Genomic DNA, 57,671 nt, shown 5'->3' on the forward strand with positions numbered 1-57,671 from the left:
ATTTCCTTCACTATCTTGATATTTCACAGTCACTGGAGCGGCATCTGAGCGATCATACACGTAGACCACTTCTTGCGCTGCCTCACTGAAAATTCCAGAGGCATTATCTGGCGTCTCTACTACATACCAACCAGGAATCTCTTTGGCTTCACTGGCATATGGTAACCCGACTTTTCCACTTAAGACAGTTGGCTCTGCTAATTGATTTCCTTCACTATCTTGATATTTCACAGTCACTGGAGCGGCATCTGAGCGATCATACACGTAGACCACTTCTTGCGCTGCCTCACTGAAAATTCCAGAGGCATTATCTGGTGTCTCTACTACATACCAACCAGGAATCTCTTTGGCTTCACTGGCATATGGTAACCCGACTTTTCCACTTAAGACAGTTGGCTCTGCTAATTGATTTCCTTCACTATCTTGATATTTCACAGTCACTGGAGCGGCATCTGAGCGATCATACACGTAGACCACTTCTTGCGCTGCCTCACTGAAAATTCCAGAGGCATTATCTGGTGTCTCTACTACATACCAACCAGGAATCTCTTTGGCTTCACTGGCATATGGTAACCCGACTTTTCCACTTAAGACAGTTGGCTCTGCTAATTGATTTCCTTCACTATCTTGATATTTCACAGTCACTGGAGCGGCATCTGAGCGATCATACACGTAGACCACTTCTTGCGCTGCCTCACTGAAAATTCCATAGGCATTATCTGGTGTCTCTACTACATACCAGCCTGGGATTTCTTTGGCTTCACTGGCATATGGTAATCCGACTTTGCCATTCAAAATCGTTGGGTCGCTTAATTCGTTGCCGTCTGTATCTTCATATTGGACCGTAACTGGTGCCGCATCTGAGCGATCATACACGTAGACCACTTCCTGCGCTTCTTCACTGAAAATTCCAGAGGCATTGGCTGGCGTCTCTACTACATACCAACCAGGAATCTCTTTGGCTTCACTGGCATATGGTAACCCGACTTTCCCACTTAGAATCGTTGGGTCGCTTAATTCGTTACCGTCTGTATCTTTATATTTGACTGTGACTGGTGCCGCATCGCTGCGATCGTAGATATACACCACTTCCTGCGCTTCCTCGCTGAAAATTCCAGAGGCATTGGCTGGCGTCTCTACTACATACCAACCTGGGATTTCTTTGGCTTCACTGGCATATGGCAATCCGACTTTGCCATTCAAAATCGTTGGGTCGCTTAACTCATTGCCGTCTGTATCTTTATATCTGACTGTGACTGGTGCCGCATCTGAACGCTCATAAACATAGACCACTTCTTGTGCTTCTTCAGTAAATACACCGACTGCATTATCTGGTATTTTGACCACGTTCCAGCCCGTGATCTCTTTCGGATTGCTTTCATAAGCCATACCGACTTTTCCACTTAAAACCGTTGGTTCACTCAGCTGTTCGCCTTCAGAATTCTGATACTTGACTGTTACAGGAGCTGCATCTATTAAATTGGGCTGCCAAACATACGTATCGGAGTCAGTTTCTCCATTGTAGTTTGCCATTAACTCGGAAGCCGACCAAATATTTAGCCCATTCGGGAAATCTATTGATCCTGTTCCAACATTGACCCATTTTCCTGTATAAATTTCTGATGAAATTGGACTAGGCAACATTGCATTTGTATAAAATGAAAATGACTGGCCTAATCTGATGATCTTCAACGATTGCATACCGCTAAACATAGAAGACATATTCGTTACCTTACTGGTATCGAAACTTGATATATCCAGACTAGAGACTCTATTTAAGCCCTGAAACATTCGATCCATATTCGTTACTTGGCTAGTATCAAAATTGCTTAGATCCATACTGAATGTATCGAGATCACTTCTTCTTAGGTTTGCGAACATCAAAGACATGTCCGTAACATTTCTCGTATCAAAATTGCTTAAATCAAATTTATCGATATTAATCACATTCGCGAACATCAAAGACATATTCGTTACATTTCTTGTATCAAAATTGGAGACGTCCAAACTAGTCAAATCGAACAGTCCATTGAACATCGCATACATATTAGTAACGTTACTTGTATCAAAGTTGGATACATCGAGCTTTGTTAACCCTCGAGTATTATTAAACATGCCAGACATATTCGTTACTCGGCTAGTATCCAGCTTGTCCAAGCCTTCTATTTCAGTAAGGTCAGTCCACGTACCGCCGGAGTTACCAAATAAATAAGAAGAATCCTCACCAGCAATAACATTCCCCTCGAACACAATTTTTTTAACCCTATACCGGGACCAAGGGTTAATCTCAGAAGTAGATCGGAATGTTCCAGATCCGATATGGAGAACTCCGTCATAAGTGATATACCAATCTGAAGTACCATAAGTTCCCGAGGCCATATTTTCAGTAGGATCTTCAGTAGTTTGATTCTCTATTGCATCTGTTTCATTTTGACTTCTAACTTCATTCTCACTTGAAGAAGAAGTCGATTCGTTCAGTTCGACAGGTTCTGAACTATCTGATTGACTAAGTTCACTGGGCTCTGTATTCCTTCCATCATTATCTTTCGTTGAATGAATGTGTTCATCCTTACTATCACGAGACATTAAAGTTTCTTCTTGTTCCACAGCGATCGTGCTCTCTACTGTATCCTGTATAGAAACAGTATCTTCAGTCACTGAATCAGCGCTAACAACCATTGTCCATGGCGCTTGATTTAACAACAAGCCTCCCAACAATAGTATCCTGCTACACTTTCCCATACCAAGTCATCCTTTCTCTTTTAGTCTTTCTCTTTAGTATCCATATTCCGATTATCATCAATGGATGTTATTACCTACATGTTTTGTATTGTCTCTGTGCTAAAGGTGTTTTGTTAATCAAACCATGCGCTTTACCTGCTGATTCGCTTTCAAGCTTTCAATAAGGTTCGATCTAAAGAATTTTCTTTAAAAAGTTGTTCCCAACCCTCAACTTCGACAAATGGATTTTCTGAGGCTTTCTATATGCATGTACCTTCTTCTAGTGCCAAAAATCTTCGTTTTTTAGATAATAGTTTCTCATTTAGACATTTTTTCGACAAAAATCTATAATTCAAGTTTTGTAAGACATTCGAAGTTTTCGGATGTCTATTTTCGTGTTGTCCCAAAAACGAAGGTTTTTGAGACAGATAGATTATTTTACATTCTCTGAATATATTACTATTCATCGCAGCTTTCTCTTAATCAACTATTTCTCCAGACAGTGAAATAGTTGATTTGCTTTTTACTCCAACCTTATCTACAGTTCCAAATCAAATCGCTTCGCCTATCCTTGCTTTTTTTGTTAAGATAAAGAAATAATGAGTAAGAATTTAGGTGATGATTTATGCGACTGTTGTTTTTCTTTTTCCTTTTCACATTTTTGATTGGATTTCTCTTCTATTTATTGACCCGTCGCACGATCGCCGAAGTCTATCATGAATTGACCGATAAGAACCGCTTCTTTCGAGGCATCAAAGCTTTCTTCATTGGAATTTATCGCATTTTGACTTCTGTTTAAAAAAAACTGTCCAACAACAGATCTCTTGATCGTTGCTGGACAGTTTTTTGTTTGATTCGTCTTCTATTTCAATGGTTTCCATTGCCAATCTTGGACTTCAGCAATGTCATAGCCATTCTCACGGATAAAGTCATGGTGATAGGCAACCGTCTCTGTCATTCGTTGCGCAAAGTCGGCAGCTTGTTCGCCATAGACCCACTCAGCGCCGTCTTTCGCTAAATGGAAGCGATCAAGTTCAGATAAGATCCGCATGTCAAATGGTGTGGTGATATCGCCATTTTCACGATAGCCATGAATATGCAGACGCTGATTCTTGCGGCCGAAGAAAATGTCCCGAATCAGTCCTTCATAGCCATGGAAAGCAAAAATGATTGGCTTGTCCTTAGTAAAGTAAGCCTCAAATTCTTCATCTGTCAATCCACGAGGATCGACATCCGGATGACGTAGTTTCAATAAATCAACAACATTGATAAAGCGGATTTTCAACTCTGGAAACGCCTCATTCAGCAGGCTTACAGCAGCGAGAGCTTCTAAATTTGGCTCTGTCCCTGCTGCAGCGATCACCAAATCAGGTTCTCCTTGGTCTGTTGAAGCCCAATCAATGATCTTTAAGCCGTCTTTTACCAATATCTCCGCTTCTTCTGCCGTATAAAACTGCGGCCGAGGATGTTTCGAAGAAACAATCAGATTGATCTGTTCTTCAGTTTGGAATGTTTCTGCCATTACAGCCATCAAGCTATTGGCATCTGCTGGTAGATAGACCCGTACGAATTCCGCTTTTTTCTCAGCGATATGTGTCATGATCCCTGGGTCTTGATGGGTATACCCATTATGGTCTTGCTGGAATACGGTTGAGGAAGCAATCAAATTCAATGACGGATAGGCATGGCGCCAAGGCAATTCTTTCGATTTACGCGTCCACTTAAAGTGCTGAGTGATCATGGAATCAACCACTCGCAAGAAAGATTCATAGCTAGCAAAAAAGCCATGACGCCCAGTTAAGACGTAGCCTTCTAGGAAGCCTTCTGCTTGATGCTCCGATAATTGGGAATCAATCACCCGTCCGGTAGCACTTAGCCATTCATCATAGTTTGGCTGTTTTGGTTCTAACCATTGGCGATTTGTCACTTCAAAAACATGGTTCAAACGATTGGATTTGGCTTCATCCGGATCAAAGATTCTAAAATTAGTCGGGTTTTCAACAATCAAATCCCGAGCAAACTTTCCGAACTCCATCATGTCTTGAGCAGTGGTTGAGCCAGGAACACCAATATCGATCGCATGCTGTCGCCAATCGGTGATTTTCAACGGTTGAGGATCGATTCCCCCGTTAGTGATGGGATTCATTGCCATCCGTTGCTGTCCTTTCGGCGCGAGTTCTTGAATCTCAGCCTTGATGCGGCCAGATTCATCAAAGAGTTCTTCTGGCTTATACGATTTCAGCCAATCGATTAGTGCATCCACGTGCTCCATCTGATGCGCATTGACTGGGATAGGTACTTGGTGGGCGCGAAAACCGCCTTCAATCGGCTCTCCCTCCCAAATTTTTGGTCCTGTCCATCCTTTAGGTGTGCGCACGATCAGAACAGGCCAGTGGGGCATGACTGCTTCATCAGCTTTTCCTTGACGAGCTTTGGTTTGAATCGCTTTGATCTGCTCAACGGCGCGGTCCAATGCTCTCGCCATTTGCGGATGAACAGTAGCAGGATCATCTCCCTCAACAAAATAAGGTGTCCAACCCATTCCTTCAAAATACTTGGTTAGGTCTTCATCCGATTTGCGAGCCAGAATCGTTGGATTAGAGATTTTAGCACCGTTCAGATGTAAGATCGGCAGAACAGCCCCATCATTTACCGGATTGATAAATGTATTAGAAAACCAGCTGCCCGCTAACGGACCGGTTTCAGCTTCGCCATCTCCAACCACAACAGCAGCGATCACATCAGGATTATCAAGGACTGCTCCTGTTCCATGCGCGATGGAATAACCTAGTTCGCCCCCTTCATGGATCGATCCTGGTGTTTCTGGTGCCGCATGGGAAGCAATTCCTCCTGGGAAGGAAAAAATTTTGAAAAGATGCTGCATCCCGGCCTCATCTTGGGTTACTTCTGGATAGATTTCCGTATAACTTCCATCCAGATAGGCATTCGAAACCATCACCTGACCTCCATGACCAGGTCCTTCAATGTAGAACATATTCAAATCATATTTATTGATGACACGATTCAAGTGGGTGTAGATAAAATTCTGACCAGCAATGGTGCCCCAGTGACCAATCGGATTGACTTTCAGATCTTTTTCTTCAATGGGCCGCCGTAACAGTGGATTGTCTTTCAAATAGATTTGTCCGACAGAAAGATAGTTGGCTGCCCGCCACCAAGCATTCATTTTGTCAAAATACTCTTGGGTATCAAATGTTGTCTCCATACTACTCCTCCTTGCTTTCTCTTAATTAAAAGTCTATGCGTCTCGATTTTAAAAGTCAATTTTGCTGATTGTACACCTTGCATCTCTCTTATGATTTGTCTGCTTCAGCACAAGAAAAAACAAGACCAGAGTTCCTCCCAACATGTTTCAGTATGAGAGGGTTTGGTCTTGTCAGTGTTGGCTCTTTTCTGTTGTCTTGTCTACTTTTTTAATAGCTACTTGATCGTCACATAGTCCAAACCAACGAGTTTTGCCCACGTCTCGATTTGATCTGACGTCAACGCTAATGAAACAACCGTATGATGTCCGCCTCCCGTTTCGATCCATTGTTTGACTCCTTGATGAAAGTCGGGACGAGGCGTCCACATCACGCGAGCCACCGGCAATTTAGGTGCGGCTTCTGTTGGCTCAAAAGCATCGACTTCATTGATCAATAATTTATAGTGAGTGCCAAAGTCGGCCATAGATACAACTACTCCTGCGCCACCTTGTCCGTCAAAGACTAATCGTGCTGGGTCTTCTCGATCCCCCATTGATAGCGGCGAAACGACGATTTTTGGTTTATTGACAGCCAATACTGGATCCACTTCCATCATATGCGACTGCAAGATGGCTTCTTTGCCTTCGGTCAACTCATAGGTATAGTCTTCCATAAAACCGGTTGCTTTATTATGTGCCATGATCTTCATAAGACGATCGATGGCTGCTGTTTTCCAGTCACCTTCACCAGCAAATCCGTATCCTTCCGCCATGAGTCGCTGTACAGCTAATCCTGGTAGCTGTTGCATGCCATAAAGATCTTCAAAGTTGGTCGTAAACGCACTATAGCCTCCTGCTTCTAAGAAACGGCGGATGCCGATTTCTTGTTTGACCTGTACTTTCACATGTGCTTCCCAGATTGCGGCTTCATAATCTCCCTGATCAAACTCATACAAATTATGGTATTCTTCAAACAAGTCATTGATCTCTTCATCGGTCACAGCATCGATTACTTGAACAAGATCACCAATGCCAAAGTAATCCACGGTCCAACCAAATTGGATTTGTGCTTCGACTTTGTCCCCTTCTGTTACCCCAACATTGCGCATGTTGTCGCCGAAACGAGCGACTTTGATAGCAAAACTTTCATTGTAAGCAACCGCCACATCCATCCAAGCTGCGATTTCTTTTTGGACCGTCTCTTTTTTCCAATAACCGACAACGATTTTGTTTTGTTTCTGCAAACGCGCATTGATAAAACCATATTCGCGATCCCCATGGGCTGCCTGATTCAAATTCATAAAGTCCATATCGATGGTCTCCCAAGGAATGCGTTCATTGTATTGAGTCGCCAAATGAAGCAATGGTTTTTGCAGCAGTTTCGTTCCCCGGATCCACATTTTTGCTGGTGAGAAGGTATGCATCCAAGTAATGACACCAGCTACTTCATCCCGATAATTGACTTCCTTCATGATCTTTGTAATCGTGTCCGCAGTGACTGCCAATTCTTGTAAAACGACTGGATAAGGCAGATTTCCACTGTCATTCAAGCGTTTGACCATTTCAGCTGTATGATCGCGGACTTCTTGCAAGGCTTCTTCCCCATATAAGTGCTGAGATCCTACAACGAACCAAAATTCTTTTTTACTGATTGCTAACATATTGTCTGCTCCTTCTTGATTAATTTTGCCCATAGTAGGCATCTTTGCCATGTTTTCGTAGATAATGCTTGTCAAGGATGCGCTGCGGCAGTTCCGGTGCATAACTATTGATCTGACGCGTCACAACGTTCATCTTTGCTACTTCTTCTAAAACGACTGCGTTCATGACTGCACTTTGAGCATCTTTGCCCCAAGTGAATGGACCATGTCCCTGCAGCAAGACGCCGGGAATCTCTAAAGGTTGGATACCGCGTTCCTGGAAAGTTTCAACAATCACGTTTCCAGTCTCTGCTTCATAACCACGGTCAATTTCTTCCTGTGTCAAAAAGCGCGCACAAGGGACACTGCCATAAAAGGTGTCAGCGTGGGTCGTGCCCATTGCCGGCAAATCAACTCCTGCCTGTGCCCAACTTGTTGCCCAAGTGGAGTGGGTATGGACGATGCCGCCAATTTCTGGAAACGCTCGATACAATACAGCGTGAGTAGGGGTATCAGAAGAAGGATTCATCTTTCCTTCAACAACGTTCCCCTCAAAATCGCAGACCACCATATCACTAGCTTGCATCGTTTCATAATCAACCCCACTAGGTTTGATCACAAATAGCTGCTGGCTGCGGTCAACGGCAGACACATTGCCCCAAGTGTATTTGATCAAGCCCTGTTTTGGCAGAGCTAAATTGGCTTGGAAGACGGCTTCTTTCAATTGTTCTAACAAATGACTCACCTCTATTTTTGTTTAAATCAATCCATCGATCGCTGCTTGCTCGATCGGCAGACCGTGTTGGTAGCGCTTAACAAACTCAGTAAAACCAACTATATCCTCAGGTAATGGCGCTAAAGTTGTCCCTTCTTTTCCTTGGAAAACTCTGGATAAAAAGACTGTAAGTGTTTCTTCTACCGATTTTTTTTTCATAAATGCTGCCAGTAAAGCGATGCCCCAAGCACCACCTTCTCCTGCTGTTTCCATCACCGTCACTGGTGCTTCCATCGCAGCAGCCAACACCCGCTGCGCAACAGTCGGAGTCTTGAAAATCCCTCCGTGTCCTACGATTCGGTCGATCTTGACTTGTTCTTTAGTTAGGATATCCATCCCGATCTTCATCGCACCAAACGCACTAAACAAATGGAGCCGCATAAAGTTTGCTAAAGTAAAGCGGCTTTCTGGGGAGCGAACAAACAATGGTCTACCAGCTGCTATTTTTGTAATATTCTCTCCTGAGTAATACCCATAAGACAACAACCCACCACAGTCAGGATCTCCTTTCAGTGCTTGGTTGAACAATGTCGTAAACAGAGCTTCTGTGCTCATTTCGACCCCTGCTGCTTCTACAAATTCCCGAAAAACTTTGACCCATGCATTGATCTCCGAAGTACAATTATTCGTATGAACCATGCCAACTAAATCTCCTGCTGGCGTTGTTACCAGATCAATTTCTGGATAGACTTTAGAGAGACCGCTTTCAAGAACGATCATAGCAAAAGCTGATGTTCCGGCAGAGACATTCCCACTCCTTTGCGCAACACTATTCGTCGCAACCATTCCGGTTCCCGCATCTCCTTCGGGTGGACAGAATGGAATACCCGGCAACAATGTTCCTGTTGGATCTAACCGCAAAGCACCTGCTGCCGACAAAGTGCCTGCTGCTTCACCAGCCACTAAGACTTTGGGCAAAATATCTGCTAACTGCCAAGGTAAATTTTCTGGAAGGATCAGATCATCAAACTGGGCCATCATCTGTCGATCATAGTCTTTTTGTAGGCTGTCGATTGGGAACATTCCCGAGGCATCCCCAATACCGATTACTTTTTCACCTGTCAGCTGCCAATGAACATAGCCCGCTAATGTCGTCAAAAAGTTGACTTCCGGTATATGCGCTTCTTGATTCAAAATGGCTTGGTACAGATGAGCGATACTCCAGCGTTGCGGAATATTGTATTGGAACAATTCAGTTAGAGCCTTTTCGGCTGCTTCTGTGCTGGCATTGCGCCAAGTGCGGAAAGGCACCAATAACTGATCATTCTCATCAAAAGCGAGATACCCATGCATCATAGCGGAAAAACCAATTGAACCAATTCTCGTCAAAGGTTCCCCGTATCGGGATTGAACAGAAGCTGCTAATGCTTGATAGCTTTCTTGGATTCCTTGCCAGACAGATGCCAAAGAATAGGTCCAGACACCATCTAATAACTGATTCTCCCACTCATAACTACCGGTTGCGATGGTTTGAAATTGCTCATCGATCAAGACAGCTTTAATTCTTGTGGATCCTAACTCGATTCCAAGTGCCGTGCGCCCTTCTTGAATCGCTTCACTTATTTGCTGCTCCATTTCTCTTCTCTCCTTTTGAATTTTGATATACATGAAATCACGAATGGCTCATGACGGAGCCGCGAACAATCAATTCTGGCTCATAATAAAACGTTTCTTCCAACGTAGTTCCTGAGGTGACCCATTGTGCCGCTAAAATCCCCATCTCTTCCTTTGGGTGAGCCAGTGTGGTTATTCCTGGTGAAGTCAATGTACTTAAAGGTGAATCATCATTTCCTACAATTGAATAATCTTCTGGTACACGCTTTCCATTGGCTTCTAATTGCTGGATCAACCCATGTGCAATTTCATCGTTATAACAGACGATTCCAGTGATCTCATTCGATTGGTTCAACCGGTCAATCGCTTGTGCAATGACAGCCTCTTTGGTTTCTGTGGTATAAGTCACGACATCTTCAGCAGCAAATGTTTTCTTTGCTTGTTCCAAAGCTTTGACAAAACCTTTCATCCGATATTTCCCTTGTAAATCATCAATTTTAGTGATCAGCATCAAGTGTTGATGCTGCTGTTCCAATAAATAATTCGTGGCTAGATAGCCTGAACGAGTGTCATTGACACAAATATGAGGCAGATCCAGTTCTTCATAGTAGGCATTGATCATCACTAGCGGAATCCCTGCTTCTTTCAATGCCATGTAGTAGGCCAAATTGGGATTGTATTGACTGCTCTTCGTCGGTTCAACGATTAAGCCATCTACTCCTTGGTCCATCATTTGTTGAAGGCAAGCTCGTTCTTGTTCATGGTCATTATTTGTTGATCCCAACAGCAAAGAATAGCCTTGTTCCCGCAATGTCTGCTCGACTCCGCGCATAATTGAAGGGAAGATATAATCCGACAGATACGTCATGATGATGCCAATCGTTTTATGGCTGCGTTGCGGAAGATTCTCAGGTTTTGAAACGTACGTACCAGATCCTCTTTCCTTACGTAAATAGCCTTCGTTTACTAGCAAAGCAATCGCTTGTCGCACGGTATGTCGGCTCAAATGATATTCTTCTTGTAATACAGCCTCCGAAGGAATCGTCATTCCTTCTTTATAGGTTCCTAAACGGATGTTTTCCCGTAATTCATTCGCAAGTTGTTCGTACTTCGTTGTCATATTAATCCCATCTTTTGAAAGTTGTCCGTACATATAGTATATTTAGAATGCGCTTTCTTGTCAATGTAATTTTGTAAAAATCAATTTTTTACCTGAAGCAGAAATATAATAGTCAGTGGCAGCCTCTGCTAAATGCACGATTCGATCAATTGCAACTGTTCAGAAAAGATGAATTGCTATACAATAAATGACAACGACAGCAAAGGAGGTTCTTCCTATTTTCTCTTTTAAAGATATTAAAGAAAATTACCCAAACGCTGCTTTGCATCCAGCAAAATCAACAGATCCAGGAATCGAATCGATTCCATTTGGTCAGAAATTCATCTGGCTGCCTACTGCCGATCTATCGGCAAAAGAAAGAATCATGCTGCAATTAGGCAGCGGTGCACTGTTTCCGGTAATCGACAACCGTTTTCGACCATGGTACCCGATTTTATTTGAACATCAGCCGATAAATGAGACCGGTGATTATCGTTTGTTGCAAGTGAAATTTACGAGTGGGATCGATTTATTGCAGACTGAGTGGCTGCAAGAGATCCAGCAAATGCTCCCCCATGTCGTCGACCTCTTTTTTGTTACCGAAGACAGTGCGTTGATTGTTGAACAGCGGGTTGGTGAGAACTTGCGCTTAGATGAACTGGATGGTTTATTTGTTGCTTTAGATATGGATTTTGACTGCTACTCGCATTTATTTGTAGGGCCGTTTCACCATTCGAGCCATGATTTCACACTTCTGCTGACTGAAGAAATGACTCTTTTTCAACAATTGACTCGACAAACCAATTTAAAAAGTTTGGATCTGGCTACATCTCTAATCCATTTGCTAAGCACTGCCGGTTCCGACTATCAACTATTATTTCGAACACTTTATCAGGATTGGTTTCAGGAAAGCGATCTTATCCATTTGATCGAGTCGCTGTGGAAAAATCAAGGAAATGCCAGTTCTACAGCCAAGTCACTCTTCATGCATCGCAATACACTACTTTATAAGATCGATAAATTCCAAAGTATGACTAATCTGAACTTAAAAGAAATGGATGATCTGCTGCTGTGCTATTTTCTTATCAAAAATTTCGCTCATCCAGCCGATTGAACAACTTGCACAAGAAAACGTTTTTTTTCTTGTGCATATTTCCGTTGCTGAATCAAAGCGTTTTCATTTATGATACAGGTGTAAACTAAATGGAAAGAGGTAATCCTAATGGTAGAAATGGCTCTGAAACACGTGCATAAAAAATACGACAACAATGATAATTATTCTGTAACAGATTTTAATTTAGATATTTCTGATCGCGAGTTTATTGTTTTTGTTGGACCTTCCGGTTGCGGAAAGTCAACAACGCTGCGGATGATCGCTGGATTAGAAGATATTTCTGAAGGAGAATTATCCATCGGCGGCAAAGTAATGAACGATGTCGCACCAAAAGATCGTGATATTGCCATGGTATTCCAGAACTATGCGTTGTATCCACATATGACAGTTTTCAACAACATGGCTTTCGGATTGAAATTACGTAAATACGATAAAGAAGAAATCAAAAAACGGGTAGAAAATGCTGCCGAGATCTTAGGATTGACAGAATATCTAGACCGTAAACCAGCCGCACTATCTGGTGGACAACGTCAACGGGTAGCTTTGGGTCGTGCCATCGTACGTGATGCCAAAGTCTTCTTGATGGATGAACCTTTGTCAAACTTAGATGCGAAATTGCGGGTAGCAATGCGTGCGGAGATTGCGAAACTGCATCAACGTCTTGAAACAACTACGATTTATGTAACCCATGACCAAACAGAAGCGATGACAATGGCAGACCGAATCGTTATTATGAAAGACGGATTTATTCAACAAATCGGTTCACCGAAAGAAGTGTACAACTCACCTAAAAATATGTTTGTTGCCGGCTTTATCGGTTCACCTGCTATGAACTTCTTTACAGTTACTTTGAAAAACGGCATGATCTCAGACGGCCATGGATTAAACTTACGTATTCCTGAAGGCAAAAACAAAGTCCTTATCGAAAAAGGGTACGAAGGCAAGGAATTAGTCTTTGGTATCCGTCCAGAAGATATCCACAGCGAACAAATCGCATTGGAAGCTTCACCAGAAGCAACTGTCCGTGCAGAAGTAGTCGTTTCTGAACTGCTTGGTGCTGAAACAATGCTTTATACAAAGATTGGTTCCACTGAGTTTATCTCTAAAGTAGATGCTCGTGACTTCCATCGTCCAGGTGAAGTGATTGATCTTGCTTTCAACATCAACAAAGCCCACTTCTTTGATAAGACATCTGAGAATGTGATCACGTTACCTTAATTTGTAGTTTTCTTGCACTGTCCTTGGTTTGCCCCCTAGACAGTTGCAATTAACTAATATCCACTTTTATTCCTTATTTGTATCCCCTGAAAACAGACAGCCCTGCGGCTGTCTGTTTTTGGGTGGATTCTCTTTAGGTGAAGGGACTACTTTGAAGCTCTCTTCTCAAGAAAGCGTACATAAAATTTTTTGATCGTTGGGTATTGACGATATGCCAAGAAAACAACTTTGATTCTTTTAGTAGTAACTGGGTCGACATCAATGATTTTCTTATACCCGACAGTTCCGCATTCTGCTAAAAAGCAATCCTTGCCATCTTTTTCATAATAAAGTACTGCTTTTTCAATTCTCTGACTCTCGCGGATTTCTTCTTGTAAAATCACTGTATTGATTTGTGTTGGTTGTGCAAAAGTCACTGTTACCCACGGCTCATGATCGTTATCCGCAGGTTGCCAATACGTCTTCTTTGATGAGGTAACCTTCTGCAGGCTTTCTTGATCCCAGGGTGATTTTTGGGAAGAAGCTGTGATCTGTCCTTGGTACAACGGCTGATCCGTTTGTAATGGCCGTAGATATTGCCCTAATTGCATCAGTGACTGCTGATCTTTCGGGTGGATCGCCCCATTGGGCATTGGCGGAACATTTAATAAAAATACCGCGTTTCCTCCTACCGCTTTCCGATACAAAGAAAATAATGTTTCGGCACTTTTCACTGCTGTATCCTCTTCCGGATGATAAAACCAGCCGGGTCTGATTGATAGATTGACCTCTGCGGGATACCAGACTAAATCTCTGTTGGAATCGTAGTTTCTCAATACAGATCGGCTACCTAAATCTTCTGCCATACTTGAGATTGTCGTCCGGAATTCTGCTGTGTCTGTTTGTTGTGATTTTTCGGCCGTCTTTTCGGCATCCAATAGCTCACGGGGAACGACACTCCACTCATTCTGCCTTGTGTGCCCGGCTTCATTTCCGATCCAGCGAACATCTGGACCGCAAACGGCAATCACAGCATCCGGCTGTAATTGCCGAATCTGTTGATAATATCTTTGCCAGTCATAAAACTGCCGCTTTCCGTTAGGTCCTTCTCCATTGGCTCCATCAAGCCACACTTCTGCTATTTCACCATACTGCGTCAATAATTCTGTCAATTGACCCACATACACCTCGTTATAGGCCTGTCCGGTGCCGTAGCTTGCGGCGTGCTGATCCCACGGAGAAAGATAGATGCCAAACGCCATCCCTGCTTCTTGACAAGCCTCCGACAATTCTTTGACTAAATCTCCTTTGCCATTTTTCCAAGGTGTATAAGCGACTGTCTGCTGCGAATAGTTGCTGGGCCATAAACAGAAGCCATCATGGTGCTTACAGGTTAAGATCATCCCTTTCATCCCACTGCATTTGCAAAGCGTGACCCACTCTTTACAGTCCACTGCTTGCGGGTCAAATAGTGCTAAGGATTCTCTCCCATTTCCCCATTCCCGATTCGTCATGGTATTCAAGCCAAAATGAATAAAGCCATAAAATTCCCGTGCTTGCCATAGTAGTTGACGGTAACTCGGACGGATCGCCGTCAATTCTTCAACTTTCATCGCACTTCCCCTTTCTCCAACTGATTGTCAGCAAACTGGAACCCATTCAGATAAGTGTTCTTACTGGCGATGGCTCACTAACCGCAGTTGTTTTGTTTTTGGTCTTTACAGCAAATAGAGTAGTAGATGCCAAATGAATTGACAAGCCACTACTCTAAATTACATAGTTTAGTTTGTTTCACATAGTTTTTTTCCACAGGTTGCGTTCAGGATTGCAACACCAGAATAGCCGAGAACTAATTCAACTGCAATAATGTTAAACTATCTGCTAAGACCGCTTCACCATCAAGAAGCTCGTAATCTTCTGGTGTGATTAGTTTATACGGAACTGCTTTATAGTTCAAAAAATCTTTTAAGCGATTGATTTCATATTTCGATTGTGGTCCAATCAGTAATGCATCAACAGTCTGATTTTGAATGATTTGTTCAGCAATGATTGCTGGTGCTGAATAAATATGGACAGTTATTCCTTGTTCATCCGCTGCTCGCTGCATGTTTTTCACTAATAGACCTGTTGTGATGCCTGCTGTACAGATCAATAAGATCGTCTTTTGTGCTTCTGTCCCCATATTTACAGCCTCCTAAGATATTTTCTTTTTCTTATTATAAATATCTAAGACAACTGCTAACAGCAAGATCAATCCTTTGATTGCCTGTTGCCAGTCGACCCCTACACCTAGAATCGACATCCCATTATTCAGTACTCCCATCACTAATCCGCCGACGATCGCACCCATGATCGTTCCGATTCCGCCAGAAGTTGAGGCACCGCCAAAATAAACGGCAGCCATGGCATCCAGTTCCATAGAGGTTCCTGCTTGTGGTGTCGCAGCGTTCAATCGGGCAGCCAAAACCAAACCTGCCAATGCCGCCATCGCGCCCATATTGACAAAGACCCAGAAAGTGATTTTTTTCGTTTTGATTCCTGACAGTTCAGCGGCTTTCCTATTTCCACCAGTTGCATAGATTTGACGACCGGCAACTGTTTTATTTGTTAAGAATCCATATGCTGCGACGATGACTCCTAATAAAATCAAGATGATCGGGTAACCCTGATAAGAAGCGAACACATAAGTTGCGCCAATGAAAACGACGCCGATGAAAAGAGCTTTGAACAAAAAGGTACTGGTGGACTCTACTTCAAACAAATTTTTCTTGCGGCGTTCCCGGGTTCGCCATTGACCAAAAATCAATAGTGCCGTGATACCGACACCGATAATCATTGAAAGGAGATGAATATGATCGCCGCTGACAATATCAGGTAAATAGCCTGTTGAAATTTTTTGAAACGAGGTAGGAAATGGTGCTAAAGATTGTCCTCCCAGAACGACTTGAGTCAATCCACGGAACATCAACAGTCCAGACAACGTAACAATAAAAGCAGGAATCCCCACATAAGCTACCCAGAAACCTTGCCAAGCGCCAATCAACGCACCAATCAGTACACATAATGGCACAGCCACCCAGGGACTCATGCCATTATTGACCATCAAGACGCCGGCGATTGCGCCAACAAACGCCATGACAGATCCGACAGACAAATCGACATGCCCTAACAAGACAACTAGTAACATCCCCGCAGCTAAAACCAATATATGACTATTTTGCAAAACAAGATTGGTGATGTTCAATGGTCGCCAGAAAATACCATCTGTCATTGCTTGAAAGGCAATCAATAAGACGACCAGGATAATAATCATGCTGTATTTGCTAAAAATCTCTAACGCTTTGTCTTTGATAGAATGTTTTTGCACTTTTTTTAATTTATTCGTTGTTTCCATCCTAAACCCCACTCTCTTCTAATGTCATCAAGTTCATCAGCAGTTCTTGATCCGCATCTTGCCGCAATACTTCTCCTGTAAAACGCCCTTCATTCATCGTATAGATCCGGTCACACATACCCAAAAGTTCCGGCAGCTCGGAGGAAATGATACAGATTGCTTTACCCGCAGATGCCATTTCTTCAATGATCGTATAAATTTCATATTTTGCTCCAACATCGATTCCTCGTGTTGGCTCATCTAAAAATAAAATATCCGGTTCCGTCATCAACCACTTAGCCAAAACAACTTTTTGCTGGTTTCCGCCGCTAAGGCTGCCAACATTTTGATAGATTGAATTGGTTTTCGTCCGCATTTTTTTGCGGTATTCTTCTGCCAAAATTACTTCTTTCTCTTTGTCCAAAACACCGTTGCGACTGATTTTATTCAGACTAGCAATCGTTGTGTTCTCCCGAATGTCCATCAATAGATTAAGTCCTAATGCTTTACGGTCCTCTGAGACATACGCAAGCCCATTTCTAACGGCAGCTGGAACATCTTTTACGGAGATTTGTTGCCCTTCTTTATAGACTTCGCCCGTGATATTGCTGCCATAGGAATGCCCAAAGACACTCATCGCAAATTCTGTTCGTCCCGCGCCCATAAGCCCAGCAATGCCGATGATTTCTCCTTTGCGGATCATCAAATTGAGGTCTTCGTTCACGATTCGATTTGTATCGATAGGATGATGAACGGTCCAATTCTTCACTTCAAAAAAAGGATCACCAATCTGGGGATGCCGTTCCGGATAGCGATTCGTCAAGTCACGACCAACCATCCCGCGAATGATTCGCTCTTCAGAAATCTGATTGCCAGCCATCGTTTCAATGGTTTGTCCATCGCGCAAAATCGTGATGCGATCGGCGACATTGACTATTTCATTCAACTTATGAGAAATAATGATGGAAGTAATCCCTTGATTACGAAATTCTTTGATCAATTCTAGTAAATTGGCACTTTCTTCTTCATTCAGAGCGGCTGTTGGTTCATCTAAAATCAATAATCGGACTGATTTAGAAAATGCTTTGGCGATCTCTACTAGCTGCTGCTGCCCTACACCGATTTGTGAAACCAATGTATTAGGATCAAGACGCAAGCCAACTGTTTTTAATAAATTATCGGTCTTCTTTTCTGTGATATTCCAATCGATGATGCCATTTTTGGCTTGTTCATTTCCTAAAAAAATATTCTCTTTGATGGATAAATAAGGACTTAAAGCCAGCTCTTGATGAATGATTACGATCCCTTTTTCTTCGCTATCTCGTAAATCTTTAAATTTACAGAGCTCTCCTTCGTAATATATTTCACCTTCATACGTGCCATGTGGATACAAACCGCTTAGCACATTCATCAATGTAGATTTTCCTGCGCCGTTTTCACCACATAGCGCATGGATCTCACCACGTTCGATCGAAAGATTTACATTGCTTAATGCTCGTACGCCTGAAAATTCTTTGACGATATTCTTCATTTCGAGAATATAATCTGCCATGTCCTTTCACCCTTTTCTTTTTATGTAGTCAGAGATTCTGCAGAAGAAATAAAATGATCCATTCAAAAGAACGGCTCTTTGACAAACAAGAAAGAACAGGGCAAAACATTGGAGTATCCGCTGATCTGCCCCGATCATTATCCCTTCAGCTGCTCTTTTACCTTTTTTGCGCTTTTGACAGCCCCACTGTCAACAACTAGCCCAGATCTTTTTCCGTGTAATAGTCACTGTCCACAAGCTCTTCTTTATAATTGCTGCTATCTACAGAGACTGGATTAGATAGATAGGTCGGTACCACTTTGACCCCATTGTCATAAGTTTCGGTATCATTGACTGGGACTTCTTCGCCATTGGCGATTGCTTCGATCATTTCGATCGTGTTTTTGGCTAGAACTCGGGTATCTTTGAAAATCGTTTGCGTTTGTTCTCCAGCAATGATCGATTTAACTCCAGCAATGGTTGCATCTTGTCCTGTAATTACAGGTAATGGTTTTTCAGAAGAACCATACCCCACACCTTTTAGGGATGAGATGATTCCTAAACTGATTGGATCATAAGGAGAAAGAACGGCATCTAATGTTTTATCGGTATAGTTGGCACTCAATAAGTTGTCCATCCGTGCCTGTGCAGTAGAACCATCCCAGCGCAGTGTTGCGATTTGGTTGAGATTCGTCTGACCCGAAGGAACCACTAATTGACCACTATCAATATACTGTTGAAAAACAGACATCACGCCATTGTAATTGATCAACGCATTGTTATCATCCGGTGAACCACCAAACAATTCGATATTGAAGGGTCCTTTTCCATCTTTCAGGCCTAGCTTGTCTTCAATATAAGAAGCTTGTAAAACACCCACACCGAAATTGTCAAAGGTTGCATAGTAATCGACGTACTCCGAATTCATCAATAACCGATCATAAGCAATCACTTTGATGTCCTCGTTATGAGCCTTTTCGAGAACATCGGTAAGCGCGGAACCATCAATAGAAGCAATCACTAATGTATCGACGCCTTTAGTGATCATGTTTTCAATTTGAGCGACCTGATTCTCAACCTTATCTTCGCCATATTGCAAGTCTGTTTTGTAGCCTAACTTTTCCAGTTCATCTACCATATTGTTTCCATCGGCAATCCAACGTTCTGCTGATTTTGTAGGCATAGCGATTCCCACAAACCCTTTGTCCCCGCTGCTGGCTCCACCACTATCTGAGCCGTTTCCGCAAGCTGCCAACATCCCTCCCAAGAGAACGGTTGAAGCGATACCTACGATTTTTTTCATTGTGCTTTTCATTTATTGATCCCTCCATACTTTTACTTACAGGCTAAGTATAGAAAAAACAGCAATCGCTTACATTAACTATTTTTGGTAGTTTCTTTGATTTCTTGGGACATTGGAATTCAAACCTTGATTTTCTTTCGATTACCTTGTTTTTTTTCGGAATCTTGAAATTAAGAAAAGCGCTTACCTTTTTTTGGTAAAATAGAGGTCGGGGGTGAAATTATGGATAAAAAAAGGTTACACATCTTCCTTTCGATCCTGCTTATGACCAGTCTTAGCGCCTGCCAACGACCAGCTGAGGGGACCAATGAATCTGCTAAAGAGAGCATTGTCATTGGCTTTTCGCAATCTGGTACAGAAAGCAGTTGGCGTAAACGTCATACTGAATCGATTCGGACAGAGTTAGAGAAAGAAGGGTATGAAGTACTTTATCGAAATGGCTATATGAATCAAGAAAGACAGATCCAAGATATCCGCAGTTTTATCGTTTACCAAGTAGATGCAATCGTCTTTACTCCATTACAAGAAGATGGTTGGGAACCAATACTCGAAGAGGCGGCCAATGCAGGTATCCCTGTTTTTATCGTTGATCGTCATGTGGATCTGGCAGATCCTTCCTTATTTTTGACACATATCGGTCCTAGTTTCAAAGCGGAAGGCAATCGAGCTGGCCTTTATGTCAGCAATTATTTCAAGCATCATGAAAATGAAACGATCAACGTGCTGGAGTTGACCGGACTCAGTGATACATCCCCTACGCAACTACGTTCAGATGGCTTTCGAGAAACCATCAAACGAGATTATGCGAAAAACAATGTCACTATTCAAGTAACTGATGCCTTGAATGGCGACTTCATTCGTAGAAAAGGCAAAGAAGTGATTGAACAATATATTGCAGAAGGAAAAATGGCCGACATCGATGTTTTATTCAGTCATAACGATGAAATGACTATCGGCGCGTTAGAAGCCTTGAAACAAACAGATATCGTCCCTGGAAAAGACATTGTTATCGTTACGATTGATGCTCAAAAAGAAATGATCGACAATTTGAAAAACGGCATCGTTAATTGCGTTGTTGAATGTAATCCCGATGCTGGTATCTTCGTTAAAAATGCTATTTCCCGTTATTTAAGTCGGGGCAGAAGTGCAGTTCCAAAAGAAATCTATGTCCACGAGACAGTTTTTTCAAGTGATATGGATTTTGACCAGATTCCACCCCGAAATTATTAAGGAGTCATTCATGAAAAAGACAAGTATAAAGGGCATCTTCCAACAAACCAATAAATTGATGATCTTAGTCGCTTTTCTTCCTTTATTGATCAGTAGTATCTTTTATTCCCGCCAAATTTTTATTTATCAAAATACGATCAACAATATTGAAGAAGCCAATCAGCTCTCGGGTAAAGTGGATGCAATTGTTTTAGAAGAAATGTGGGATCTTGTCTTTGGCCAAAAGAGCGTGGCGGATGTTCAAGTCAACAACGTCATTGAAGAATTGCGCGCGGATCTTGACCATATCCAAACAAATACGAATACAGCCAAAGAAAAGAACACGTTGGCTGTTGCCTTACGTACACTGGATTCATTAGAAACCTACCAAAACAAGCTCATCGAAAATATTGCTAACGATGAACCACTAGAAAAAAATCAATATGTGATGGTCCAGGTGGATTCTGTGATTGAATTATTATCTGAAATCCTGCAGGAATTTGTTCGTGTAGAGATTAGTTTGGCAAGTCAAACCAATCAAGATTTGATTCAATCTGTCTTGTTATTGATCGCTTTTCAATTGCTTTTGATTCTTTTGATTATTTACTTTATTTCTAAAAATCGCCGCTTTGTTCGCGAAAATCTCCAAAATCCATTGGATCGTCTAGTCGAATTATCTGATGAACTTGCCCAAGGGCATCTCGGCTTTCGAGCAGTCCTGCCTGATACACCGGAATTGCGCACATTGACGAGCAGTTTGAATAAAATGGCGGATGATTTAACCCGTTTATTAGAAGAGAATGCTTTGAAACAATACCATTTGGCTCAAAGTGAAGTTCGTGTGTTGCAAGCACAGATCACGCCTCACTTTATTTACAATAGTTTGGATGCGATCGTCTCTTTGATCGAAGTAGAACGATATGAACAAGCAACTGAAATGACGTACGCCCTCTCCGATTTTTTTCGGATTTCACTAAGCAAAGGGCACGACTGGATCCCTCTTTCAAAAGAGTTGCGCCATGTTGCTGACTATTTAACGATCCTAAAGATCCGTTATGGGGAGATGCTGACCTATGAAATCAACCAGCAGACCACTTCCCAAGACCTACTAGTTTTAAAGATGATCCTACAGCCTTTAGTTGAAAATGCCGTCTATCATGGCACCAAGTTTGTACGCCGAGTAGGAAAAATCACCATCACGATTCAGGAATATGAACAGACAATCCAGATGTCTGTCCGTGATAACGGTATTGGCATTTCCCACGAACGATTAATGGCCATCCAGCATAATCTGAAAGAAAATACAGATCCCGATCCAGAAAATGGGTATGGTCTTTATAATGTTTATCGTCGTCTATTACTAAATTACGGTAGTGACGTACAATTTGATATCGCGAGTATTGAATCACAAGGAACAACGATTTCGATCATCGTTCCTAAAAAAGGAGGAGCCCACTAATGTACAAAGTCTTCATAGTTGAAGATGAACACCTGATCCGTGATAACTTGCGGCATCAGATTATTTCTCTAGCTGAAAAATACCCCATTATTTATAGTAATGAAGCGGCAGATGGCGAGTTGGCACTTGCATCGATTCTTGACATTCGTCCAGATATCATTTTGACGGACATCAAAATGCCTTTTATGGATGGACTGACCTTTGCCAAAGAGGCCAAAAAATTATTGCCACTTGTTCGAATTATTTTTATTAGCGGCTTCGATGATTTTGATTACGCAAAAACAGCGCTACAATTGCAAGCTGATGACTATTTGTTGAAACCGATCAAAAATGAGGACCTTGAACAGACATTGATTAAAGTCATTGCTGCATTGGACCAACAGTCCCAAGAACAACACTATCTCTCACAAGATGATGAACTCCTGCGAATGGAGGTCAGAAAGAATCTCTTTTTGAATACTCTTTTCGCAAGTAAAATCACAATTTCAGAAGCTTTCCAGCAAGCGACCGAGCTAAAGCGTTCCTTTTCTGGTAAACAATTTTGTGTCTTGTTGGCCAAGACACCATACAATCAGAATTTTTCGGATTATACCCGCTTCAGTAAGCAGTTGACTTCTACTTATGGTTCCGATGAAACAGTCTTATTCTCCAGCATTTCCAGTCGCTTCATCAAATTCCTGCTTTTTGATTTCAACAAAGATGCTGTACTCGAGAAAGCCTACCAAATGGCACAAGCGCTCACCCATGACTCAAGTGAGGAAGTGGCAGTTGCCATCGGACCGGTAGTTGAGCGGTTTTCGGACATTCCAACTTCCTATCACAAAGCCAACGGGATGTTGAAAACGTATGGCGGCATCCGCAAGGAAAAGATCATTAGCTATGAGGATGATATGAAAGAAGGAGAATTATCTCCTACGAATCCTTTCAAAATCGACCTTGCCGAACGAATCTCCCAGACTGAGCCAGAGGCGATCAATGACTTAGTCAATGAAATCATGTCCGCTCAAGGAACTGCAGAAAGAACCCAAATGTATCGTTTTTTTGTTCTGGTAGAATTGATTGCGCTGGTAAAAAAGCGTGAAGGCAAAGAACAAAAGGACTTGCTAGCTCAAACTGCGGATTTAGACTATTTATCCCAACTGACAAGTGAGCCACACAACTACCAAGACAAAGTGACTGCACTGCTTACATACTTAGTCAAGCAGCAAATCAATCCGGCAATGGCAAAGTATCAAAGTGTGATCAGTCAGGCAAAACAGTTTATTGACAAAAATTTTTCTGATCCAAATATTTCGTTGAATGTCGTTGCAGAAAAAGTCAACTTGAGCCCCGCCCATTTCAGTACGATTTTCTCGCAAGCAACCGATGCCACATTCATTGAATACCTCACAGAACAGCGGCTTTCATTGGCAAAAAAACTACTGATCACAACAAATTTGCGCCTTTCCGAGATCGCCTTTGATATTGGTTACAATGATCCAAATTACTTCTCTTTCCTATTCAAGAAAAAAGAACAGATTTCACCCAAAGAGTATCGTCAGATCCACCATTGACAGAAGTTCAAAAAAACCAGCCCAACCTTATACATAAGGCTGGACTGGTTTTTTAGGCTAGCAAATAATGCAAGAAGCAAAATCGTTGAACGAACAAAATCAATACTGGCGTCTTGCCTTCAGCCGTTCGTCATTCTTTTTTCTCCATCGCCGCTTTTAATGCTGCAGCCAATGGACTTTCTTGCGGTTCTTCCTGATTGATCTTTTGCATCAACCGGCGTTCTTCATGTTTGGTCAATTTTTTGTTACGCTCTTTCTTATCTGCCATTTTCTCGGTGATCCCATCGAAATTGCAACGGAAGAAAGCACCATTCTTTCCTTCAATGATCTCCATCTTTCGATGACATTGTGGACAGCGATGGTTAGACACTTTAGGATCTTTACGACGACGATACTTACAGGTTTGACTTGAACAAACATAGATCTTGCCATCTCGGGTACTCTTTTCCCTTAATGGTTCCCCGCATTCAGGACATCGTTTTTGCGTTAAGGAAAAGTCTTGATATTTGCTTTCGCTTTGCTTGATTTCTTTGACTAATTGCTTGGTATGTTTTTCTATCTGAGCAAGGAATTTTTGTTCCGAGTATTTTCCTTTAGCGATCAGTTCTAATTCCTTTTCCCATTTCTCCGTCAATTCCGGAGTGACTAAAGATGGGTTGACTAGCACCAACAACTGCTTGCCTTTTGGCGAAACTTGTAAACCGCTAGGTGTTCGCTCCATCAACTCTGACTTGATCAATTTCTCAATGATCTCAGCTCTCGTTGCAGGCGTTCCTAAGCTATGTTTTTCCATTTTGCCTAAGAGCGTACCTTCATTCAATGGTTTCGGCGGCGTCGTTAGTTCCTTTTGAATACTGAATGTTGGTTTGACACTCATTTGTTCCTGCCAAGAAACAGTGGTTGCTTCTTCTTTTGACTTTTTCCAGCCTGCCTCGATCACAGTGTTATGGGTAAAGACAAACACTTCATTACCAAATTTGACTGTAACTTTTTGCTGCTGCTTCTTATGCGGTTTGGCAAAAAGCATCAAAAAACGTTCAACGATCATTTGATAGATTCGCTGTTCGTCATTACTCAATTTTTCATAACGTGCCCGTTGCTCTGTAGGCAACAAGGCATGGTGATCCGTAACTTTCTTATCATTAAACACAGCTTGCTGCTGAACTTGACCGCCATTTTTCAAATAGCTTTTGACTTCAGGAGCAAAATCGGCCACTGCTTGCAACCGTTCTTTCATCGTTGCTTTCATGTCACTGGTTAAGTATTTTGAATCAGTCCGCGGATACGTGACGATTTTATGGGTTTCATACAAGCTTTGGACCAATGACAACGTTTTTTTGGCAGAAAAGTCATAGCGATGATTGGCTTCTCGCTGAATCTCCGTCAAATCATAGGGTAAAGGAGCCGCTTCGGTTTTGATCTTCTCTTCAATAGACGCAACACGGCCATTTTGCTGACTCATCTTTTGAACCAGTGCTTCGGCTTCGCTACGGTCTTTCAATTGATAAGGATTGCTTTGTTGCCGCTTTGCTTTACTGTCGCCCACTTCTAAGTTGATGACATAATAGGTTTGGGGGCGGAAACCTTCAATCTGTTTCTCTTGTGCGCGAACCAAAGCAAGCGTTGGTGTTTGAACTCGGCCAGCGCTTAAATTATCCTGATATTTCACTGTTAAGGCACGGGTCACATTCAAGCCGACTAGCCAGTCTGCTTTTGCCCGAGCAATGGCAGAATGATACAAGTTATCATACTGCTTCGCCGGCTGCAACTTTGAGAACCCTTCTTTGATAGCCTTAGGGGTCTGAGAGGAAATCCAAAGCCGCTTGACAGGTTTGTCACAGCGGATCCACTCTAAGATCCATCGGGCCACCAACTCGCCTTCTCGTCCTGCATCGGTAGCGATCACGACTTCCGACACATCTTTGCGATGTGCCAGTTGTTTGATTGCTTTCAACTGATGCCCCGTCTTAGGCAATGGTTTGATCCCGATCGTTTTGGGAACCATCGGTAATGTTTCCATCTGCCACGAGGCCCATTCTTTGTTTAAATCTTCGGGCATTTTTAGACCTAATAAATGACCAAGGGCCCAAGTAACGATTACCTTGGGTCCTTCGTAATAATTTTTATTTTTTTGATTACAACCCAATACTTTGCTGAGGTCTTTGGCAACGCTTGGCTTTTCCGCTAGAATTAGTTGTTTCATAAAAATCTTTCCTGCTTTCATCGACGACTTGTTGGTATTCTTTAAGTAGTGCCAACCCAATATATTGTTGGAGATAATCGTCGCATTCTTCACACCAGCGTTCTTCGCCTTCATTCCAAAAAGCCGTCATAAAGTTGGTTTTTGCATTTATGTACGAATACTCTTTCCGAATCTCGTGCCATTTTTCTTCGTAAAATGACTGTGCTTCCGCAAAAGATGCAAATGTGAACGCCTCTTGAATATCTGCCTGCCATCCTTCAAAAAACCACCATGGCTCGTTATCACCATACATGACTATTACTTGATACATCCCATCGCTCCTCTCAAGATTCCTTTCCCATATTAGTCACTTTTACCAAAAGTTGCAAGGAATAAGTCTCAACAATTAAGCACCCTTTAAAAAATTCAAAAAATCATCGTTTTTTTATGTTTTTATACTGTCTCTTAAGATGACATCAAAATGATGTTACCCTTAGTCTAGCATAGAACACAGGGAATGTGAATATAACAAGAAAAGATAACAACTCTACATAGGTGAAATTATTTTACTTGGAAAATTTTTTTATGGCAAGAACAATTATGTTACACTAAACAAAAAATCTGTTAGGAGTTGGCGCGTTGATGTACCTTAATCAAATTACTTTTCCTGATCGTGAATCCGAAGGGTCATTTTTTGCGGGGATTATGCGAACTGTCTATGATTCCTATTACCCCTATCAAGTCTTGTCAAAGAACGCCTTTTCTCAAATCGATTTTGAACCAATCACTATCCTTTACGGAGGCAACGGTTCAGGAAAAACCACCGCACTGAACGTCCTTGCTGAGAAGATCGGCGCGCAACGGTCCGCCGCTTATAATCGTTCCAACTTCTTTGAAGATTACCTTGATCAATGCCATTGCATAGTTACCAACGAACCTAAAATCAAGCAAATTTTGACCAGCGATGACGTATTCGACTATATGCTCGACATTCGCAATTTGAATCAAGGCATTGATCGCCGCCGAGAAGAAATCTTCGACGAATATTTTGAAGCCAAATATGCAAATTTTCGTTTTAAAGGCTTTGAAGACTATGAGAGATTAAAAAAAATCAACCTCGCACGTTCCAATACACAATCGAAATTCACACGTAAAAATCTGATGGATAATGTCCGTGAATTCTCAAACGGAGAAAACGCGGCAAGCTTTTTCCAAGAAAAAATCGTGCCTAATGGACTGTATCTTTTAGACGAACCAGAAAATTCACTGTCGGCCCAACGACAAATTGAGTTAGTCGCATTTATCGAAGACATGACCCGCTACGAACATTGTCAATTTGTCATCGCTACCCACAGCCCTTTTGTCCTCTCCATCAAAGAAGCAAAGATCTACGATTTGGATCAAAAGCCGGTGGATGTGCGTCGCTGGACACAGTTGGAAAATGTTCAGACCTACTACCGCTTTTTCCAAATGCATCAAGAAGCTTTTGAAGATGAAAAAAGACGTACCGATCAATAAGAATCTCCTAGAATCACATAGAAAACGATCCGAAAGATCATGCCTGCAAATCCATACAGGCATCACTGATCATTCGGATCGTTTCAATTATCACTGCTGCAATCGTTCGAATCGTTTAGACATATTGCAATTCTTTTGCTTCTTGGTAAGCGGCATCGATCAAGCCACCGCCAAGACATTCCATGCCATCATAAAAGACCACTGCTTGTCCTGGGGTGATTGCCCGAACGGGTTCATCGAAGATCACTTCGGCACGGTCATTATCTAGCAAGCGGACAGAGACGCCGACATCTTGTTGACGATAACGGAATTTGGCTGTGCACTTGAATTCACTTGGACGATCCGTGTCTGTCGTAAAGTGGATTTGACTTGCTTCCAACCGATCCGCATACAATGCTGGATGGTGGAATCCTTGTCCCACATACAATGTGTTTGTTGCTAAATCTTTGCCGACAACAAACCACGGTTCTTGTGAAGTGCCGCCGCCACCGATTCCCAATCCTTGACGTTGGCCGATGGTATAGTACATCAGACCATCATGTTGTCCTTTGACTTCACCATCTAATGTGACCATGTTGCCTTTTTTTGCTGGCAAGTAATTGCTTAGAAATTGTTTGAAATTCTTTTCACCGATAAAGCAAACACCTGTAGAATCTTTTTTCTTAGCTGTTGCTAAACCAGCTCGTTCAGCAATGGCCCGTACTTCAGATTTTTCCATGCCGCCTAAAGGGAACATGGTTTTACTCAATTGTGCTTGCGACAGTTGGCTCAAGAAATACGTTTGGTCTTTGTTGCTATCCACTCCGCGCAGCATATGGGTAACCCCATTTTCATCCGTTTCGACTTGAGCATAGTGTCCAGTTGCCACATAATCAGCACCAAGATCCATGGCATAATCTAAAAAGGCCTTGAATTTGATTTCTTTGTTACACATAACATCTGGGTTTGGTGTACGTCCAGCTCGATATTCAGCTAAGAAATATTCGAAAACGCGGTCCCAATATTCTTTTTCGAAATTGACTGAATAATAGGGAATGCCGATTTGAGCTGCTACTTTAGCCACATCTTTGTAATCTTCCGTTGCAGTACATACACCATTTTCATCGGTATCGTCCCAATTTTTCATAAAGATCCCGACAACATCATACCCTTGTTCTTTCAGCAAAAGTGCTGTTACCGACGAGTCCACCCCGCCACTCATTCCAACCACCACACGGGTGTTTTCGTTAGACATGATTTTTCACCATCATTTCAATTATAGATTCTGAAATCATCTACGATTTGAAGGTCGCAACTTTTCAGTAATTTGCATTATACAACAGATTGGCATAAAATTCACGGAGAGTTTCATCGGTTTAGCTTTTCCTGTAAAAAACTTAGATACTTCTTTAAATTCAAAAAAACCTTTCCCACATAAATAGTTCCTCCGACAGCTGCTGCTTAAGCCAAATGCTAGCCTGCTTTCAAGCAAAAAGAAACTATCATAAAATCGTATGAATTTCTTCATAAAATACAGAAATGTCTGTTGCAAGGATCAGCTATACTCCTCTTAGATAATGACAAAAGGGGTAACAGAACATGAACAATCACGCAACGACTGACCGCAGAAATAGAAAAAAGCCAAAAAATTCCGTCAAAAAAAGTATTCTTGTCTTACTGATCATTGTCGCCGGTTCTTTCCTTTTACGACAATTAGTCTTTGAAAGAGTAAAGCATTCCGACTCACAAGATATCGTATTATTGCCAAAGAAATTTTCAGAGCAAGCCAATCAAGTGCTGCAAGAAGTGCTGCCGAAGTCCCAACAAGTCCCTTTGATTTTGCAAAGAGACGAACGTTGGGGGATGAAACGTTACGGCTCTGGGGAACAGCAAAATACCTTTGCCGATAATGGTTGTGCCATCGCATCTTTAGCAATGATTGATTCTTTTTGGCGAAATCAGGCACCAGAACCAGACAATATTCTCAACTGGGCAGGCAACCAATTTTATCTTGCTGATCAAGGAACTAGCTGGCAAATCTTTCCTCAGTTTGCCGAACATTTTGGCTATCAATTCTTAGATCTGGGAAATTCTTTCGAGGAAGCTTACAAGATGATCCAGCAAGGCTTTCCCGTCATTGTCTCCGTACAGCCGGGAACATTTACTACCACAGGCCATTTGATGGTATTGGCTTTGAATAGAGAAGGGGGGATTCAAGTGCTTGATCCAAATGATTCACCAGATAAAAACCACTACAAAAAAACTTTCTCTAATGAACTGCTTGCTGCTGAAGGATTGAATTATTGGTGCTTTTGGCTTTGATTTTCAAAAGCAACTTACAGACTTGCACTGTTGACTGAGAACCATCCAAAAAAAACAGACTAGCCGATTAGCTAGCCTGTTTTTATATTTGCCGTAATTATTGAACTCGTGGTTCGTTGTTTTCTTGGATACGGCTGGCAGTTTTGTTGAATGCGCCTTTGGCTTTACGTGTTTGTTTTGAAGCAAATTCTCCAGTTGTTTCTGCAGCACTGCTAACTTTGTCTTGAACAGTTTCTGAATCTTTTTCGAATTGTTCACGAGTTTTAACATCTGCTACATTAACGTTCACTTCGATAACTTCCAAGTTTGTCATTTTGTTGACTTGTGTTGAAACGACTTCTTTGATTTGGTCGTAAATGGCAGTCATGTCGCTACCGTATTCTGCTACGATATCTAAATCTACGGCTACTTGTTTTTTACCAACTTCAACGTTGATACCGGAAGTAACATCATCCGTATTCACTAATTTTCCTGCGATATTTGAGAAGAACCCACCATCAACCGTTAATAGTCCATCTACGGATTCTAGCGCAATCCCGACAATCTTTTGAATTACTTTATCTTCGTAAGTCAATTCTCCTTTAACACCTGCAGTAGTTGTTGGTTTTACTTGATTTTCCATTGTACATTCCTCCTATATCTTCATAAAAATTATAATAATAAATGTTACCGATCACTAACGCCGCGGCTTTTGAAATTGATCAAAGAAACCGATCTCTTTGAGGTAGAAGCCAAGGTAACCTCCTAGTGCTGTAAAAATCAGTAGTAGCAATGTTTTCAAAAAGCCGACTGTCAGAAAGAGAATTGCTAGTATCAGTCCTAATGCAGCAAAGATAACCGGGATCTTATTTTGTTCGAACCATTTGTTCATCATTTCTCCTCCTAAACGACACGGGGTTGTGTGTGATGTTCTCTTGTTTCTTCAGCGTCTTTCAAGACAACTTCTGTTTGTATATCATGAGTGACACCGAATAGCGTTTGAAGCTTACTGCTGATCTCACCAACCAATGCTTCTTGTTGTTGCGGGATGGCTGCGGTCTGTTTCATTTCTCCATCGATCATGACTCGGACTTTATTCTTGATAATCTTGACCTTCACTGATGGCGAATGGATAAAATCAGCTTGTTGGACATTCTTTAAAACAAAATGTTCCAAGGCTTTCTTTTGAATCACCAATTCCCCGGATTTTTGCTGGATAACCAAACGATCCGAACGCTTTGGAAAGAACAAGACAACGAAAATACCAATGATCGTCAGCAGTGCAAAGCCGACACATGTCCAAAACAAAAACATGCTCATGGAAGCTCCGACCCACGGATACTCACGCAGTGGAATCAAGTAGAATGGTAAATCTACCGCTTGCTGATTCTCGATCATGCCAAAGAAAAAGACGAGCAACAATAACAGTAACCCAATGATCATGATCACTTTAGAAATCTTACGCATAGGCAACCTCCTTTACTACTTTCTATTTAAAGCATACACATTTCTTAAATATCCTTCAAATGATAAACCTTGAAACCGATTATTTTTTCATTCTATGACCAATGATCAGCTTACTAGAAGCAGAAATTTTGTCTTGCTATTATAACTATTGTTAAAAAGATATATGACTATAATTCTTTAACCGACTGTTTTCCTTGTTATTTCTCAATGAAACGTTTGGTGTATTTCTGCTTGTTTGGCTTGAAAGATCCTTTCTAATTGGTTTTCGGAAATTGGTCGTCCAAACGGCTAAGGTTGAGGAAGGAATGCTAATTCCGGCGCATCGACACCGACATTGATATTCTCAGCGATAGGCAAACTATGATGATGGATATGCCCATGAAGGTTACGGCTATTCTTTGTCATTCCCAATAGCATCGGATAATGACTCAAATAATACTGGTGATGATCAAATTTTAACAACAGACCGACATCCGCAAAAGAAAACTTCGGCTCTCCGGAAATTCCGGGATCGTGCTTTGCTAGATAACGAAAGAGTGCGCGCGTATCATGGTTGCCTTTGATAAAAGCGATCTTTCCTTGCAGCCGTACTAATAGCGCTAAAAGCTCTGCAAACCCCACTTCATGTTCGGGATGGAGTGCAATATCTCCTAGATGGTAGACCGTATCTTGTGCTTGAACCACCTGATTCCAATTAGCGACCATGACTTCATGCATCTCTGAGACAGACGCAAACGGACGTGGGGCAAAATCATTCGAACCTAATAATTTTTCATGAAAATAATGAGTATCTGATGTAAAATAGCGCATCTTCTCTTCCTTTCTCAGGGTAAATGTTTTACATATCTGTCAGTATACGCTTAGCCTAAAAAGAAAACAGCAAACAAAAGCCATGATTGAAGTCACGATCTTTCCTTCAACTGTAACAAAAAAACAACCGAACGATTTCATTTCTGCCAAAGAGCAAGGGACAAGTCACAATAACATCCACATTGATAGTGTGGAACCGCTAGCGTAGTGGATTAGCGCTAGCCTCCACACTCGCTACTGTGGACGATCCAACATTGTCCACGGAATAATTTGTTCATGATTGTCTTCCAGATACACTTTTGAAACGAAAATCTTTTGGTTGCTTTTCCTAAATAACGGATCATTTTGTTCGCGATGGTTTACGCTTTGATGAATAATCCGCGACTAATAAACCCATCCATCAAGAAATAAAATTTTTCTTGCAGCATTTTGTGTTGCGGGTCTTTAAAGATGTTGACTGCTTTCAATCCATTGGCTGTCGTAATCGACATCTTAAACGTTTTGATGTCCTTTGCGACGGTGATTTTTAATTTAAAGCCTTCTTTACTTTGCGGAGTTGCTTCCAACCCGCGGATCAGTTGGAAATTGCCACTGTTTGTTTCAGTAAATCCATTGTCCCGCAGTGTATACTTTTTTGCTTCTGGTGCTAATTGGTAGCGGGTCTCTGCACCTAAGACAGTTGTTGTTGTTTCAAATGCCATTTGCTTTCCACCTCGTTCGACGTTTTGATTTCCGAAAAAGCTTCTCTAGAAAAAATACAAGTGCTTTTTTCTAGAGAAAGTCTCTTTGCTATCCGGTATTTCTTTCTTCAGATTATCATGAATGGTTACATGAGTGCCAGTTTTTTTTGCTTTCTGCACTCTTTTCGCTTATCTAGGAGCAGCCCCTTCGATTCCTCTAAAAACACGAAACTATGGGTACTACTTCTTCGTTCCTAAAACGGTTCGAGCAAGTAACTCTGCAAAACTATGGACCTCTTCTTCTGTGTTACCAAGACCAAAACTGATCCGCACAGATTCTCCCACAGCGGGATGCTCTTTGCCATACATTGCTTCTAAAACATGAGAAGGTTCCACGTTCCCTGCGGTACAAGCTGAACCCGTCGAGATCGCAATGCCTTTTAGATCCAATTTCATCAACAGTAGATCACTAGTAACACCAGGAAATTGCAGATTGATGATGTGAGGCAGCTTGCTATCAGGATCTCCATTTAAACGGTAGTCAACCCTTTGCTCTTCCAAAACAGAAAAAACTTGCTTAGCAAATTGCTGATACGTCTCACTGTGCGCACGCTGTACTTCTGGAGTCAGCAAGGAAACAGCTTTTGCCATACCTACGATCCCTGCCAAATTTTCTGTACCGGCACGGCGCTTTTCTTCTTGCTCACCACCGTGTAAGAGAGTGGGTAGTGACAAGCCGTCTCGTTTGTACAAGAAACCAACGCCTTTAGGTCCATTGATCTTATGTGCTGAAATACTCAACAAATCGATGCCATACGCAGCGGGATCAATGGGCAGCTTGCCGTAAGCTTGTACGGCGTCCGTATGAAAAACAGCGGCGTGTTCTTTTAGCAGTTCGCCAATTTCTTGGATCGGCAAAATATTGCCCGTTTCATTATTGGCGAACATTATTGAAACGAGGATCGTATCTGGACGTAGTGCCGCTGCTACTTGTTCTGCTAAGAGCTGTCCTTTTTTATCGACAGGTAAGTAAGTGATCTCGAACCCTTGCTTCTCCAAAAACTTCATGCTTTCGATGACTGCTGGATGTTCGATCGTCGTAGTAATGATGTGTTTTCCTACTGCTTGTTTTGCATACGCGGTGCCTAGGATCGCTGTGTTGTCGCTTTCCGTTCCGCCACTATTAAAAATGATCTCGTGGGCTTTGACACCTAACTGATCAGCGATTACTTGTCGCGCTTCTTCTAGCTTGGTATGGGCATCCCGACCGTACCTATGGATACTGGAAGGATTGCCAAAAAATGTCGTCATTGTGTCATTCATGGCTCGAATGACAGCCGGGTGCATTGGCGTCGTTGCTGCATGATCTAAATAAACCATTCGTTTCACCTATCCTTTATTAAAGCCATTATAACAAATCTAAACCAACCGTCTATCCCTAACGATTGATTTTCCGGTAGTTTAAAAGAATAGCAAAAAACAGCAAGCAGGTTTTCTTCTGCTTGCTGCGAATGATTTGGTTCTTCAATGTATTTTTTTAGAAAAAGCAATCACTTATGCGTTCTCACCAGGTTCAGAGGCGATCACCGTCAGTTCTCCCTGTAATGTCCATTTTTTGATTGGATTAGGCAGAATACAGCTTGTTCCCATCTTCAATTCATAGGAATGACCATCGATCACAAGTTGACCATATCCGTCAATCACGGTCATCAGAGTATAGTCTGCTTGTTGTTCCAGATTCAATTTGCCACGAACTTCCCATTCATAAACATTGAAAAATTCGGTTTCCAGATACGTCACGATTGCCGAAGATCCTTGCTTAATTTCACGAATCGACAGTTCTGGTGCTTTAGCGGGCACAGTCGTCACATCAACAGATTGTTGGATATGCAGTTCTCTGGTCTTGCCTTGATCGTCTGTCCGATCATAGTCATAAACCCGATAAGTGGTATCTGAACTTTGTTGTGTTTCCAAAATCATGATGCCTTTACCGATTGCATGGATCGTTCCGCTTGGCACATAGAAAAAGTCGCCTTTTTTAATAGGAACTTTCGTTAATAGATCATCCCAACGGCCGTCTTCGATCATTGCTTTTAATTCTTCTTTGGTTTGTGCGTGGTGGCCATAAATGATCTCTGCCCCAGGTTCTGCATCAATGATGTACCAGCATTCTGTCTTGCCTAGTTCACCTTCATGTTCCATGCCGTACGCATCGTCTGGATGCACTTGCACAGATAGATCGTCTTCTGCATCCAAGATTTTGATCAGCAAAGGAAATACCGGCGCCTCCGAATGACCAAACAATTCTTGGTGATCCCGCCATAAGTCTGCTAATGTCTTCCCTTTAAATGGGCCGTTTTCAATCACGCTGACACCATGAGGATGTGCACTGATCGCCCAGTCTTCACCGATCTTATCATTTGGCAGATCAAAACCGAAAACAGAATGTAAACGGCTACCGCCCCAAATTTTTTCTTGAAAAACAGGTTTCATAAATAATGGTTCCATAGTTGATCCCCTCTCTATTGATTCGCTAATATTATAGCACGAAAAACTTCAACGAACGGATTCTTTTAAATAACTTTGTACAATTTGATCCCGATGTTTCAGATAGCTGTCTCTGTGATCCTCTGGATGTACGCGATTCGAAAGAAAAATAAATGCTTTGCCATCAGAACCAATCAAAAGGAAGGTCCCTGTATACCCTGTATGATAGAGGTGTACAGGCGTACCTTTCAAGTCCCAGCCGATTGAGCGATGTCCTGTTTCAGATGGCGTATGGTCTAGATATAGTCTTTCCAGTATATCTGCTGAAAGAAAAGATTGCGTCGCTGTCTGACCTTTCTTCAACATCATTTGTACAAATTGAGTCAAATCATCAATGGTTGAAAACAGCCCTGCGTTTCCGGCATGTTTGCCCAAAACTCGTGCTTTGGGATCATGGGTGATTCCTTTCAGAACAGTCCCATCTTCTTGGCGCTGAGTGGCTGCTACCTTGCTTGCTGCCGGCAAAGGAGGAAACCCACTGTTGGTCATTTCTAGCGGTTGCAGAACCTCCTGCTGGAAGATCTCGGTGACAGAACAGCCAAAAAGTTCCTCCAACATGAAGCCTAGAAGAATCGTGCCCGTATCCGTGTACTGGACTTGCTTGTCAAGCTGTGGTCCGCTTTGGACTCGAAGATACGCGTGACGCAGCTCTTCAGCAGACAATTGATCGCGGCGAGGAATCCAAGTCTGGATATCGGAGGTGTGGGTTAAAAGATGTCGTAACGTTACTTTCTGATCAGTAAAAGCAGGCAAATAGCGGACCAGAGGGTCATCGATTGCTAGGACTCCCTGTTCCCATAGTTTGAGAATCACCGTCGTCGTACAAACCACTTTCGTCAAAGAAGCCACATCAAATAGGTGTTCCGTCGTAAGTGATTCTATTTGGGGCTGCCGAGCCGCGTAGCCTAAACAATGAGTCTCCATTTGCTCTCCATGGATGAATCGATAAACAACTCCCGGTAAGACGCCCTCCTGTTGCTTTTCAGCGATTAGCCGAATCGTTTCTGGATACATACCAGTTCCTCCTTTCGTGCGCCTCTAAACTGTTTTGATTATACCAGTCAGGCCCTAATTGCACAAAAAAATACAGAAGAGATTTCCAGAGAAATTCTTCTGCATCTTAGTGGTGAATCGCATTATTTATTTGCAACGAACCACCATTCGATCCCGATGGTATCGTAGGTAGTCAGTAAGTTTTTCTTTTTATCAATAAAGAATTCTTGCTTGCTGTCAGTCAAATGAGCTTCCAAAGTCAATAAGTCTTCTTTATCAATAGCGATCTTCAAAAAGTCCAATCCCAATACCTCATGTGTCGGTAAATCGATGGTTCCGCCTTGGCCTTCGATCAAACCAACTTGAAAATCATCTTCATTCAAATGTAAGAAACCATCTGCTTCTTTGGTCGTCAAACCTAACAGCTCTTCCAAAAAGTCGCGTTCTTTCGCTACATCACTGACATTCAGATGAATTTGGTTGAAGCGAGCTTTGCTTGATAACAGGACTACCTCACTTGGTGCAGCTTCGATCAATGCTTCAAGCGTTTTTGGCAAATCTGTTTCTTGAGTGCCTTCGTAAAAAACTTCGATTCGGTTTTCTTCAGGATCAGCCAAAACAACTGCGATTTGACTTCCTTCAAAAATAGATTCTTCAAAAGTCGCAGACTGTTCTTTCGCTTTTTTACAAATTGCTGCCAGTTCTTCTAAGGAAGCGACGGTCAAGCGGATCCGTTGCATTTTTTTGATTTCCCCAAAATGATCATTGGCCCGTGGACTTTCTTCTAGCCAGATGACTTCACCTTCTGCACCTTTGAAACCCAAAATGGCTAATTCGTTTTCTTCCCGTTTCAAATCAAAACCTAGAACATCACGATAAAAAGCAATCGCTTTATCCCGATCTTTTACTCGAATCGCGATTGTCCGCAACTTTGTGCTCTTCCCCAATACAAAATCTGTCATTATTTCTCCCCCTATATATGTATGCGTTTATCTATGCATTTGTCCTTATTGTACTGATAAACCGTTATACTAGCAAATGAAATCCTTTATCATTCTACCATTATCAAGCATTTTTTTTTTGACAAAAAAATAGATTTAACGACAAAAAAGGTCACTGAACTTCTTTTTTTGTGGTTAAATCTACCTTTATTCATTGAAGGAAGGCTGTTTCTTTCATTCTTCTGATCTGAGTACCGTTTTTTTCTAATCGGTCGGTGATACTGACAGTTGCTACTCCGCTCATAAGCGCTTTTTTAGCACTGACTAACTTTGGCAACATCCCGCCAGTGATCACCTTCTCATTGATCAATGTTTTTATGTCAGTCAATGAGACTTGCTGCAGCCACTGGGAGTCTTTCTTGATTCCCGGTACATCTGTCAGCAGAATCAATCGTTCTGCTCTCAGACTGCTGGCAACTTTACAAGCGACTTCGTCCGCATTGATATTCAGCCACTGGCCTTCGGCTGTGATCCCAAGTGGGGCAAGGATCGGTATATGATTGCCTTTGATCAGCAGCTGAAGCAACTGCTGATTAATAGTCTTAGCCTTCCCAACATAGCCAAGTGTGGCGTGATTGATCATTTCCCCTTGGATCAACTGATCACAGCCAGCATTTAAGCCGATTGCCTGAAATCCAGCTTGCTGAAAATAAGTCGTGATCATTGGCTGGACTTGTCCCAGCAAAACCATGCGAGTGATCTCAAGAGTTTGCGCATCCGTTACCCTCAAGCCTTCTTTGATCTGAATCGGCAGTGACAATTTCTGCAGCATTTCCGAGATATAATGGCCGCCACCATGAACAATCACGATTTTCTTTCCTAGAGCTTGCCATTGTGCGACTTGTTCAAAAAAAACGGGGGTCAGATTATCTGAAGCAACACCACCCATCTTGATGACAATGATTTCCATATGTTCTTCCTCCTGTTGGATCTTGTGGCGATTTTTTGATTCTTACAGCCAATGATTCCGATTCTATTCGTTTGATACCTCCATGAGATAGGCATTACGTATGATAGAGTGCATTGATTTTGACATAATCATACGTAAGATCACAGCCCCAAGCTTTCCCGCGACCGGCCCCTTCTTGTAAAATGACATTGATTTTTACTTCTGAGGCTGTCAAGCGTTCTTCCATCAGTGTTTCATCGTAGTCAAGGGGGGATCCTCCTGCAAAAACCGGGATCGCCGCTAATTCGATCGCCACATTGGCAGGATCGATTCTTTGTCCGCTATACCCAATTGCACAAAGGATCCGGCCCCAATTGGGGTCTTTTCCATAGATTGCTGTTTTCACGAGTGGTGAACCTACGATCGTTTTACTGATCATGCGGGCAGCTAAGTCGGTGGGAGCCCCTTTTGTTTCAGCTTCAATCAGTTTTGTCGCTCCTTCACCGTCTTTAGCGATGGCTTTGGCCAATGTCGTTAAGACTGTCTGTAGCATTTTTTGAAATTGCTTATAAGCAAATGTATTTTCTTCAATCGGCGGATTGCCCGCTTGCCCATTTGCCAGCACCAATACCATGTCATTGGTGGAGGTATCGCCATCTACTGTGATTTGATTAAAAGTGACTTCCGTGAGTTTTCGCAGCAATGACTGCAGAAGGGACGGTGCAATAGCGACATCGGTAGTGACGAATGCCAACATTGTCGCCATGTTTGGATGAATCATCCCTGAGCCTTTGGCGCAACCTGCCATGGTGACAGTGTGGCCCGCAATCTCCGTCTGAATCACTTGATTTTTTTCAACAAGGTCTGTCGTTAAAATGGCCTTCTGAAATCCGGTAGGACTGCCAGAATGACTTAATTGACGAATCCCAGCAGCAATCGTTGCCATCGGTAGTGGTCGACCAATGATTCCCGTAGATGCCACCGCCACCTCTTCTGAGGCCACTCCGGCTTGTGCTGCAGCCAAAGCGATCATTTCTCTGGCATCTGCTATTCCTTGTTCTCCAGTACAAGCATTCGCATTCCCGGAATTCACGATCACTCCCCGAAGCTTTCCTGTTTTCAACTGTTCTCTTGTTACTAGGACGGGGGCCGCTTGTACTTGATTGGTTGTGAAAACTGCGGCGGCACTTGCCGGAACTTCAGAGAACAACCAGCCAAGATCGGCTTTTCTTTTTTTCACCCCACAATGGATGCCATCTGCATAAAAACCTTTTGGTGAAACAATTGTCCCTATAATTTCTTTCATGTTACACGCTCCTTATTCTGAACTAATCGAATTCCCAAGTATCGTTAAGGATACCAAGGGATCTGTCGTAATCCAGCTGTTTCCTCCAGCCCAGCCCATTTATTGACGTTCTGGATTGCTTGTCCGGCAGCCCCTTTTACTAAATTATCGATCACCGCAATGACTGTCACGATGTGGGTCATCGGATTTAAGACCAACCCAATGTCACAAAAGTTGGTTCCTGTCACCTGCCGCAGTTCTGGCAGCTTTCCTAACGGCTGCAAGCGAATAAATGGTTGTTCTTGATAGTCTTCTTGATACCTCTGATAAATATCTTCCGCTGTTCTTTCTGGCGCTACAGGCACATAAAGGGTCATCATGATCCCTCTGTTAACCGGAATCAAACTAGTGGAAAATTGGATGGCCGTCAATTCTGGATCCCATTGTTGAAACTGCTGGACAATTTCTGGGATATGCTGATGCTGATTCAATTTATATGTCTGCATATTTTCTGAAATTGTCACAAAATGACTGGTATCTGACAGTTTTTTCCCCGCACCAGAAAGCCCAGATTTGCCGTCAAAAATGGGAATGCCTGCCAACCATTTTCTTCTGACTAAAGGCGCAGCGGCTAAAATTGCGGCAGTGGCATAGCAGCCTGGATTGGCCATTAAATTTCCGTGGGACGTCTGAAACTCTGGCAATGCATATGTTGCAGCATGCAATAAACGATCCGCAGCTGGCGTCTGCTGATACCATTGCTGATAAACACCTGCTTCTTTCAAACGCAGATCTCCGGATAAATCCATCACAGGAAAGTCTTGTTCGACAAATGGCGAGACCAAATCTTTGCTAATACCAGCCGGTGTCGCAAAAAAGACCAATTCATTTTCTTGCATAATCTGCAGCGGATCAAACGGGTAAATCCTTTGGTTGACCAGTTGCTGCAGATGGGGATAAACATTGACTGAATTTTCTTGGACTGAATGACTATGTAACGTTCCTATCTCCAAGACAGGATGCAAGTGGATCAAACGAACCAATTCCAATCCTGTATAGCCGGTAAACCCGACGATTGCTGCTTTCACTTACTACACCCCTTTTTCACTTGTTCTCAAATTCTTTTTCAACAACCTTTCAACAACCAAAGCAGCTCTTCTTTCTTCATTCTCACCTTTCAGTGGTTTCTTCTTTCGTTCCTAAAACATGACGTAGAACAGCGAGTCCTTCAGCCATTTCTGCTTCCGTTATGGTCAATGCTGGCAGCAGACGCAGGACATTCGTTCCAGCTTTCAACACCAGTAACCCTGCTTGACGCAATTCTGTCATCGCCTGTTGGAGAGCAGTGCTATCCTTCAACTCTAAGCCAATCATTAGGCCCTGCCCTCGAATAGCCACGATCTGTGCCAGATCCGTTAAGCCTGCCATAAGCTGCTGATGTCTGGCAGCAACATTTACTAACACAGGGGAATCGGTTAGGACCGTACATACGGCATTTGCTGCAGCCATCGCTAACAAATTACCACCAAAAGTTGAACCGTGACTTCCAGGGCCAAACCCCTGCTGTAAATCAGTTTTTCCTAGCATGGCACCAACCGGCAGCCCATTGCCCAACCCTTTTGCTAATGTAAAAATATCAGGTTCGATCCCATATTGCTCAAAAGCATAAAAACTCCCCGTGCGTCCCATTCCTGTTTGAATTTCGTCTATGATCAGCAGTGCACCTGCTTCTTGACATAACGCGGCCACCTTTTGGACCCATTCTTTTTCAGCTGGGATCACGCCGCCTTCTCCTTGGACCAGTTCCATCATCACCGCAGCTGTTTCCTCATCCAACGCTGCTTGCAGCGGGGAAAATTCATTGAAGGGCAAATACTCAAAATCTGGTACGAGCGGACCAAAATCCTGATGGATGCTTTCTTGAGCCGTTGCTGTCATGGCACCAAATGTTCGTCCGTGAAACGAGCCCTCAAAAGTTAAAATCTTTGTCCGACCCGTTGCTTTTCGAGCTAGTTTTAAGGCTGCTTCATTTGCTTCAGCCCCACTATTGCAAAAATAGGCAAGATATGGACCTTTTGTTAGTTTTTGCGCGACTGTCTCTTGTAACGAATTGGTGTAGAGGTTGGGCGCATGCCATAATTTGTCCGCTTGCTGCAGCATTGCCTGCTGGATTTCAGGCTGCCCATAGCCAAGGTTGGCGACCCCAATACCGCTTGTAAAATCTAAATATCTCCGACCTTGAGTATCTGTTACATAGCTGCCCTTTCCTGCAGCAATCTCTAATGGCAAACGTGTATAATTGGGAAACAACTGACTCATCCATCAACGACCTCCTATGAATATTTATGTATTAATATACATTTTTAGCGAATAAATTGCAATATTTATTTATTTTATAACGAAAATATTCATTCCAACAAAAAAAAAGAGAAGCTTAACGCTTCTCTTCATTCTTGTTTATATTCACAAAAATCGATTGAATAAAATCGTTGTCTTCTTGTATCAGGCCGCATCTTCTGAAAATTGGCTGTTATACAAGTCCGCATAAAAACCATTCTTAGCCATCAATGTGTCATGGTTTCCGGTTTCGACAATCGAACCATGATTCATCACAATAATATTGTCGGCATCCCGAATGGTAGATAAGCGGTGAGCAACGACAAAACTTGTCCGATTTTCCAACAATTTGTTCATGGCTTTTTGGATGAGAATCTCGGTCCGAGTATCCACACTAGATGTTGCTTCATCCAAGATCAACACATCTGGATCAGCTAAGAAGGCGCGCGCGATCGTAATCAATTGTCGTTGTCCTTGAGAGATATTGCTAGCTTCTTCATTGAGGACCGTATCATATCCGTCCGGCAGCTTGCGAACAAAGTCATCCACGTGAGCAGCTTTAGCGGCTTCGATTACTTGTTCTTTCGTCGCTTTGTCATTGCCGTAATGGATATTGTCATAGATTGATCCTGTAAATAGCCATGTATCTTGTAGAACCATTGATATGTTGCTACGAAGCTCATCACGGGTCAGATCTCTTGTGTCCCGACCGTCGTAGCGAATACTACCGCCGGAAACATCATAGAATCGTTCCAACAGATTAATCAATGTCGTTTTACCGGCACCGGTAGGTCCAACGATAGCTACCATTTCCCCAGCTTTGACGTCTAGATTAAAATCGGTCATCAATAAGTTGTCTGGTGTATAACCGAATTGAACATGGTCAAAACGAACTTTATAGTCGCTTTCTTCCACGGGTAATCCAGAAGGTTCATCTGACATTTCTTCTTCATCCAAGACCTCAAAGACCCGTTCTGCTGATGCAACAGTTGATTGGATCGTATTCAATAAACTAGCAATTTGAGTGATCGGTTGTGAGAATTGGTTCGTGTATTGCAAGAATGCTTGCACATCCCCCAAAGTCATGTTCCCATTCGCTACTTTGATCCCACCCAGAACTGCGACAAAGACATAGCCCAAGTTCTTGATGAAGTTCATCAATGGCATAATGATTGCGGAAATGAATTGTGCTTTCCAACCAGCACTATACAGACGATCGTTTTCTTCTTCAAATACTTTTTGATCAGCCGCTTCATGGTTAAAGGTTTTGACAACGGTATGGCCGCCATAGGTTTCTTCAACCTGATTATTCAGTAATCCCAAGCTCTTTTGTTGCGCAGCAAAGAATTTTTGTGATTTTGGTGCGACGATCATTACGACGATCAAGCTTAGCGGCACCGTTGCTAATGCAACCAATGTTAACTGCCAGCTAATCGTTAGCATCATCCACAACACTCCGACTAAAGTAACAAAACTGGTAATAAATTGGGTCAAGTTTTGTTGGAGGGTGCTGGCGATATTATCCATATCATTGATTGCCCGTGACATGATATCTCCGTTTGAATGGGTATCATAGTAAGAAATCGGCAAGCGATTCATTTTTTCTTCTAAATCACGACGCAGTTCATAGACGGTCCGTTGTGATACACGGGTCATGATGAATTGTTGCAAGAAATTGAAAATAGCAGAAATAACATACATACCGATAGCGATCATAATGATTTGTCCTACTTTATCAAAATCGATCGGAAATTCGGTGACAGTTTTTCCAGCTTTCATTTGCTCTGCACCAATCATAACACCTTTAAAGATTTCGGTTGTTGCTTCCCCTAAGATCTTTGGTGTTTGAATCTGGAAGATTACGGCGGCAATCGCTAAAACAAATACCGAAATGATTGCGATAGAACGTTTCGACATATAACCGAAAAGTCGTTTTACCGTTCCCCAGAAATTTTTTGCTTTTGGTCCTTTCGCTCCAATGTTGCGCCCTGGACCGCCACCCATCGGTCCACCGCCGCGAGGTGCTTGGTTTTTCCGTTCACTCATGCCACATCCTCCTCTCTCAATTGAGATGATACGATTTCTTGATACGTTTGGTTTGAGGCCATCAATTCTTCATGGGTTCCTTTACCCACCAATTGACCTTCGTCAAGGACAAGGATCGTGTCTGCATCCATTACTGTACTTACCCGTTGTGCGACTACAACCATAATGCTGTTCTTCATGTCTTTTTTCAATGCCGCTCGCAGCTGTGCATCTGTCTTAAAGTCCAGCGCTGAGAAAGAATCATCAAACACATACACATCGGCTTGTTTCACTAATGCCCGAGCGATCGCTAACCGTTGACGTTGGCCGCCGGAGAAATTTCCGCCGCCTTGTTCTACATGACTGTCTAAGCCTTCGCTCAGTTCTGAAACAAACTCTTTGGCTTGTGCGATTTCCAGTGCTTTCCAGATTTCTTCATCTGTCGCATCTGGTCTACCGTATTTCATGTTTTCTCGAATCGTACCAGTAAATAAAACCGCTTTTTGTGGGACGAAACCAACTGAGTCCCGCAAATTATGCTGTGTTACTTCAGCGATATTCACTCCATTGATGCGGATCGCTCCTGATTCGATATCATAGAGCCGAGGCAGCAAATTGACCAATGTCGTCTTCCCAGAACCCGTACCACCAATGATTGCCACAAAATCACCCGATTTTGCTTGAAAATCAATGTCTTGCAGCGCTAATTTTTCTGCACCATGGTAACGATAGTTGACGTGATCAAAAGCAAGTGTGGCTTGATCACCTTTTAATTGAATCATCTTAGGTGCTTTATCATCAACGATCTCTTCTTCTTCGTCTAATACTTCATTGATCCGATCTGCAGAGGCTTGTGCTCTTGGGACCATCACAAAAATCATTGACAGCATCATAAAACTGATCAAGATTTGCATGGCATACGTCATGAATGCAATCAGATTCCCAACTTCTAATGTCATTTCAGCAATATAATGTCCACCAAACCAAGTGATGGCAATATTGGTCCCACTCATAATCAATGTCATCAAAGGCATCATAAGTGCCACGATAGTATTTACTTTGATGGCCGTGTGGGTATAGTCTTTATTGGCTTCATCAAAGCGATTGGCTTCATACCCGGTCTTATCGAAAGCTCGAATGACCCGCACTCCAGTCAATCCTTCACGGAAGACCAAATTCAGACGGTCAGTTTTTTTCTGCATGCTTTTGAAAAGCGGCACAGCAAAATACATGATTCCACCAACCAAAACGATCATAATTGGAATAACGACTAAAAAGATTTTGGTTAACTGAGCGTCTTTTTGATAGGCCAAGAAGCTTGCTCCGATCAAAGTGATCGGTGCATTGATCATCATCCGCAAGAACATTTGTGCCACCATTTGAATTTGGTTGACGTCATTAGTCGTACGAGTGATCAAAGAGGCAGTTCCGAATTTATCAAAAGAACGTGCTGAGAAATTTTCTACTTTTTCATAAATATCTGTCCGTAATTTTTGCCCCAATTTTTGTGATTCTCTAGTAGCAAAGAATGTATTGCCTAATGCAGCCAGAATACTGATCAGTGAAAAACCGATCATTAAAAAGCCGGTACGCCAGATATAATCAATGTCTCCAGTTGCAACGCCATTATTAATGATATTCGACGTTAATGTCGGTAAATAGAGATCTGCTATTACTTGTACAACCATAAAGGCAACGGCCATCAGTGCCGAAACGAGTGAAACTCGTTTAATCAACTTTGTCATTCTTTTCCCCTCTTTCTTTTTGTGCGCCATCTCTTAGCCAGCTGATTTTGTTATTGAAATCAGTCGTTGCTAGCGAAGGATCATAGGCATGATTTTCTGCTAACTCTCGGTATGCTTCAGCAATCGTAGAAAAAACGGTGTGCATCAACAGTTGGACGAGCATTTTCAATTCATGATCATCCTTGACCCGTAATAAGTCTTTGTCGATCTCAGCAAAAAATTCTTCTTCCCACTTCTGTCTCGCTTCTTGATGCTCTTTGTGAGAGCCGTAGAGTGGTTTTTTGTGGATATCCGGCATCACTTTTCGCAAAGAACGATAATCCATACTCATGAAGAGATTGCGATAAAATTTTGCATTTTTTCCTTCTAACACTTCTTCGATCATCCGAGAAAAATACCATTCAAAGCCAGCAAACAGATCGCCCTTTTCGTGTTGAATGGAACGAATCAAATCCCGCTGACTGTTTTTTTTCAACGTATGAAAATAGTAGTAGTATAAGTCTTCCTTATTTTCAAAATACTGATAAAAACTTCCCCGAGGGATTTCTGCGTCTTTGATGATATTGGCAATCGAAGCATCCTTCAATGGGACCCGAGAAAATTCTTTCTTAGCAGCGCTTAAAATGCGTTTTTGCTTATCTAATGGCAAATGGAAAAACGTATCCGTTGGCATCGTCATCTCTCCTTTCAGTTCAAATGATAAATGACAACAATTATTATGACAGGTTGTCATATGACACTGTGTCATTATACACTCCTCATGAGAGAATGCAAGTAAAAAAGTTTGAATATTTTATGAAAGTCATTTTCTTTATAAAAAGGAAATTCGCTTAGTGTTTTCATTTCATTGAAAATAGATTCATTGTCTTTTTCTGAAAACAAAAAAAGCAGCGGCTATTCCTTAAAAAAGGAAGCCACTGCACAACAGCCGTTTTTCGATTTTAAATAACGTCTATTTTTTCTTTCTAACCCACAGGACACAGCCTACTCCGACTAACAAAACGACTCCAACGACTGGCAAAAACCAATTGACGGTCTCTCCCGTTTTTGGCAATGCTCGACTGTCCGAAGTAGCACTAGCTACTTCTGTTTTGCTAGTTGTTGTTTGTTCCGACGAAGTGTTGGCAGCAGACGTATCAGAAGATTCGGTATTCCCCGTTACTTCAGAAGCTGCTGGGAGATAATGACCTTGATTCACAGCGTAAATGATCCAGCCAATCCGACCTGGAAACAATGTTTCTGAACCACTGGCAGCTACTTCTTCATCTAAGTGTGACAAAATCGATGTCAACCATTCATCTGAAATTGGCTGTTCCGGGGAAATATAAACACCATTTGTTGGGTAAACAACTTGCAGATATGTTTTTAAGCGATCCAGTTCTGGAATCAACGCTGCAAAAGAAGAATAGCTGCTTGGATCAAAGGCTAGCTGCGGTTCAATCTTCTCCCAAGATAAGAGATGATCGATAAAAAGAGCACGAACGATCCGAGCAAAATAGCCGATATCCATTCCCATCACATCCTGGCTATATCGTAATGCTAGTGTCTCTGCATCTTTTAATTGCTGATCGGTCAATTGATCCAACTCATCTTGCGTGAAAGCTGTCACACTTCCATCAGTGATGCCTCTAGTAAAAGCAGAGCGCAAATCACTTTGTTCTGTAATGGTTTCTGACTCAGGACTTGCTTGAACGCCTGTTTGAGCGACAATGGCTTCTACCACATCCTCGGGCTGTGTCGTCACGGATTCACTACTTTGTGCAGTGTCAGCGGTTGATTCCATTTCAGTATTCGAAACCGTCGCTTCTGTCGAAATGATTTCTTCAGTTGATTGCGTAGATTGAATCGTTTCTGATGAGTCCGTTGTTTCCTCTGCAATGGCAGTAATTGGTAAAAATAATAGACAGCTCATGAACCAGATACTCTTTTTCATTCCTCTACCTCCTCAGGATTCTCAGACTTTCTTTGTAACACGAATGTAACACAATAGTAAATTATTCGCAATGTAAAAAGGCACTTCCTTAAGAAATTTAAAAGATATTCAATGTCTTCCGATGCACTCCGCTTCTTCCCTAACAAAAAATCCCGAACCACTTCAGATGATTCACATTAACAGAAGCATTAACGAGATCATCATTCAGCAGTACGGGACGAAGCGTTCTTAATCACCGAATGACACATGGGTAGAAAAAATTGTACCATTCGAATCTAGCTGTTTTTTAATTATTTGACTTGTACAGTCATCACAGGACTAGCACTTGTGACTGTTCCTTTAGCAGTCATGGTTTCTGAGATAACTTGTTCCATATTGGTGAGTACCACAAGCATATCAGTTGCTTTATTGCTAGCTGCCAATTCTGCCAGATCAACTTCAGCAACTTGTGTAGCGGCAGTCACTTGTTGCCCTTCTTGGACGAGGATATTGAAAGGCTTGCCTTGTAGCTCAACGGTATCGACACCCATATGCAGCAGAATCTCAAGTCCATTTGGTGTCGTGATTCCAATGGCATGTTTGGTTGGGAAGATCGTTGTTACAGTTCCTGCAGCTGGTGCATAGATTTTTCCATTTGCAGGAGCTACATAATATCCGTCACCCATCATTTTTTGAGAAAAAACAGGATCCTTTGACTCTGTAATCGCATGAACGGTTCCTTCAGCAACTGCATATAGTTCAATGGTTTCAGGTGCTGCAGACGTTGCTGGTGTTGTAGCCGTCGTTGAAGTAGCCACCGGTACTTCTTCATCAACAGCATTGACAGCAGCTAAACGGTCTTTAGGAATCCCAAAGAAGTAAGTAGCCACAAAGCCACCTGCATATCCTGCTAATAAACCAAAGACATAGCCTAACCAATGACCGTTTGCAATCAACGGAATCAAAGCTACTCCAGAAGGTCCAATGGCGGTAGCGCCGATATTCGACAATGCGCCGATAACCGCCCCACCGATTCCGCCTCCGATACATGCCGTAATAAATGGTCGGCCTAATGGCAGTGTTACACCGTAGATCAATGGTTCTCCAATACCTAAAATCCCTACTGGCAAAGCGCCTTTGATCATTTCAGAAAGTTCTTTATCTTTTCGCAGACGAATCCATAGGGCTAATGCCGCCCCTACTTGACCAGCGCCAGCCATTGCTAAGATTGGCAATAACTGTGTGCTGCCAGTTGCTTCGATCATTTGAATGTGGATCGGTGTCAAGATTTGATGTAGACCAAACATGACCATTGGCAAGAAGGTTGCTCCGAGAACAAAACCTGAGAATGCGCCGCCGACATTTAATACCCAATTGATTGAGCCAACCAAACTGTCTGAAATAAACCCAGCTAATGGCATGATCAAAAAGATCTCTGACAAACCGATCGCTAACAAACACAAAGTTGGGGTAACGATGATATCAATGGCTTCAGGAATCACTCGGTGCAAAACAGTTTCCAGTTTAGCCAGCAACCAGACTGCAAAGATTACACCGATGATCCCTCCTTGTCCAGCTGCCAGAGGATCTCCTGTAAAGAGGTTGGTGATTGGGGCTTCTGGATTCATTCCAGTCAATAAGACGACCGACCCAATGACACCACCTAGCGTTGGGTTCGCTTTAAATACTTGAGCTGCATTGACACCTGTGAAGATCACTAAATAAGAAAACATCCCGTTTTTTAAGATATTTAAAATCATGACATAATAATTCCACGTGTCGCCATCGATTTTTCCTGCAGTGATCAAGTTCGTCATAACAGAAGCAATACCAGCAACGAGACCAGCACCGACAAACGCTGGGATCATTGGGACAAAAATATTCGAAATATCTTTCAATAATGACTTGATTGGTGATTGTTTTTGTTTCGCTTTTTGAGCAGCTTTCATTTCTGCTGCTTTCGCATTCACAGCCTCTTTTCCACTGGTGGCTGCCACAGGAATTTCTTGCCCTAGATCAACACCCGCTTGTGCCGCCATGGCATTTGCTACTTTATTGACTTTTCCAGGACCGATGATCACTTGCAGTTGTTCATCATCCACTACTCCTAAGACTCCGGGAATGTTTTGTAACCCTTGCTTGCTGACCTTGTTGTGATCACGGACCGTCATCCGTACTCGAGTCATACAATGAGTGACAGAGGCAACATTCTCGATACCGCCTGATTCTTGAAATATTTTTTCTGCTAGTTGTGTAACTGTCAGTTCTTCTTTTGCCATTGATTTTTTCCTCCTATCCTTCTAACGTTCCTTTAACGAACCCTTCTGATTGTACCAGCTTTGCAGCAGCTTCTTCTTTTTCACTATTGGTAAGCAGCATAACGATCGCTAACTTCACATTTTGATCGGCTTTTTCAAAGTAGTCTGCCGCCGTTTCATAATCTGCTTCGGTAGCTTGCATGATGATTCTCTTGGCCCGTTCAACGAGTTTGTCGTTCGTTGGTTTAACATCGACCATTAAATTATTGTACACTTTTCCGATGCCTACCATCGAAATCGTGGAAATCATGTTCAAAATCAATTTTTGAGCAGTCCCTGATTTCAATCGGGTAGAACCTGTCAGAAATTCTGGTCCGCAATCCACTTCGATCGGGAAGCTGGCATGTTTTGAAATTTCTGCTTGTTTGTTGCAGGCGATCGTTCCTGTGGTAGCCCCGATTTCATTTGCATAGTCTAGTGCTCCAATGACATAAGGTGTGCGACCGCTAGCTGCGATCCCAATGACCATATCATTTTCCGTCAGCTTCAGGTCAATCAAGTCTTGACGCCCTAATTCAACAGAATCTTCTGCCCCCTCAACCGCTACAGTCATTGCTTCTTCACCGCCAGCAATCAAACCGATCACCATATCCGGTGAGACCCCAAAAGTAGGGACACATTCAGCGGCATCTAAAACTCCTAGTCGTCCGCTGGTACCAGCACCGAGATAGATCAATCGTCCCCCTTTTTTGAAAGATTGAATCGTTTGCTGAATTACTTTTTCAATGCTTGGCAATTCCTTTTCAACGGATTGAGCAACTTTCTGGTCTTCGGCATTCATTTTCTGACAAGCCTCTGCCACAGTCATTTCATCCAAACCAAATGTTGCTTGATTTCGTCTTTCAGTTGTTAAGTTTTCTAAATTAATCATTGTCATTTCTCTCATCTCTTTCTATTTTGAATCGCATTCCTGCTTTGATTTGTTGGAGCAAGGGTAGATCTTCTTCAATCACTTGCGCAGCGACATTGACTTTGTCATCTGCGGGCAGGATTCGCTTACAAATTTGGATTTCCCCCATATAGCGCAAGTAATCTTGATTATCGATAGTCACAGCTCCGACAACCCGTTTTTGAGCAGTTTCTGGGGAAATCAATGGGACTTCAGCAAATCGGGCATTTGCACTGCGAATCACATCTCTTGCCTCATCTTGCCGGTTTTCATGCTCTCCTAAAATATGTTGATAATAGGCAGAACCAATATCCTTTGTGCGAAGAAGGACGGTCTGATCGGCTAGATAAGAACTGAATTGCTTCAAAGAAGCAGGGGTCACGATACCATCACCAATGTAGACAGCATCAACGGCACAATCCCTCAACAACTCCAGTGCTGCTGCGAAGGGGCTCATGCTGCGATGCGCTTCCAGTGTCGGCAATCCTTGGTAAAGAGGACCTCTTTTATTCGCATCCCCAGCAACAAAGGCCTGTACAAGAAAACCTTGTTGTTTCAACCACTGATTTTTGGCCTGAAACCATTCTTTGTCTAATCCCGTCTCCGGACGCGGATAGTAATTGTGCCACGCCTCTAGATTAGAAAAATCTGCCTGATAGGTGTTCAACTCGTTAATATCTTTTTCAGTCAATGTACTCGCATTTAAACTAATAGTTATTTTACGAGATAATTGAGCAATGGTCTGATTGTCGATCGCGTAATCCATTCGCAGCCCAGTGACTCCCCGATCCGTCAGTTCATTTAACTCTTTATAGGAAAATCCTGCTTTAGCCAATGCCTCTCCTGAAATATCTACCATTAATGACAACCGATTCTTTTTTGCTATTTCACCAAGTGTTGTCAATCGTTGGCGATAACTGGCGGCATCATCTTCTGGTATATGCATGGATGTAAAAATCCCAGAAAAACCTTGAAGCGCCATTTCTTCGATGGCATCGATGTCTGTGGTAGTCAAATCGGCATTCATAAATACTGAAAACCCAAACATTGTTGATTCCTCCTTGCTGGTACCGTTTTCTACAAAATGATTATACAACGGCCTGTTTGTTTTTGCAACTATATTTCATAATATATAATTATAAAAAGAAATATAATTTCATAACGGTGTATTTTTTAAGAAAAAGTTGTCCCTTAAACTTTCTAATGCGGTTCGGCCATTAGTTGTGGTACACTTTATAAGGAGTCAACGAGCGCGTAATTTTTACATAGTAGGAGGAATCACATCATCAATGATTACAATGGATGATATTATTCGCGAAGGCAACCCAACTTTGCGGGAAGTAGCAAAAGAAGTCCCCTTTCCATTAAGTGAAGCGGACATTCAATTAGGGAAAGACATGATGGAGTTTCTAGAAAATAGCCAAGACCCAGTGAAAGCCGAAGAATTGAATTTACGAGGCGGAGTCGGTTTAGCAGCACCTCAACTAGATATTTCTAAAAGAATCACTGCTGTTTTAGTTCCTAGTAGCGATCCTGAAAATCCAGAACCTGAATTTAAAGATGTGTTGTACAATCCTAAAATCTTAAGCCACTCCGTACAAGAGGCATGTTTAGGTGAAGGCGAAGGCTGTCTGTCTGTAGACCGGGAAGTACCAGGCTATGTCGTACGTCACGCCCGAATCACGATCAGCTATTATGACATGCAAGGCAAGAAGCAAAAAGTTCGTTTGAAGAACTATGCAGCTATCGTCGTGCAACATGAAATCGACCATTTGAATGGTGTCATGTTCTATGATCACATCAATGAAAAAAATCCTTTCTCATTAAAAGAAGGAATTTTAGTGATCGATTAACGATTAGCAAACAAGAGCGCACTCCCAAGTGGGAATGCGCTCTTGTTTACTTTAGTCGTCATTCATTAGGATTAATTTCCCTTTGCCAAGCTGGCTTGATGGTCCGCTTTGATTTGAGACAACAATTCTGGCTTTTGATAAAGATCTAATGCAGTCAATGCGAGTAATTCCGCTGCGATCGCAATCGAGTTCAGTCCTTTGGTACTACGAGCAGCCGCTTTAAATTCCTCGGAGTGACCAGCAATGTATTCATCCGAAATTGAGACAGTTGGCTGGATCGTGGGGATCACTTGGCTGACGTTTCCTACATCTGAAGAGCCTAAACTTGCTTTTGTTTCCACATCGATCTCTGCTTGGGGAACGCCAACTTCCTGAGTATGGGCAAAGAATAGTTCATCAAAACTTGGTGTTACGATCACATCGTCGACTGAATTCTGGAAGAGTCCAAATTCATAAGTCGTTCCTGTTGCTAAAGCTGCTCCTTTAACGATATTCTCCACTTTCTCATAGACTTCATCTAGTGTCGCCCGATTGGCTGCTCGTAAATAAAAACGTCCAGCTGCATATTCTGGAACAACGTTCGCTGCCACACCACCATCAGTGATCACGCCATGAATGTTGACATCTTTCGGCAAATGAAGACGCAACCCATTGATCCCATTAAAAACTTGGATCAATGCCTCTAACGCATTAATGCCTTTCTCTGGTGCCGCTGCCGCATGGGATGCCCGACCATAAAATTTGATATCGACAGGATCATTAGCCAAAGATGCGGTGGTTTTGCCATAGCGATAAGCTGGATGCACGCACAATGCAGCATCGACATCCTCAAAAAATCCTGCACGCACAAAACTGCCCTTTGCTGAGCCATTTTCGCCCCCCTCTTCACCAGGAGTACCATAAACGCGGATTTCTCCTCCTAGTTCATCTACATAAGGTTGCAACGCACTAGCAGCCAATACAGAATAAGTTCCAAAGAGATTGTGCCCACAGGCATGACCGATGCCGGGCAGCGCATCATATTCTGCCAAAAAAGCTAATGTTGGTCCAGGTCTGCCGCTTTGATAACGGGCATCGAACCCTGTACGATGACCAGCCACTTCTTTTTCCACGGTGAATCCTTCTTTTTCTAATTGGGCAATCAGCGCATCTGCAGAATAAAATTCATAGTTGCTGACTTCTGGATGATCATGAATATCCAAAGCTAGTTCTTGGTATTCCGGTAAGCGTTGTGCGATAAATTCTTTAATAGAAGTTTTTACAGTTGTTGTCATATGATTTCTCTCCCTTTAATATGGATAAATAAGTATGAATAGTCAGTGGTCTCACAGCTCCTGCCTCAGAAAGGTAGGCATTCTTGCTATACTCTTCTTTACTTCGCGCCAAATGTCTCCCAGGCTGGAACGCTAGAACCTTTCGATGTTTCTTCGATAACTTTCTTTGTTTCGTCCGTTTGATAAGCAGCAACAACTTTTTGATACACTTCGTTGTCTTGATCTTCTTTACGCGCAGCAATGATGTTCACGTATGGGCGAGCCGTTTCATCTACAGGCTCTAAGAAGATCGCATCTTCTGTCGGAACAAAGCCAGCATCCACAGCCATTCCGCTATTGATTACTGAAATATCAACATCTGACAATGCGCGGGCAGTTTGGGCAGCATCTAACTCAGAGATTTTCAATTTTTGTTTGTTTTCAGTGATATCCGAAACGGTCGGCGTCTGGCCTGCTGCTTCATCAACTTTGATCAAGCCAGCGCTTTGTAGTAACAACAACGCACGGCCGCCATTGGTGACGTCATTTGGAATTGCTACTGTCGCGCCTTCTTTCAATTCCTTGATATCTTTCACCTTGTCTGAATAAATCCCTAGCGGCGCATTGACTGTATTGCCGATAGAAACAAGATCCGTTCCAAACTCTTTATTGTAATTGTCTAAAAAGAACTGGTGTTGAAAAGAATTTATATCGATAGAACCATCTGCCAACGCCGCATTCGGTTGATTATAATCAGAAAATTGAACATATTCTAAGTTGATACCTTCATCTTTCAAACGATCTTTGACATCATCCCAAACATCCGTGTCGGCACCGATCACTCCAAGTTTGACGGTTACTTCTTTCTCTTTTGTTCCAGCACTGCTATTGCTGCACCCAGTAATAAATAATAATGCCGCACCTACCACGATTGCTTTAAGTAATTTTTTCATTTTCTTCCTCCAATAGTTTCTACTTAATTTTATTTGTTTTTTTTTGCCCTTTTTAGTGGCTAACTTTTTTAACCAACAGATTGCTGACAAATTGACTAAAAAAGACCAAAATTAAAATGATCAGTGTCGCCATGATGGTGACGTCGTTTTGGAAACGATTATAGCCGCGGGTGATCGCCAAGTTCCCTAAACCGCCAGCACCAACTGCACCCGCCATTGCGGTCAGTCCAATCACATTGATGATCGTTAAAGCAGAGACGCGAATGATCCCAGCCAACCCTTCGGGTAAATAGACCCGCACAATAATTCCCAATGGACTGGTTCCCATTGCTTCTGCCGCTTCAATAACCCCAGGATCAACTTCTAATAGGGCAATTTCGATTTGACGAGCAAAGAAAGGAATGATCCCTGCAATCAATGGAACCAAAGCAGCTGTTTCCCCAATCGTTGTTCCTACGATCAAACGAGTCGTCGTTCCTAACAAAGCCAATAGGATAATAAAAGGAATGGAACGTACGATGTTGATGATTTTATCCAAAAGTTCAAATAATCCGCGGCTTTCCAAAATACCTCCTGGTCGGGTCACGACAAGAACAATGCCCAAAATGATTCCTAAAATCCCTGCAATCAGTGCTGTCCAAAAGGTCATGTATAATGTTTGGATCGTTGCTTCTACAAATTCATCAGAGATAGCAACGACATTGGGAAAATACCGTTCAAAAAAAGTGCTCATCTAAAATCCTCCTTCAATCACGTTATTCAATGGTTCCGCGTGATTTTGCTTAATGATATTCGTGTAAACACCTTGATCCGCGAGAAAATCTAATGCTCGTTTACGCTGCCCATATTCCCCTGATAAACTAACGATCAAACTACCGATGGGAACATCTTGCAGAATCTCTACGTTTCCGTAGAGGATATTCGTCGTAACTTGATAACGACTAAACAATTGTGCGATCAATGGTTCATTGGTCTGATCCCCAACATAAGACAGTTCCACCAGCCATTCGTTGGCAGCCAATGAGGAGAATTTCGCACTGCCGAGAATCGTTTCCAGCGCTTGATCAATATGAGTAGCAGTCCGAATAAAGTCTTTTGTCAGCGGTTTTGCCGGCTGGCTAAAAATTTGAACACTCTTTCCTTGTTCAATGATCTCGCCATTTTCCATTACAGCGACTTTATTACAGATTTCTTTCACCACTTGCATCTCATGAGTGATAATGACGATCGTCAACCCTAATTTACGATTGAGTTTTTTCAATAATGCAAGTATCTGTAATGTTGTCTTAGGATCAAGTGCGCTAGTCGCCTCATCGCAGAGCAAGATCTCTGGGTCGTTGGCTAATGCTCGTGCGATGGCGACTCGCTGCTTTTGTCCCCCTGAAAGTTGACTAGGAAACGACCTTGCTTTTTCTTCCAGTCCAACCAAGGACAGCAATTCTGTCACTTTTTGACGACGTTCCTGTTTGGAGATTCCTGCATATTTCAAGGAAAAATCCACGTTGTCAAAGACATTCCGGCTATCCATCAAATTGAAATGCTGAAAGATCATTCCGATCGTTTTCCTTTTTTCTCTTAATGCTTTAGCCGGTAATGCGGTCAATTCAGTCTGATTGACTATGACACTCCCTGACGTTGGACGCTGCAATAAATTGATTACGCGTACCAGAGTACTTTTACCCGCGCCGGAGTAGCCGACGATCCCATAAACATCGCCTTTATCTACTTCTAGTGACACATTTTTGACCGCTTGGATCGTTTCCTTGTTTGGTTGTGTGAATGTCACCGATACATCCTTTAATGAAATCATTTTTTTCCTCCTTATTATCGCCGATTGATTAACTAGTTGATTTTGGGGGTGATCAACTACGCTCCTTCCGGTCGCCTAGTACTGTTCATCATCTGCTCGTCTACTCCACGCTTCGCCTACAGTTGCCTCTAAGCTGTCGCTAAGAAGAACTTGCATGGTCTTTGACCAATCGCAGTGATTCGGGGTGAGGTTACTACGCTCCTTCCGGTCGCCTAGTACTGTTCATCATCTGCTCTGGTCTTTGACCAATCGCAGTGATTCACAGCAAAAAGGCGTCCTCAAGCAAGCCATAACTGGCTTGCTTGAGGACGCCTTTTTGCGTGTTACCACCTCAGTTTAAGCTATATTCACATATAGCTCCTCTTCGAGTACGATCATACTCTAGCAATATAACGGATGCTGCCGTCGCCGCCTTGCATCATTGCTCGGGACGAATCACTCCTTGGCCATTTTCCAAAATTCGTTTCCTGCTTCTTTTCAGCTACCGAAGCTCTCTGTTTAGGAACATTCCTTTTGTACTTACCAATTCATCGTGTTGACTCTATTTTTTTATGCCGCTTTTTATTTTCAAAGATCGATGAAAACAAAAAAAGTCCTTTTACCAGCATCTGCTGATAAAAGGACGATCACTCGTGTTACCACCTTTTGTTCAGAAGGTTTCCCTTCCCTCAACCCAACGTCTATCAAGAAAATTCCATCAAGAGATTGGTGCTCCTTTTAACGGTAGAGCAGATTCCGTGATTGCCTACTTATCGACAATCAATCCTCCAAGGCCATTTTTCAACGTTTCAGACTTAACTCTTTCCACCAACCAGAGTCTCTCTTTAAAGTATCTACGATTACTTTCCTTATCAACGGATAGTTATTCTTGTTGAAATGTACTTTACCGGAAAAAGGATACCTTGTCAATCAGAAAACTATTTTGTATGTGTCTGTAATTTTCCCGGAAGCTCTTTTCTCCCGTAAAAATTAATTTTAGATTAAAAATGCACTGTGTGTGCACTTTGTATCTATTGTTATTTTATTTACTTTTGATTATTTTCTTTATCGATTTCTTCCCTTTTACTTTAACATATTTCACTCTTTTTGCAAGAGAGAAGTTAGAAAAAAATCTCTAACTGTTTTATTTTATAAACAAATAATTGACATTTAGTCTTGAAAATAGCTCAAAAACAAGGTAAAATTAATCTG

The 57,671-nt window shown here is 42.3% G+C and carries 46 protein-coding genes, 1 pseudogene and 2 other annotated features; of the genes and pseudogenes, 9 read left to right on the forward strand and 38 right to left on the reverse strand.

Annotated features, from left to right (window positions below):
* The coding region (locus ACTFWY_RS15045) for a MucBP domain-containing protein (protein WP_439948512.1) at positions 1 to 2,742 on the reverse strand (2,742 nt) is incomplete at its 3' end.
* A gap of 604 nt (positions 2,743 to 3,346) precedes the next feature.
* On the opposite strand from ACTFWY_RS15045, the gene ACTFWY_RS15050 reads away from it, so the two are divergent.
* Positions 3,347 to 3,520, forward strand: coding sequence for a hypothetical protein (locus ACTFWY_RS15050; RefSeq protein ID WP_005470142.1), 174 nt, complete (start codon positions 3,347 to 3,349; stop codon positions 3,518 to 3,520).
* 63 nt (positions 3,521 to 3,583) lie between these two features.
* Here the strand turns inward: ACTFWY_RS15050 and ACTFWY_RS15055 are convergent, their stop codons facing one another.
* From ACTFWY_RS15055 to ACTFWY_RS15075, 5 genes are all read right to left on the reverse strand, one after another.
* Positions 3,584 to 5,947: a phosphoketolase family protein gene (locus tag ACTFWY_RS15055; RefSeq protein WP_439926865.1), complete on the reverse strand. Its 2,364-nt coding sequence runs from the start codon at positions 5,945 to 5,947 to the stop codon at positions 3,584 to 3,586.
* Positions 5,948 to 6,162: 215 nt separating this feature from the next.
* Positions 6,163 to 7,587 (reverse strand): L-arabinose isomerase, encoded by a 1,425-nt coding sequence (araA, locus tag ACTFWY_RS15060; RefSeq protein WP_137264624.1) that lies wholly within the window; start codon positions 7,585 to 7,587, stop codon positions 6,163 to 6,165.
* Between the two features lie 19 nt (positions 7,588 to 7,606).
* A complete protein-coding gene (locus ACTFWY_RS15065) occupies positions 7,607 to 8,302 on the reverse strand; it encodes an L-ribulose-5-phosphate 4-epimerase (protein ID WP_137264616.1) in 696 nt (231 codons plus the stop codon).
* A gap of 21 nt (positions 8,303 to 8,323) precedes the next feature.
* Positions 8,324 to 9,916 (reverse strand): xylulokinase, encoded by a 1,593-nt coding sequence (locus ACTFWY_RS15070; protein ID WP_041119874.1) that lies wholly within the window; start codon positions 9,914 to 9,916, stop codon positions 8,324 to 8,326.
* A gap of 37 nt (positions 9,917 to 9,953) precedes the next feature.
* Positions 9,954 to 11,048 carry a GntR family transcriptional regulator gene (locus tag ACTFWY_RS15075; RefSeq protein ID WP_003128184.1) on the reverse strand — a complete coding sequence of 365 codons (1,095 nt, stop codon included), beginning with the start codon at positions 11,046 to 11,048 and terminating at the stop codon, positions 9,954 to 9,956.
* Positions 11,049 to 11,202: 154 nt separating this feature from the next.
* Between ACTFWY_RS15075 and ACTFWY_RS15080 the strand changes: the two genes are divergently transcribed.
* Both ACTFWY_RS15080 and ACTFWY_RS15085 read left to right on the forward strand, forming a co-directional pair.
* On the forward strand, positions 11,203 to 12,108 hold the full coding sequence (locus ACTFWY_RS15080; RefSeq protein WP_137264617.1) for a helix-turn-helix domain-containing protein: 906 nt from the start codon (positions 11,203 to 11,205) through the stop codon (positions 12,106 to 12,108).
* A gap of 108 nt (positions 12,109 to 12,216) precedes the next feature.
* Positions 12,217 to 13,326, forward strand: coding sequence for an ABC transporter ATP-binding protein (locus tag ACTFWY_RS15085; RefSeq protein WP_003128181.1), 1,110 nt, complete (start codon positions 12,217 to 12,219; stop codon positions 13,324 to 13,326).
* 146 nt (positions 13,327 to 13,472) lie between these two features.
* Here ACTFWY_RS15085 and ACTFWY_RS15090 read toward each other — a convergent pair whose 3' ends face one another.
* From ACTFWY_RS15090 to chvE, 5 genes are all read right to left on the reverse strand, one after another.
* Positions 13,473 to 14,918 carry an alpha-L-fucosidase gene (locus ACTFWY_RS15090; protein WP_029486307.1) on the reverse strand — a complete coding sequence of 482 codons (1,446 nt, stop codon included), beginning with the start codon at positions 14,916 to 14,918 and terminating at the stop codon, positions 13,473 to 13,475.
* 236 nt (positions 14,919 to 15,154) lie between these two features.
* On the reverse strand, positions 15,155 to 15,487 hold the full coding sequence (locus ACTFWY_RS15095; RefSeq protein ID WP_003128178.1) for a PTS sugar transporter subunit IIB: 333 nt from the start codon (positions 15,485 to 15,487) through the stop codon (positions 15,155 to 15,157).
* A 12-nt stretch (positions 15,488 to 15,499) separates the two neighbouring features.
* The gene (gene mmsB, locus ACTFWY_RS15100) at positions 15,500 to 16,699 is read right to left on the reverse strand and encodes a multiple monosaccharide ABC transporter permease (RefSeq protein ID WP_081131024.1); all 1,200 of its coding nucleotides are present in this window, start codon (positions 16,697 to 16,699) and stop codon (positions 15,500 to 15,502) included.
* Between the two features lies 1 nt (position 16,700).
* A complete protein-coding gene (mmsA, locus tag ACTFWY_RS15105) occupies positions 16,701 to 18,230 on the reverse strand; it encodes a multiple monosaccharide ABC transporter ATP-binding protein (RefSeq protein WP_003128175.1) in 1,530 nt (509 codons plus the stop codon).
* Between the two features lie 196 nt (positions 18,231 to 18,426).
* Positions 18,427 to 19,524: a multiple monosaccharide ABC transporter substrate-binding protein gene (gene chvE, locus ACTFWY_RS15110; RefSeq protein ID WP_439926861.1), complete on the reverse strand. Its 1,098-nt coding sequence runs from the start codon at positions 19,522 to 19,524 to the stop codon at positions 18,427 to 18,429.
* Between the two features lie 252 nt (positions 19,525 to 19,776).
* On the opposite strand from chvE, the gene ACTFWY_RS15115 reads away from it, so the two are divergent.
* Genes ACTFWY_RS15115 through ACTFWY_RS15125 form a run of 3 tightly spaced genes read left to right on the forward strand, consistent with a single transcriptional unit; the run spans position 19,777 to position 23,733 of the window.
* Entirely contained in the window at positions 19,777 to 20,742 is a 966-nt protein-coding gene (locus tag ACTFWY_RS15115; RefSeq protein ID WP_021150555.1) for an ABC transporter substrate-binding protein, read from the forward strand.
* Positions 20,743 to 20,752: 10 nt separating this feature from the next.
* On the forward strand, positions 20,753 to 22,180 hold the full coding sequence (locus tag ACTFWY_RS15120; protein ID WP_021150556.1) for a sensor histidine kinase: 1,428 nt from the start codon (positions 20,753 to 20,755) through the stop codon (positions 22,178 to 22,180).
* A complete protein-coding gene (locus ACTFWY_RS15125) occupies positions 22,180 to 23,733 on the forward strand; it encodes a response regulator (protein ID WP_005470122.1) in 1,554 nt (517 codons plus the stop codon). Before ACTFWY_RS15120 ends, ACTFWY_RS15125 begins: the two co-directional genes overlap by 1 nt.
* Positions 23,734 to 23,863: 130 nt before the next feature.
* On the opposite strand, the gene ACTFWY_RS15130 is transcribed toward ACTFWY_RS15125, so the two are convergent.
* Together ACTFWY_RS15130 and ACTFWY_RS15135 are read right to left on the reverse strand one after the other, a co-directional pair.
* Positions 23,864 to 25,936: a DNA topoisomerase III gene (locus ACTFWY_RS15130; RefSeq protein WP_439926859.1), complete on the reverse strand. Its 2,073-nt coding sequence runs from the start codon at positions 25,934 to 25,936 to the stop codon at positions 23,864 to 23,866.
* On the reverse strand, positions 25,869 to 26,246 hold the full coding sequence (locus tag ACTFWY_RS15135) for a DUF1033 family protein (RefSeq protein WP_137264619.1): 378 nt from the start codon (positions 26,244 to 26,246) through the stop codon (positions 25,869 to 25,871). The genes ACTFWY_RS15130 and ACTFWY_RS15135 overlap by 68 nt, the downstream gene beginning before the upstream one ends.
* 311 nt (positions 26,247 to 26,557) lie before the next feature.
* Between ACTFWY_RS15135 and ACTFWY_RS15140 the strand changes: the two genes are divergently transcribed.
* Entirely contained in the window at positions 26,558 to 27,433 is an 876-nt protein-coding gene (locus tag ACTFWY_RS15140; protein WP_005470119.1) for an AAA family ATPase, read from the forward strand.
* A 115-nt stretch (positions 27,434 to 27,548) separates the two neighbouring features.
* Here ACTFWY_RS15140 and mnmA read toward each other — a convergent pair whose 3' ends face one another.
* Positions 27,549 to 28,667, reverse strand: coding sequence for a tRNA 2-thiouridine(34) synthase MnmA (mnmA, locus tag ACTFWY_RS15145; RefSeq protein WP_003128164.1), 1,119 nt, complete (start codon positions 28,665 to 28,667; stop codon positions 27,549 to 27,551).
* Positions 28,668 to 29,011: 344 nt separating this feature from the next.
* Between mnmA and ACTFWY_RS15150 the strand changes: the two genes are divergently transcribed.
* The gene (locus ACTFWY_RS15150) at positions 29,012 to 29,734 is read left to right on the forward strand and encodes a C39 family peptidase (RefSeq protein ID WP_003128163.1); all 723 of its coding nucleotides are present in this window, start codon (positions 29,012 to 29,014) and stop codon (positions 29,732 to 29,734) included.
* A 97-nt stretch (positions 29,735 to 29,831) separates the two neighbouring features.
* On the opposite strand, the gene ACTFWY_RS15155 is transcribed toward ACTFWY_RS15150, so the two are convergent.
* The 20 genes and pseudogenes from ACTFWY_RS15155 to ACTFWY_RS15250 all read right to left on the reverse strand — a co-directional run bounded on the left by ACTFWY_RS15155 (position 29,832) and on the right by ACTFWY_RS15250 (position 51,659).
* Positions 29,832 to 30,356, reverse strand: a complete 525-nt coding sequence (locus tag ACTFWY_RS15155) for an Asp23/Gls24 family envelope stress response protein (protein WP_003128162.1) — start codon at positions 30,354 to 30,356, stop codon at positions 29,832 to 29,834.
* Between the two features lie 54 nt (positions 30,357 to 30,410).
* A complete protein-coding gene (locus tag ACTFWY_RS15160) occupies positions 30,411 to 30,605 on the reverse strand; it encodes a DUF2273 domain-containing protein (RefSeq protein WP_029486300.1) in 195 nt (64 codons plus the stop codon).
* Positions 30,606 to 30,616: 11 nt separating this feature from the next.
* Complete coding sequence (gene amaP / locus ACTFWY_RS15165) at positions 30,617 to 31,180, reverse strand: alkaline shock response membrane anchor protein AmaP (protein WP_003128159.1); 564 nt, start codon at positions 31,178 to 31,180, stop codon at positions 30,617 to 30,619.
* A gap of 204 nt (positions 31,181 to 31,384) precedes the next feature.
* Positions 31,385 to 31,990 (reverse strand): annotated as a pseudogene (locus tag ACTFWY_RS15170) (metallophosphoesterase).
* Between the two features lie 359 nt (positions 31,991 to 32,349).
* A complete protein-coding gene (locus ACTFWY_RS15175) occupies positions 32,350 to 32,691 on the reverse strand; it encodes a DUF1831 domain-containing protein (RefSeq protein WP_003128156.1) in 342 nt (113 codons plus the stop codon).
* A gap of 219 nt (positions 32,692 to 32,910) precedes the next feature.
* On the reverse strand, positions 32,911 to 34,050 hold the full coding sequence (locus tag ACTFWY_RS15180; RefSeq protein WP_279281980.1) for a cysteine desulfurase family protein: 1,140 nt from the start codon (positions 34,048 to 34,050) through the stop codon (positions 32,911 to 32,913).
* 174 nt (positions 34,051 to 34,224) lie between these two features.
* Positions 34,225 to 35,178, reverse strand: a complete 954-nt coding sequence (manA, locus tag ACTFWY_RS15185; protein ID WP_439926857.1) for a mannose-6-phosphate isomerase, class I — start codon at positions 35,176 to 35,178, stop codon at positions 34,225 to 34,227.
* A gap of 48 nt (positions 35,179 to 35,226) precedes the next feature.
* Entirely contained in the window at positions 35,227 to 36,231 is a 1,005-nt protein-coding gene (locus ACTFWY_RS15190) for a serine hydrolase domain-containing protein (RefSeq protein WP_003128153.1), read from the reverse strand.
* Positions 36,232 to 36,353: 122 nt separating this feature from the next.
* Positions 36,354 to 37,172 (reverse strand): VOC family protein, encoded by an 819-nt coding sequence (locus ACTFWY_RS15195; protein ID WP_003128152.1) that lies wholly within the window; start codon positions 37,170 to 37,172, stop codon positions 36,354 to 36,356.
* Positions 37,173 to 37,362: 190 nt separating this feature from the next.
* The gene (argB, locus tag ACTFWY_RS15200) at positions 37,363 to 38,121 is read right to left on the reverse strand and encodes an acetylglutamate kinase (protein WP_003128151.1); all 759 of its coding nucleotides are present in this window, start codon (positions 38,119 to 38,121) and stop codon (positions 37,363 to 37,365) included.
* A 94-nt stretch (positions 38,122 to 38,215) separates the two neighbouring features.
* The gene (gene argJ, locus ACTFWY_RS15205; RefSeq protein ID WP_003128150.1) at positions 38,216 to 39,406 is read right to left on the reverse strand and encodes a bifunctional glutamate N-acetyltransferase/amino-acid acetyltransferase ArgJ; all 1,191 of its coding nucleotides are present in this window, start codon (positions 39,404 to 39,406) and stop codon (positions 38,216 to 38,218) included.
* A gap of 44 nt (positions 39,407 to 39,450) precedes the next feature.
* Complete coding sequence (argC, locus tag ACTFWY_RS15210; RefSeq protein ID WP_003128149.1) at positions 39,451 to 40,473, reverse strand: N-acetyl-gamma-glutamyl-phosphate reductase; 1,023 nt, start codon at positions 40,471 to 40,473, stop codon at positions 39,451 to 39,453.
* An 82-nt stretch (positions 40,474 to 40,555) separates the two neighbouring features.
* Positions 40,556 to 41,704 (reverse strand): acetylornithine transaminase, encoded by a 1,149-nt coding sequence (locus tag ACTFWY_RS15215; RefSeq protein WP_003128147.1) that lies wholly within the window; start codon positions 41,702 to 41,704, stop codon positions 40,556 to 40,558.
* 183 nt (positions 41,705 to 41,887) lie between these two features.
* Complete coding sequence (locus ACTFWY_RS15220) at positions 41,888 to 43,768, reverse strand: ABC transporter ATP-binding protein (RefSeq protein WP_029486297.1); 1,881 nt, start codon at positions 43,766 to 43,768, stop codon at positions 41,888 to 41,890.
* Complete coding sequence (locus ACTFWY_RS15225) at positions 43,765 to 45,492, reverse strand: ABC transporter ATP-binding protein (protein WP_003128145.1); 1,728 nt, start codon at positions 45,490 to 45,492, stop codon at positions 43,765 to 43,767. The genes ACTFWY_RS15220 and ACTFWY_RS15225 overlap by 4 nt, the downstream gene beginning before the upstream one ends.
* Positions 45,476 to 46,165, reverse strand: a complete 690-nt coding sequence (locus tag ACTFWY_RS15230) for a TetR/AcrR family transcriptional regulator (RefSeq protein WP_003128144.1) — start codon at positions 46,163 to 46,165, stop codon at positions 45,476 to 45,478. The genes ACTFWY_RS15225 and ACTFWY_RS15230 overlap by 17 nt, the downstream gene beginning before the upstream one ends.
* A gap of 279 nt (positions 46,166 to 46,444) precedes the next feature.
* On the reverse strand, positions 46,445 to 47,425 hold the full coding sequence (locus tag ACTFWY_RS15235; protein ID WP_409534298.1) for an LPXTG cell wall anchor domain-containing protein: 981 nt from the start codon (positions 47,423 to 47,425) through the stop codon (positions 46,445 to 46,447).
* A gap of 290 nt (positions 47,426 to 47,715) precedes the next feature.
* Positions 47,716 to 49,683: a glucose PTS transporter subunit IIA gene (locus ACTFWY_RS15240; protein WP_409534297.1), complete on the reverse strand. Its 1,968-nt coding sequence runs from the start codon at positions 49,681 to 49,683 to the stop codon at positions 47,716 to 47,718.
* 13 nt (positions 49,684 to 49,696) lie between these two features.
* The gene (murQ, locus tag ACTFWY_RS15245; protein WP_005470111.1) at positions 49,697 to 50,599 is read right to left on the reverse strand and encodes an N-acetylmuramic acid 6-phosphate etherase; all 903 of its coding nucleotides are present in this window, start codon (positions 50,597 to 50,599) and stop codon (positions 49,697 to 49,699) included.
* On the reverse strand, positions 50,586 to 51,659 hold the full coding sequence (locus tag ACTFWY_RS15250; protein WP_060813224.1) for a DUF871 domain-containing protein: 1,074 nt from the start codon (positions 51,657 to 51,659) through the stop codon (positions 50,586 to 50,588). The genes murQ and ACTFWY_RS15250 overlap by 14 nt, the downstream gene beginning before the upstream one ends.
* A 241-nt stretch (positions 51,660 to 51,900) precedes the next feature.
* On the opposite strand from ACTFWY_RS15250, the gene def reads away from it, so the two are divergent.
* Positions 51,901 to 52,464, forward strand: coding sequence for a peptide deformylase (gene def, locus ACTFWY_RS15255; protein WP_003128139.1), 564 nt, complete (start codon positions 51,901 to 51,903; stop codon positions 52,462 to 52,464).
* Between the two features lie 71 nt (positions 52,465 to 52,535).
* On the opposite strand, the gene ACTFWY_RS15260 is transcribed toward def, so the two are convergent.
* The 4 genes from ACTFWY_RS15260 to ACTFWY_RS15275 all read right to left on the reverse strand — a co-directional run bounded on the left by ACTFWY_RS15260 (position 52,536) and on the right by ACTFWY_RS15275 (position 56,480).
* Positions 52,536 to 53,738 (reverse strand): M20 family metallopeptidase, encoded by a 1,203-nt coding sequence (locus ACTFWY_RS15260; protein ID WP_156247552.1) that lies wholly within the window; start codon positions 53,736 to 53,738, stop codon positions 52,536 to 52,538.
* A 98-nt stretch (positions 53,739 to 53,836) separates the two neighbouring features.
* Positions 53,837 to 54,670: a MetQ/NlpA family ABC transporter substrate-binding protein gene (locus ACTFWY_RS15265; RefSeq protein ID WP_156247553.1), complete on the reverse strand. Its 834-nt coding sequence runs from the start codon at positions 54,668 to 54,670 to the stop codon at positions 53,837 to 53,839.
* 52 nt (positions 54,671 to 54,722) lie between these two features.
* Entirely contained in the window at positions 54,723 to 55,403 is a 681-nt protein-coding gene (locus tag ACTFWY_RS15270) for a methionine ABC transporter permease (RefSeq protein WP_003128135.1), read from the reverse strand.
* Positions 55,404 to 56,480 (reverse strand): methionine ABC transporter ATP-binding protein, encoded by a 1,077-nt coding sequence (locus ACTFWY_RS15275; RefSeq protein ID WP_311809832.1) that lies wholly within the window; start codon positions 56,478 to 56,480, stop codon positions 55,404 to 55,406.
* A 301-nt stretch (positions 56,481 to 56,781) separates the two neighbouring features.
* Positions 56,782 to 57,020: a binding site (T-box leader), on the reverse strand.
* Positions 57,021 to 57,095: 75 nt separating this feature from the next.
* Positions 57,096 to 57,344 (reverse strand) — a binding site (T-box leader).
* Positions 57,345 to 57,671 lie beyond the last annotated feature (327 nt).

Source organism: Enterococcus sp. 125944, from assembly GCF_051909435.1.
Taxonomy (GTDB): Bacteria; Bacillota; Bacilli; order Lactobacillales; family Enterococcaceae; genus Enterococcus_D; species Enterococcus_D gallinarum.

What these genes read in the sequence shown, in the direction of transcription:
- mmsA (WP_003128175.1), bottom strand. Translation starts at nt 18,230, where the DNA reads ATGGCAGATTATATTCTCGAAATGAAGAATATCGTCAAAGAATTTTCA.
- ACTFWY_RS15085 (WP_003128181.1), top strand. Translation starts at nt 12,217, where the DNA reads ATGGTAGAAATGGCTCTGAAACACGTGCATAAAAAATACGACAACAAT.
- ACTFWY_RS15240 (WP_409534297.1), bottom strand. Translation starts at nt 49,683, where the DNA reads ATGGCAAAAGAAGAACTGACAGTTACACAACTAGCAGAAAAAATATTT.
- argJ (WP_003128150.1), bottom strand. Translation starts at nt 39,406, where the DNA reads ATGAAAGAAATTATAGGGACAATTGTTTCACCAAAAGGTTTTTATGCA.
- ACTFWY_RS15160 (WP_029486300.1), bottom strand. Translation starts at nt 30,605, where the DNA reads ATGAACAAATGGTTCGAACAAAATAAGATCCCGGTTATCTTTGCTGCA.
- chvE (WP_439926861.1), bottom strand. Translation starts at nt 19,524, where the DNA reads ATGAAAAGCACAATGAAAAAAATCGTAGGTATCGCTTCAACCGTTCTC.
- ACTFWY_RS15080 (WP_137264617.1), top strand. Translation starts at nt 11,203, where the DNA reads ATGACAACGACAGCAAAGGAGGTTCTTCCTATTTTCTCTTTTAAAGAT.
- ACTFWY_RS15115 (WP_021150555.1), top strand. Translation starts at nt 19,777, where the DNA reads ATGACCAGTCTTAGCGCCTGCCAACGACCAGCTGAGGGGACCAATGAA.
- ACTFWY_RS15055 (WP_439926865.1), bottom strand. Translation starts at nt 5,947, where the DNA reads ATGGAGACAACATTTGATACCCAAGAGTATTTTGACAAAATGAATGCT.
- ACTFWY_RS15175 (WP_003128156.1), bottom strand. Translation starts at nt 32,691, where the DNA reads ATGGCATTTGAAACAACAACAACTGTCTTAGGTGCAGAGACCCGCTAC.
- ACTFWY_RS15235 (WP_409534298.1), bottom strand. Translation starts at nt 47,425, where the DNA reads ATGAAAAAGAGTATCTGGTTCATGAGCTGTCTATTATTTTTACCAATT.
- ACTFWY_RS15120 (WP_021150556.1), top strand. Translation starts at nt 20,753, where the DNA reads ATGAAAAAGACAAGTATAAAGGGCATCTTCCAACAAACCAATAAATTG.
- ACTFWY_RS15230 (WP_003128144.1), bottom strand. Translation starts at nt 46,165, where the DNA reads ATGCCAACGGATACGTTTTTCCATTTGCCATTAGATAAGCAAAAACGC.
- manA (WP_439926857.1), bottom strand. Translation starts at nt 35,178, where the DNA reads ATGGAACCATTATTTATGAAACCTGTTTTTCAAGAAAAAATTTGGGGC.
- ACTFWY_RS15130 (WP_439926859.1), bottom strand. Translation starts at nt 25,936, where the DNA reads ATGAAACAACTAATTCTAGCGGAAAAGCCAAGCGTTGCCAAAGACCTC.
- ACTFWY_RS15095 (WP_003128178.1), bottom strand. Translation starts at nt 15,487, where the DNA reads ATGGGGACAGAAGCACAAAAGACGATCTTATTGATCTGTACAGCAGGC.
- ACTFWY_RS15220 (WP_029486297.1), bottom strand. Translation starts at nt 43,768, where the DNA reads ATGAGTGAACGGAAAAACCAAGCACCTCGCGGCGGTGGACCGATGGGT.
- ACTFWY_RS15155 (WP_003128162.1), bottom strand. Translation starts at nt 30,356, where the DNA reads ATGGAAAATCAAGTAAAACCAACAACTACTGCAGGTGTTAAAGGAGAA.
- ACTFWY_RS15140 (WP_005470119.1), top strand. Translation starts at nt 26,558, where the DNA reads ATGTACCTTAATCAAATTACTTTTCCTGATCGTGAATCCGAAGGGTCA.
- ACTFWY_RS15180 (WP_279281980.1), bottom strand. Translation starts at nt 34,050, where the DNA reads ATGGTTTATTTAGATCATGCAGCAACGACGCCAATGCACCCGGCTGTC.
- ACTFWY_RS15075 (WP_003128184.1), bottom strand. Translation starts at nt 11,048, where the DNA reads ATGTACGGACAACTTTCAAAAGATGGGATTAATATGACAACGAAGTAC.
- murQ (WP_005470111.1), bottom strand. Translation starts at nt 50,599, where the DNA reads ATGACAATGATTAATTTAGAAAACTTAACAACTGAAAGACGAAATCAA.
- ACTFWY_RS15195 (WP_003128152.1), bottom strand. Translation starts at nt 37,172, where the DNA reads ATGACAGATTTTGTATTGGGGAAGAGCACAAAGTTGCGGACAATCGCG.
- ACTFWY_RS15225 (WP_003128145.1), bottom strand. Translation starts at nt 45,492, where the DNA reads ATGACAAAGTTGATTAAACGAGTTTCACTCGTTTCGGCACTGATGGCC.
- ACTFWY_RS15070 (WP_041119874.1), bottom strand. Translation starts at nt 9,916, where the DNA reads ATGGAGCAGCAAATAAGTGAAGCGATTCAAGAAGGGCGCACGGCACTT.
- ACTFWY_RS15190 (WP_003128153.1), bottom strand. Translation starts at nt 36,231, where the DNA reads ATGTATCCAGAAACGATTCGGCTAATCGCTGAAAAGCAACAGGAGGGC.
- amaP (WP_003128159.1), bottom strand. Translation starts at nt 31,180, where the DNA reads ATGCGTAAGATTTCTAAAGTGATCATGATCATTGGGTTACTGTTATTG.
- araA (WP_137264624.1), bottom strand. Translation starts at nt 7,587, where the DNA reads ATGTTAGCAATCAGTAAAAAAGAATTTTGGTTCGTTGTAGGATCTCAG.
- ACTFWY_RS15215 (WP_003128147.1), bottom strand. Translation starts at nt 41,704, where the DNA reads ATGAGTCAGTTGTTTCCCAATTATACACGTTTGCCATTAGAGATTGCT.
- ACTFWY_RS15270 (WP_003128135.1), bottom strand. Translation starts at nt 55,403, where the DNA reads ATGAGCACTTTTTTTGAACGGTATTTTCCCAATGTCGTTGCTATCTCT.
- ACTFWY_RS15090 (WP_029486307.1), bottom strand. Translation starts at nt 14,918, where the DNA reads ATGAAAGTTGAAGAATTGACGGCGATCCGTCCGAGTTACCGTCAACTA.
- argB (WP_003128151.1), bottom strand. Translation starts at nt 38,121, where the DNA reads ATGGAAATCATTGTCATCAAGATGGGTGGTGTTGCTTCAGATAATCTG.
- ACTFWY_RS15260 (WP_156247552.1), bottom strand. Translation starts at nt 53,738, where the DNA reads ATGACAACAACTGTAAAAACTTCTATTAAAGAATTTATCGCACAACGC.
- ACTFWY_RS15125 (WP_005470122.1), top strand. Translation starts at nt 22,180, where the DNA reads ATGTACAAAGTCTTCATAGTTGAAGATGAACACCTGATCCGTGATAAC.
- ACTFWY_RS15265 (WP_156247553.1), bottom strand. Translation starts at nt 54,670, where the DNA reads ATGAAAAAATTACTTAAAGCAATCGTGGTAGGTGCGGCATTATTATTT.
- ACTFWY_RS15150 (WP_003128163.1), top strand. Translation starts at nt 29,012, where the DNA reads ATGAACAATCACGCAACGACTGACCGCAGAAATAGAAAAAAGCCAAAA.
- mnmA (WP_003128164.1), bottom strand. Translation starts at nt 28,667, where the DNA reads ATGTCTAACGAAAACACCCGTGTGGTGGTTGGAATGAGTGGCGGGGTG.
- ACTFWY_RS15135 (WP_137264619.1), bottom strand. Translation starts at nt 26,246, where the DNA reads ATGTATCAAGTAATAGTCATGTATGGTGATAACGAGCCATGGTGGTTT.
- ACTFWY_RS15250 (WP_060813224.1), bottom strand. Translation starts at nt 51,659, where the DNA reads ATGTTTGGGTTTTCAGTATTTATGAATGCCGATTTGACTACCACAGAC.
- ACTFWY_RS15050 (WP_005470142.1), top strand. Translation starts at nt 3,347, where the DNA reads ATGCGACTGTTGTTTTTCTTTTTCCTTTTCACATTTTTGATTGGATTT.
- mmsB (WP_081131024.1), bottom strand. Translation starts at nt 16,699, where the DNA reads ATGGAAACAACGAATAAATTAAAAAAAGTGCAAAAACATTCTATCAAA.
- def (WP_003128139.1), top strand. Translation starts at nt 51,901, where the DNA reads ATGATTACAATGGATGATATTATTCGCGAAGGCAACCCAACTTTGCGG.
- ACTFWY_RS15275 (WP_311809832.1), bottom strand. Translation starts at nt 56,480, where the DNA reads ATGATTTCATTAAAGGATGTATCGGTGACATTCACACAACCAAACAAG.